This is a genomic window from Pseudogracilibacillus sp. ICA-222130 (assembly GCF_037892545.1).
Lineage (GTDB): Bacteria > Bacillota > Bacilli > Bacillales > Amphibacillaceae > Pseudogracilibacillus.
Map to the genome: position 1 here is coordinate 1 of NZ_JBBKBG010000009.1, position 57,671 is coordinate 57,671.

Here is a 57,671-nt window from a genome sequence, read left to right on the forward strand (position 1 = left end):
GAAATCATTTTGTTTCTACATATAAACAAAATGATTTTTTATTCAGTTTTAATTTTAATAAATTGTGACAAAATGTAATTCAACCTTTTATACTATGAACGATTACATAATCTTTATAACACATTTATGTTTGTGCGCATTTTTGGGGGGAATTGTAGTGAGAAAATGGCTATTATGTTTTTTATTTTTATCTTTATTTATACTTAGTAGTTGTTCCTTTCAAACGCCTAACCCTACAGATGAGTTAAATACATATTTAAACCACTGGAAAAATGAACGCTTTTCAGATATGTATGACATGTTATCTGCGGAATCGAAAGAACAATATGAAAAAGAAGAATTTATTCAAAGATACGAAAAAATATACGAAGATATTTCTGCTAATGATTTAAAATTTTCATACATTCAATTGTCGAATGATGAATTAAAAGAAATAAAACAAAATAAGGAAGGTAAGATTCCATTAGAGGTTGAAATGGATTCAGTAGCAGGGATTATTACATTCGTACAAGATATTGATGTAACGTATGAAGAACAAGATGAGGAGGAAAATTGGGTCATTGATTGGGATCCCGGATTAATTTTCCCTGAACTTGCTGATGGCGGGAAAGTTCAGATTGACGTGGAGAAACCTAAACGTGGTGAAATTTTAGATCGTAATAAAATGCCATTAGCAATAAATGATATTGCTTATGAAATTGGTATTGTACCAAAAGATTTTGAAAGTGAAGCAGATGAAAAAGAAGAAATTGCCCGATTACTCGGTATCTCTGTTGCAAAAATTGATGAAAAATTAGATGAACCTTGGGTAAAAGAGGACTTTTTCATTCCTTTAAAAGTTATACCTAGATCAGCAAAAGATACATTTAAACAGCTAACACAAATCCCAGCTATATCTTACACAGAAACATCTGGTAGAACTTATCCTGCTGGCCATGCTGCAGCACATTTAACCGGTTATGTCGGAAAAATTACGTCGGAAGAAATGAAAAAGCATAAAGATAGAAATTATAGAGAAACAGATTTTATTGGAAAACAAGGATTAGAGCTAACCTTTGAGGAAAAGCTTCGTGGTGAAGAAGGCATTAAAATTTCTGTTATTAATGAAGATAAACATAAAACTACTATTGCAGAAAAACCTGTTAAAAATGGGGAAACGATACAATTAACCATCGACGTTAATGCACAAGATAAATTATATGATTCCCTCGAAGGGAATCCCGGAACCGCTGCTGCTGTCGATCCAAAAACGGGAGAAATAATTGCAATGATAAGTAGCCCTGGATTTAATCCAAATGATTTTACTTACGGAATTACACAAGCTAATTGGGATGAATTAATGAACGATCCATTAGAACCATTTGTCAATCGCTTTGCAGCAACATATGCCCCTGGATCTGTTATGAAAACTATCACTGCTGCCGTTGGATTAGAAAATGGCGTAATTAAACCAAATGATGGTTTAACCATCAATGGATTAACTTGGGGAAAAGAAGACTGGGGAGGACAAACAGTTACAAGGGTTTCAAGTTCTGGTGGTCCAGTCGACTTGCGAGATGCGTTAATTCGTTCCGATAATATTTACTTTGCACAGCAAACTGTTAAAATGGGGTCCAAAAAATATGTCGAAGGTTTAAAGGAATATGGTTTTGAAGAAAAATTACCTTTACCAATTACGATTCGACCATCACAAATTTCCAATGACGAAGAAGGTATTCGAGATGAAATATTATTAGCTCATACGAGTTATGGACAAGGTGAAATTGAAGTAAGTGCACTTCATGTCGCCTTAACATATACGCCGATTATAAATGATGGAAATATGGTAAAACCAATTCTTTTAACTTCTGATAAAAAAGGACAAGTTTGGAAAGAAAATGTCTTAAGCAAAGAACATGCGAAAGAATTACATGATGACTTACGCGATGTTGTTCGAATGGGTACCGCAAAAAATATTAATGATGAGAAGTTCCCAATTGCGGGGAAAACCGGTACAGCTGAACTAAAATCAACAAAGGATGGTACTGGTTCGGAAAACGGTTGGTTTGTCGGTTATCATGCAGAAGATAAAGATCTTATTATTGCTATGATGGCTGAAAAGTCAGAGAGTATAGGTACGAGTAGTTACGCTTCTAAACAAGTACAAAAAGCATTAAAAGAAATTAAAAAAGGAAAATAACTTTTTATACACTACTATTCATGTATATAAACCATTGGATAGTAGTGTTTTTTCATAGTTTTTTAAACAAAAAAGAGAACTCCTATTGTCCAATAATAGAAATTCTCTCATTATAATAATTTAGTTAAATATTGAAACATTTTCTCATCCTTCTCATCTAACGCTTTATCTATTAAACGTATAATATTTTGTTTTTCTAATTGTTTTATAATGCTTGAAGTTTGATCATCAATTTTCTCTTCATATTTTTTCTGTTTTTCCATTTTTTTATCATAATACGGCTTTATAATATCATCTAATTGGTTCATAAAGTCCTCTAACGTTGTTAGCTTTTTCATGGTTAAATACACAATATCTTTCCCATTTTGGAAGGCAAATTTTGTCTCCGTATTTACAACTTGCTTCGTCTTTCGATTAACTAAAATTTCTTGTCCTTCTATCGGAATAAAATGATATACCTTTTTATTAATAATTAACGAAAAATACTGATACGCTAAAATAACTCTAATATATTCACTATTCATCTTTATATAATAAGGTTTTAATAATTTTACTGTCACCATTTTGCCACCTCCTATATAACTTTTATGGTAGTTGATTAATTTTACTATATTTTCTGAATAATTTCAATAGTTTTATAACGTTTCGTTTTAATTTTCTTTCTTTTTATTGGCATATAGTCGTAATATGTTATCAATTTGTTGTTGTACGAGCTTAATTTCTTTTAGTTGGTGAACTCCATCTTTCATTTCTTGCTTATAAGCCTTTTCGATTCGTTGAATTTCATCCGCATATTTTTCATCTGTTCCAGGTGTTAATGCAATATCATATAAATCAATAACGATATCTTCTTTTCGCGTAGGATGAAATTCATGTGGAGGGGTACTATCAAACATACAAAGTTGCAAATCTCTAATAATAATCATATCAATACTATCCGGATCGAAACTACAACGATACAGTTCCACATCTAAATGATAGGTGATACATTGTTCCACAATTTGTTTCATAAAATGTGATTTCCCGGTTCCTGCTCTTCCTTTTATAAAATAACGATGTTGTAAAGGTTCAATTAAAGCTTTCACATAATCTGTCGTACCATCAGGTGTTTTCGTCCCAAATAGACGTTCATATATAACCGCTTGATCCTTTTTCTTCTGTACATCCGAAAATAACTCTGTAATAGTACGATTAATTTCCGCATCTGCTTGTTGAAAACTCATTTCATTTAAAAATAAATTTTCCAATGTATCATGAATCATTAAACTCTTTTCAAACTTTTCATACGTTTTCTCACATATTTGCTTGATGGAATCTTCTAATTGTTCTATATCCTGTAATAGTGTTTGGTCCATCCCTTGAGTGAAATCTATTAGATTAACTTCCCTGTTAATATAATAGTCATCCATAAAAGCGATAGAATAGTCTCTTACAATAATACCCTCTATGAAATTTTTTCCAAAAGGACTCATCACCACTTCAACTTGGCCAAACCCGTCAAACATAGCAATAACATCTTGAAGTAATTGGGAGGTTAAAGAAAGGGAAGGGTGTTTGAAAACATATACATCCTCCACATCCTTCGCATTCGATTCCCAATAATTTACCATTCCCTTTGCTGTATGGCCCCTTGCATAATAATACAACTTATTCTTCAACATTAAACACCTTTCATTTCATCAAGATACTTATATCGTATGATTCTAATAAAGTATATGTGCTCTTTTATAAATTTAGTACTTCTCTTTCTTCATCTGTAAAAACACGTGATCTCGTTAAAAATCTTTTTCCTTCTGGACCTTCTAATGAAAACATGCCGCCTCTTCCATCGACAACATCAATAATTAATTGTGTATGTTTCCAATACTCATATTGATCTTTGGACATATAAAATGGTGTATCGTCAATTTCACCTAATAAGACATCAGATTCCCCGACTCGAAACTCTCCACGCGGGTAACACATCGGAGAACTACCGTCACAACATCCGCCGGACTGATGGAACATTAAATCACCATGTATCGCCTTCAATTTTTCAATCAATTCTATCGCCGCTTCTGTCGCAACAACTTTTTCTACCATTATCCTCACCTCTCCGATTTTTATACGGAAAAACCCGTAAACAAGTCACTTTGTGGGTGACCTGTATATAGCATACTCCCACTTTCCTGTTTACGGGTTTTTCCAATTGATATTTAATTAAAATAAACCTGTTGGTTCTTCACTATAGCTTACTAACAAGTTTTTCGTTTGCTGGTAATGAGCTAACATCATTAAGTGTGTTTCTCTTCCAATACCAGATTTTTTGTATCCACCAAATGCTGCATGTGCAGGATATGCGTGGTAACAATTCGTCCATACACGTCCAGCTTCAATATTTCGTCCAAAACGGTATGCCTTATTCGTATTACGTGTCCAAACTCCTGCCCCTAAACCATACAAAGTATCATTTGCAATCTCTAATGCTTCTTCATCAGATGAGAATGTTGTAACCGCTAAAACAGGGCCAAAAATTTCTTCTTGGAAAATACGCATATTGTTATTTCCTTTAAATACTGTTGGTTCTACATAATATCCACTATCTAACTCACCTTCTAGATTATTTCGGTTTCCACCAACTAATACTTCCGCACCTTCTTCTTTTCCAATATCTAAATAAGATAGAATTTTTTCTAATTGTTCTGCCGAAGCTTGTGCTCCCATCATCGTCTCCGTATCTAACGGATGACCAATTTTAATTTGTTTCACTCGTTCGATAGCACGTTCCATAAATTGATCATAAATATCTTCATGAACTAATGCTCTTGATGGACAAGTACATACTTCCCCTTGGTTTAAAGCAAACATTACTAATCCTTCTACGGCTTTATCTAAAAATCCATCCTCTTCATCCATCACGTCTTTGAAGAAAATATTCGGTGACTTCCCACCTAACTCTAACGTTACAGGAATAATATTTTCAGATGCATATTGCATAATTAATCTTCCTGTCGTCGTCTCCCCCGTAAATGCTATTTTAGAAATTCTACTATTGGAGGCTAATGGTTTTCCTGCTTCGACACCGAAACCATTTACAACGTTTAATACTCCTGCTGGTAATAAATCACCAATGATATCTAGTAATATAAAAATGGAGGCTGGTGTTTGCTCGGCTGGCTTCAATACAATACAATTTCCTGCCGCTAATGCCGGTGCAATTTTCCATGTTGCCATTAAAATTGGGAAGTTCCAAGGAATAATTTGTCCCACTACCCCTAACGGCTCATGAAAATGATATGCTACAGTATCATTGTCAATTTGACTTAATGTTCCTTCTTGAGACCTTATTGCTGAAGCAAAATAGCGAAAATGATCAATCGCTAATGGAATGTCTGCTGCCAATGTTTCTCTTACAGCTTTACCATTGTCCCATGTTTCTGCTACTGCTAATCTTTCCAAATTCTCTTCCATTCGATCTGCTATTTTAAGTAAAATATTCGCTCTTTCAGTTGGAGATGTTTCGCCCCATCCTTTTTTCGCTTTGTGCGCCGCATCTAACGCTAATTCAATATCTTCTTTTGTCGATCTAGCTACTTCACAAAACACTTTACCAGTAACAGGTGTTACATTTTCAAAATATTGACCATTCACTGGTGCTACATATTCTCCTCCTATGTAGTTATCATATTTTTCCTTAAAATTAACAATTGCTCCTTCTGTATTTGGATTTGCATATCTCATACTCCATCCTCCTAACCTATATTTGTAATCGCTTACAATGAGTGAAAACACATTGTAAACTTAATTTTATCTTAACAGTAATGAATTGTTTTTTCAATTATTTGAATCTTTTATCCACCAATTTTTTGTGAAATTTTACGAACCTATAAATCTTTTTGTGATCGACGAACAAGGTACCATGACGTAAACCTTCCCTTTTTTCACCGTTAAGAGATTTAAAAAATCACTCGGTATAAAAACGAATAGTGTACACGAGCGATTTTATGTTTGTCCATTATTTATTTCTGTAGTACATATCGATCTTTCCCTGCTTGATATCCAAATAGTAATACAGCAATTAATATAATAATGACACCAACTAATGGTATCGTCCAATTATGTGTAACATCGTACAAATACCCTGCTACAATCGGACCAAACGCTGCTACAATATATCCGACAGATTGCGCCATTCCTGATAATTCAGAAGCATCTTTTGCATTTTGGGCACGAATGGATAAAAACAGGAGAGATAACGCAAAATTCGCGCTAGAACCAATTCCAATAATCATTACGGAAATGAGCGTAATCGTCCAACTCGTCTGTAAAATTAATCCTATCATTCCAATAATAAAAAATATATTAACGAAAAGAACAATCAAACTTTGACGTTTAAAACGAATGGCAAACATTGGAATCGTGAAACTAACAGGAATGGCAACAAGTTGGAACAAAGCTAAAACAAATCCAGCATTTGTTGGATTTAATCCATCATCAATCATTATTTCAGGTAGCCATGATATTAATATGTAAAATAAAGAAGATTGCAAACCCATGAACAGAGCGATTTTCCATGCAAAACCATCCTTCCAGATTCCACCGCTTCGTTGACCATATTCCAAATATGGCATACTAGATTCCTTTTCTCCTTTTTTCCCCTTTAAAATAAATAGCCATACAATAAAAGCAATTACCGCTGGAAGGACCCAAATGAATAATGCCCATTGCCACCCTAATTTCATTCCTTCAGCAATTGGCACGCTTACTGCCGAACCAGCTGTTGCAAATAACGACATCGACGTTGTATACAAACTTGTCATTAATGCCACTTTAGCTGGAAAATTTTCTTTGATCACACCTGGTAACAAAACATTCAACACTGCAATTCCTAGACCGACTAATAATGTTCCTGTAAATAAAAAGAACGATAAGGAAATAGTCCGTAAACTAATACCACTAATTAAAATAAGTAAGCCTATCGTTAAAGTGATTTCGTTCGTCCATCTATTAGCTATTCTCGGAACGAGTGGAGACATGATTGCAAAAGCAATTAAAGGCAAACTCGTCAAAAAGGCAATTGCCCAATTCGGAAATCCTATATCATCTCGTACCATACCTATAACCGGTCCAACCGATGTAATGGCTGGTCTTAAATTAAATGCAACCAAAATGATTCCGATAAATAATAGTATTTGTCTATGTTGTATATTATTATTTTCTTGTTTCATAGGATACCCCTTTCTAACAATTAATCATAACATACAACGAATAATTATAGGTCCTGTTTGTTTTTCGTTTCGACATATTTTTCAATGTTCAACACGATATGATTCATGGTATAATACGAATGATGAGTTAGAGGAGGATTTATATTGGCAGAAAAATTAGTATATAAAAATAGAATCAATAGGATCCGAAGCTTTGCATTAAGTTTAATTTTCATTGGAATTGGCGTAATGTATATCGGAATTTTATTGAAAAAAACACCATGGTTAATGGTGACATTTTTTGTCCTTGGGATTCTATTTATCATTTTTAGTACGGTCGTTTATTTCTGGATTGGTTTACTTTCGACACGGGCGATACCAATTATTTGTCCAAGTTGTGAAAAACCAACTAAAATGCTCGGGCGTGTAGATGCATGTATGCACTGTCGTCAACCATTAACATTAGATAAAAATCTAGAAGGAAAAGAATTTGACGAAAAATATAATAGTGCTGCATATCGTAAACAGTTAAAGAAAGAAAAACAACAATCGGAATAAATGGTGAGAAAAATGAAAAATATATTGCTACAATTTGATTTTAAGCAAACGAGCGATCAAAATTCGGTCGTTTTCACAGATCCTTTATATATGATCACGACAAATAAATTAGATGAAGTAGATTTTTGTATGAAACAAATCGAACAAGCTATACAAAACGGATATTATGTAGCAGGATATTTTAGTTATGAAGTGGCATATTCATTTTATGATGTAGACATCAAACATCAAAATGAGTCTATGCCACTTCTTTCCTTCGGTGTTTTTTCATCCCCTACATCTATCCCAAAAAGTGATTTATTTGGTGAATACGATGTAACAAACTGGAACATGAAAGTAACGAAAGATGATTACGAAAAAAATTTCCAACGTGTCATGGAAGCAATTGAAAACGGTGTAACGGAACAAGTAAACTACACGATTCCTTTTGAAGCAAATTTCACTGGTAATAGTTATCAATATTATCAAGATTTAAAAAATGCACAACAATCTCTTTATAGTGCTTATTTGCGTTTCGATGATGTGGATATTTTATCTGTTTCTCCAGAATTATTTTTTCATTACAAAGAAGATGCGATCAAAGTTCGTCCAATGAAAGGTACGGTTAAACGAGGCAAAACATTCGAAGAAGATCAAAAAAATTATACGTATTTACGTTCATCTGAAAAAGATCGATATGAAAATAAGTTAATCACAACATTAATGGAGAAAGAACTCGAGCAAGTAGCTGAAAAGGATTCGATTCACGTGACAGAGGCGTTTACAGTTGAAAAATATCCAACTGTTTATCAAATGACATCAACCATTATGGGAAAAGTAAAAGAATCCATTACGATAACAGAATTGTTCAAGCGATTATTTCCTTGTGGTTCTATTTCTGGCACACCAAAAAAGGCGACTTTAAAGTTAATCGCGAATGTAGAGCCGTATCCACGTCATGTATATTGTGGTGCCATCGGTTATTTCAGTCCACATAATGAAGCTATTTTTAATGTACCGATACGTACTGTTGCGATTGATCGACAAAATGGGATTGCTACCTATGGTGCAGGTGGGGCTATAACGAGGAAATCTACTGTTGAAGGTGAATATGAAGAGGTTCATACGAAAACAAATGTATTAACCTATAGAGAACCGCCATTTCAATTAATTGAAACGATCGGTTTACAGGATGGGGAATGGCTTTTTTTAAAAGAGCATAAAGAAAGATTAAAAAATTCGGCAGCCTATTTCGACTTTGCCTTTTCATTAGATAAACTTGATGCCATTTTACAGCAATATAAAGATAAACACCCTACAGGTCTTTTCCGTCTTCGTTGTTTATTATATCCAAATGGACACATAAAACATGAAATTTTTCCTTTAAAAGCAACGAATAATGTAAAAGTAGTCTTAGCTTCGAATAGCATCGATAGTCATAATCCATTTTTATATCATAAAACAACTAACCGTCGTTTTTATGAAGCATTTCAACACGACGATTATTTTGATACGCTACTATGGAACGAACGTGGTGAAATTACGGAGTTTACCATCGGAAATATCGTGATTGAATTAAATGGTGAAAAATTTACCCCTCCTGTTACTTCCGGACTGCTAAATGGTACGTTTCGTAGGCGACTTGTACGAGATGGTGTTGTAAAGGAAAAAGTTCTTTTCAAAGAGGATATAATATCTGCGGACGCTATTTGGTTCATTAATAGTGTACGCCAATGGATCAAGGTAGAGCTAGTTAATATCTAATTTTCCGTTTTTTCAAAGTTACATATTATGATCCGCCTCTATAATCGTTAAGCAATGATGGAGGTGGATTTTTCTTTATTTTTAATAAGTGTGAATCTAAAATAATTCGGCTCATCACATATTATATACGATATGAGGTAAATTTCGAGTGTATAAAAAATGGCCATGTTCTACCTTTATAGGCAAACATGACCATTTTTTTAATATAAAATTCTTTACGTTCTTATTTTATTGTACTTTAGTTTCTGAACACTCTTTACACTTACCGTATAATTCCATACGATGATGACTTATATCAAAGCCACTCACTTTTTCCGCTAATACTTCAATTTCGTCTAAAGGAGGATAATGGAAATCTTCAATCTTTCCACAAGTTTCACAAATGATATGATAATGCTCATGCATATTACTATCAAATCTACTTGATTCATCCCCATATGTTAATTCTTTCACTAAGCCAATTTCACGTAAAATACGTAAATTATTGTAAACTGTTGCAACACTAATATTCGGAAATTTCGTTTCTAGTGCTTTGTAAATGTCATCTGCTGTTGGATGTTCCATCGACGTAAGTAAATATTCAAGAACCGCATGACGTTGTGGTGTGATCCGAACGCCAGACCTTTTTAATGTTTCAATCGCAATTTGCATCTTATCGTCTAGCATCGTCATGCACCTCACTTTCACTCAAATTTTCATAATCCATGCAGATTATAATGATTATTAATAGTGTACATCCTCTGATGGCTTCTTGTCAATTTATAAACACTTTCAATCGATAATAAGTATTAAGACAAATAGACCCATCCACATGTCATTCAAAACAAATGAGAATTTTATATTCTATTGAGAATTACATATCAACTTGTAATGGAATTTCTGGTCCACCTAGTTCATAGTTCACATATCTTGCTGCAACAAATAAATAATCAGATAAGCGATTTAAATACGAAATGGACAATGTGTCTTGTAGTTCATCTTGTACAGCTACAGCCATTCTTTCTGCGCGTCTTACGATGGTACGTGCTAAATGTAGTGCACTAGATGCATTATTCCCAGAAGGCAAGATAAACTGTGTTAATGGAGGTAGAATTTCACTCCATTCATCAATTTGTTCTTCTAATTCTGTTATATGCGCTTCCTTTAACTTCCATGCAACTTCACGATCACTCGGTGTTGATAATTCAGCACCAACATGGAATAATACGGTTTGTACTCTGTACAGCTTTTCTAAAAATGCTTCTTTTTTATCCCAATCTCGTTCATGGATATAACTTAATGCTAAACCTATCATAGAGTTTGCTTCATCACATGTACCATAAGCTTCAACTCTAGAATCGGTTTTTGCCACACGTTTTCCATATACAAGAGAAGTTGTTCCTTTATCACCTGAACGTGTATATATACGCATCCTTCTCCCCCTTTTATGATAGCTCTTTTACATCTTCTAATGTTTGAGCGATATGTTCTTTCACTTTTACTTTACGGTATACTTTTTGAACGATACCTTCCTTATCAATAATAAAAGTAGAACGTTCAATCCCGTAAAATTCTTTTCCAAACATTTTCTTTAATTTCCACACACCGTATTGTTCTGCCACTTCATGTGTTGTATCTGCCAATAATGGGAATGGAAGATCATGCTTATCGATAAATTTCTGATGTCGTTCTATCGGATCTGGACTTATTCCTAAAATAACCGTATTTATATCTTTAAATTGTGTATAATTATCTCTAAAATCACATGCTTGTGTGGTACAACCTGGTGTCATATCTTTCGGGTAAAAGTATAAAACGACGTTCTTCCCACGGTAATCTGATAACGTAATTTTTTCACCATCTTGATTATCTAATGTAAAATTAGGTGCTTCTTTTCCTACTTCCACTGTCATCCTAAATACCTCCATTTTATTTTACAAGTATTTCTTTCATCTTATCATATACTAGAAAGGGATTTCATTTTAAAAAGATTTTATCATTACGATGAACCATTAAAATATTGCCGAAAAATTTTTTCAGGCAATATAGGTGTTTCTATAAAAGCACTCTGTTTATGAAGACGTTCTGTTAATTTATGTGCATCTTTTCCATATGGCCCAACATTTAACACTGGTGCTTGTAATTGTTTCATCGCTTCAAAAGGGATCGAATATCCATTCCCCCAACGTGGACAATTAATGGCATATGTTTTCCAACCTTCATCATGTATATCATAATTCACATAACTTAAATCACAAATACCGTTAAAATAATGAATGTGTGATACTTGTTTCTTAAAATCCTCTTGCATCGTTTCCTTGATAATGGTAACTAGTTTTTTTATCCCATTGTCATTTGAACTATTGACTGCTGGATAATATGGTGGTGCAAAAAAGAGAATGACAATCGGAGCTAATTCTTTACAGCTTGCCATTAATCGGTCGACCATCATCGTAACTGCCATTCGATCATCAAATATTTGTTCTTCCAATTGAATCAAATGACGTATCTTTCCTTCCCCATATTTTTTTATCGCATAAGCATATAACTGCTCATATGTCATCACATTGATGTTTCCAATCGGGGTTATATGTTGACGTTCACATAATTGATGATAGGATCGCTCACATTTTTCTATTGCTTGTTGAACAATCCGTTCAAATTTTGTCATAACATCCTCAGCTGATTGCTTCATCACTTGCACATTAAAATATGCTGCAACATGGTGGGACGTTTGAGTAGAGTAATCTTTTTTCAAATCGACTACTTGTAAACAGGTTGGCAATGGTGTTGTTTCTCCATAAACCGTTTCTTGAAATTGTTCATTAAATTCCATTGCACTCGTTATAAACGATGTCATATAATGCGCATTTATACCATTTAAAGGTTCACCTGCATGTGTTTCAATTCCGTAACTTAATGCAGTTGGCATTAATTTCCCGATTGACCCTGTATATATATAATAAGATAAATCGTTTGGCTTTTGCTTAAAGGATGGTTCACTATTTAAAAATAGAATAAATGTTAATGATTGAGTCTCTTGTAATGTTGCTATATATTCCACAGCTGCCCTCATACCATCTGAATTCACCTCTTCATCTGGTACACTTAATAATAATATGTTGATTGGCCATTGCTCGATGGACGCTTTTTCTATTATCGAAAGATGCAAGGCCAATCCCATTTTCATATCCATTGTGCCTCTTCCAAATAAATATGCTTCACTTTGAAGGTCAGCTCGTACTTCCGAAGATACATCATGTATGTTTTCAAATAATGCTTGCTCTAACGCATATGGGTCACATGCGATCCTTTCTAATGCCCCATATTCTCTCGTATGAACGGTATCAAAATGACTCATTAATACGATCGTATTGGCTGTTTTTTCTGTACGATATAATGCACTAACTGCCTGTCTCCCTTTCTTTGCATCGATGAGTTGAATATGTGTCGGGTTATGGACAAAATAAGGTACGTCCATTATTAACTCCTGCAAAAATTCTGGAAATTTCTTTTCTCCTTCCGTCCCTGTTCGACTCTCAAATTTCACTAATTGAATGAGTAACTGTTCCAATTGCTCTCGACTACTCCATTTCATTTGTTTCACGATAGGTTCCCTCCACATATAATGACTTATGCTATAATTATACCAAACATCATTGTCGAAACATTCCTAATTCAATGAAATGGAGGGATTTTTATATGAATAAGAGTGAAAGAGTGATCCAACAAACAGAAAAATACGGTGCAAATAACTATCATCCATTACCTATTGTCATTCATAAAGCAGAAGGGGTGTGGGTAGAGGATTGTGAAGGAAATCATTATATGGATTTATTAAGTGCCTATTCTTCTGTCAATCAAGGACATCGTCATCCGAAAATTATCGCTGCTTTAAAAGAGCAAGCAGAACTTGTCACCCTTACATCTCGCGCATTTCATCATGATTTATTAGGTCCATGGTACGAAAAGATATGTACCTTAACGAATAAAGAGATGGCACTTCCGATGAATACTGGTGCTGAAGCTGTGGAAACAGCAATTAAAACAGCTAGAAGATGGGCATATGATGTAAAAGGAGTGCCAGAAAATAAAGCAAAAATTATTGCATGTGTAAATAATTTTCACGGTCGTACGATGGCAGCCATATCTTTATCATCGGAAGAAAGTAATCAAAGAGGATTTGGCCCATTATTAGAGGGATGTGTAACAGTTCCTTTCGGTCATATAGATGCACTACGTGAGGCAATAAATGAACATACTGCAGCCTTTTTAATCGAACCGATTCAAGGTGAAGCAGGGGTGAACATTCCTCCAACAGGATTTTTAAAAGAAGCATATGAATTATGTAAGGAACAAAATGTTTTATTTATTGCCGATGAAATTCAATCAGGTCTAGGAAGAAGTGGAAAATTATTCGCATCTGATTGGGATGAAGTGGAACCTGATATATACATTTTAGGAAAAGCATTAGGTGGTGGAGTTTTCCCTATATCTTGTATAACGGCAAACAAAGATATTCTCGGCGTGTTTGAACCTGGTTCACATGGCTCCACTTTTGGTGGAAATCCATTAGCCTGTGCCGTTTCTATAGCTGCATTAGATGTAATAATCGATGAAAAATTACCCGAGCGGTCCAATGAACTAGGTACGTATATGATGAAGGAATTAAAGAAGATCCACAACCCGATGATAAAAGAAGTCCGTGGCAGAGGTTTATTTATTGGCATGGAATTAACGGAACTTGCCAGACCATATTGTGAAAAATTGAAAGAAGAAGGGTTGCTTTGCAAAGAAACACATGATAATGTCATTCGCTTTGCTCCACCACTCATCATTAAAAAAGAGGATTTAGATTGGGCCATTGAAAGAATTAAAAAGGTACTATCCATATAAAAAATAAAAGAACAAACATTTTATTTACTAGGGAAACACGAAGTAATGGATCCTTTCTCCCCTCTTCGTGTCTCCCTATGTTGTTTGTTCCAATTTTCCTTGCATTATTATTCGTTCACAACAGTAGCCTCATTATGAAAATCTTGCACTTGATACAAGTCATAATAACTTCCACGCTTCCGTAATAATTCCTCGTGTGATCCAACTTCGGTAATTTTTCCATGTTCAATGACGACAATACGATCCGCATGTGTAATCGTCGCTAAACGGTGCGCAACAACAAATGTCGTTCTTTCTTCTGACAACTTACTTAATGCTTCTTGTATCATATGTTCACTTTCTAAATCAAGTGCGGATGTTGCTTCATCAAAAATTAAAATGGGCGGATTTTTTAAAAATACCCGAGCGATCGCAACTCTTTGCTGTTGCCCACCAGATAATTTTACTCCTCGTTCACCGACTAATGTGTCATATTGATTAGGTAGTGACATAATAAAATCATGTGCATTAGCCTTTTTTGCCGCTTCGATTACTTCTTCATCTGTCGCTTCAGGATTCCCCATTCGAATATTCATCGCAATGGATTCACTGAATAAAATATTGTCTTGTAACACCATACCAATATTATTTCTTAATGAACGTTGGGTCACATTCCTTACATCATGCCCGTCAACAGTTATCGAACCTTTTGTTACATCATAAAAACGTGGAATTAAGCTAATAAGTGTGGACTTTCCACCACCACTCATTCCAACAAGCGCAATCGTTTCCCCTTTTTTCACATGTAAGTTAATGTCGCTTAATACGTCTCCATCTTTTGCATCATAAGAAAAATGTACATCTTTCAACTGAATATTCCCTTCCACACGTCCCAGTTGTACAGCATCTTTTTTATCATCAATGTCATACGTTTCATTCATGAATTCAAATACACGATCAATCGAAGCGATAGATTGTGTCAGTACAGTAGAAGAATTAATTAAACGACGTAAAGGACTGTACACTCTTTCCATATATCCAGTAAAAGCAACCATCGTCCCAATCGTTAAATTACCATGAATCACTTGATATCCTGCAAAAGTGATCACGAGTAATGGTGCTAAGTCTGTAATCGTGTTCGTCACAGCAAATGTTTTTGCGTTCCAATCCGTATGTTCTATTGCTTTATCTAAAAAATGTTTGTTTCTTTTTGCAAATTGTTCCTGTTCATACTCTTCTAAGGCAAAACTTCTCGTCACCGATATACCTTGTACACGTTCATGCAAATGACCTTGTACTTCTGCTAAAGCTTGGGAACGTTGGCGTGTTAAATCACGTAATTTTGCATAAAAATATTTTACCGAAAAACCGTATAGTGGGAATAAAATAATAGAAACAATGGTTAATTTTACATCCATCGTTAACATGATTACAACTGCAATAACGATGGTCACTAAATCTAACCAAACGTTCATCAATCCTGTGACGACAAAGTTTTTCGTTTGTTCGACATCATGAATGACACGAGAAATAATTTCTCCTGTTTTACTATTTGAATAATATTTCAAGCTCAAGCGTTGAATATGATCAAATGCCTTGTCCCGTATATCAAATAAAATTTTGCTACTTACTAATTGCGCTAAATATTGACGTAAATATTCGATTGGTGGACGTAATATTAGGAATACGCCAAACGAAATTCCCATCAACCATAATAATTTGGTTGTTTTTGCTGCTTCTGTCATATCCCCTTGGATAATATCATCAATGACAAATTTTAAAATAAGAGGAATAAATAATGGAATCGCAAACTTAAATATTCCAATAACAATAGTCCATATAATTTGACCCATATATGGTTTTACAAACTTCATATACTGCTTAATACTACTCATGCTCTCCATCTTCCTTTTCGATAACTTGTAACCATTTTTCAATAAATGATGGATGAAATGGACCTTTTCGCATTTCTATCCACTCGATTAATATTTCCTTATGCTCCATTACTTTTTGAACGACTGCTTCCTCATAATGGTATTGTTGTTGATGAAGCAAAAAATCTTCTTCATCCATTATGTTATAAGCATATGATTCATCCACGATGATGTCGAGATCATAATCGATATACGTTATTTTTTTGTTGGCATACATAAATGGTGAGGCCATATTACAATAATAATAATAGCTTTCACCAAACAATAAAATAATATTGAACCAATAACGATCATCAAAGTAAAAAATGGCTGGTTCTTTCGTTCGCCATCGTTTTTTGTTTCGTTCTACTACCATCGTGCGATTATTCTTTCCAATTACGATATTTGTATCGGTATATAAAATTTCATTCGTTTCCCAACGACGATGAAGGGACTTATCATGTTTCAAACTCTCGATTGAGATAGTCGAACCTTTATTCATGTAACATACACCCTTTCTATTGGATGTATTACCAAGTATACCATGTTGTATGTTTTAAGAAAGTTTGCTGTTTGTAAATGGGGTATGTATAAAAGGAAAAAAGTACAATGAGAGGTCCATTTTGAACCTTCTCATTGTACTTTTATGTTTATGGGGCGTGTTCACTTGCAGTTTGCTTTTATTTACTGTTTGTTTTGTTGCGATTTTTGATTTTGCTTTTTCACTTCCTCCGCAGTTGTTTCTTCTGCGAATTCCGTACCGTACTGTCCAGGTTGTGCTTGGGCTGAACGTTCATTTTGTTTTCTTACTTTTTGCACGTTCGTCCCTGCTTTTGACTTTTTCGGCATCGCTATCACCTCCGCAGTACTTACGTTTCCCAATTCACCAAAAAATATCCGAATTTTCATCAAATATATTGCTTAATTTTTAAATGGGAAACAGAAATTGGATAACTATCTAATGCTTCTTTTTTTACAAATTGGAATGTCGAAGGTTCTAAAAATGTATGAACTGTCATATCATAAACGAATAAATCCCATTTTATATGACTAAAAATATGTGTTATATTTTCTAACTGTCGGTTTATTGTCACCTTCATTTTTAAATTTTTTTCGACCATATTTTCAATCGAATCGATGGTAAGTAGTTCTTTTTCTATCATAGGAAATTGCCACATATTTGCTAGTAACCCTTCATTTGGCCGTTGTTCAATCGCAATATTTCCTGCTTGATCACGAATAATAAACGTATAATAGGCAATTTGCTTCTGTTTTTTCTTTTTTAATTTAATTGGTAAATCAGTTTGTATGCCTAGTTCAAATGCTCGACAGTTTTCACGTACAGGACAATGCAAACAGCTCGGAGATGTCGGTGTACAAATAAGGGCACCTAATTCCATTAAACCTTGATTAAAATACGATGGATTTTCTTGTGAAATGATTTCTCGTACAATTGCTTCAAATTTTTTTCTCGTCCGTGGCTCACTAATATTATCCTTTATCGCAAGGACTCTAGATAGAACACGCATGACATTTCCATCTACTGCTGGTTCTGGGTCACCATATGCAATAGATGAAATTGCCCCTTTTGTATACGGACCAATCCCTTTCAATTTTCCGAGTCCTTCTGGTGTTTGTGGCATGATACCGTCATGTTCATTTACTACTTCTTTTGCTGCAGTATGAAGGTTTCTTGCACGTGAATAATACCCGAGTCCTTCCCACATTTTTAATACCGATTGTTCGTCTGCTTTCGCCAAATGAAAGATGGTTGGATATGTATCAATAAACCGGTTATAATAATCTATTACCGTATCGACCTTTGTTTGTTGCAACATAATTTCTGAAATCCAAATTTTATACGGATCTCTCGTTTCACGCCAAGGCAAATCCCGTTTGTTTTCATCAAACCATTTAATCAAGCGCTTTTGAAAAGAATTTTTGTCAAAATTATGTAATGTTTTTTCCGTCAAAATCTCACATCCTTATGGTACAATTATAATATGAATAAACATACTAATTTAAAGGAGGGTTTCCACGATTATGGATACTGGAACCCACGTTGTTATGGGAATTGCACTCGGTGGATTAGCAACAATCGATCCTATCGTTGCGAATGACCCTACACTTTTTAACGCTGTATTAGTCGGTACTGTTGTCGGTTCTCAAGCACCTGACTTTGATACCATCTTAAAACTTAGAAATAATGCTGTATATATACGAAATCACCGAGGGATTACCCATTCCATTCCAGCGGTGATTTTTTGGGGAATTTTAATCTCCTCGATCATTTATATTTTTGTACCAGAAGTTAGTTTTTTACATTTATGGTTATGGACGTTTTTTGCTGTGATCATTCATGTATTTGTCGATATATTCAATGCATATGGAACCCAAGCATTGCGACCATTCAGAAGAAAATGGATTGCCCTTGGGTTCATCAATACGTTTGATTCGTATATTTTCTTTCTACATGTTGCTGGAATCATTGCATGGGCATTAGGGGCAAATCCAGCACAAACATTTATTGTCGTTTACATTGTCATCGCATTATATTATGTAAAAAGATATTTGGATAAACGTAATATTGTACGAAAAATTCATGAATATTTCCCAGATACAGAATATATTGCTACTTCGCCAACGATGAAACAAAATGATTGGCGCGTGGCAATTACGACAAAAAATCGTTTTTATGTCGGAACCGTAAATAATGGCCATATTCAATTAATTGATGAATTTGAACGTGTCCCACTTCCGGATACAAAAATGATTAATATCGCCATAGCAGATAAAAATATTTCTGCTTTCCTTTCCTTCTCACCTGTATACCGTTGGGAAATCGTTGAAAATGACCGTTTCACAGAGGTCCGCTTCATCGATTTACGATATCGTGCAAAAGGATATTATCCATTTGTTGCAGTTGCACAAATAGATAAGGATGATCAAATTACAAACTCTTATACTGGTTGGATTTTCTCCGAACAAAAACTACAACGTAAATTATTATTTGGAGATAATGTAACATAAAACAAGCTGAGACAAGTTGTCTCAGCTCTTTTATTGTTTTACGACATCTCCTAATAATGAAATTGGCAATGCTTCTTCGAGCTCATGTATTTCCCCTAATAAATTGATACGATGTCCCCATGCCATAATGCCATTTATAAAATTAATTTTAAATTTATATCCAGGATCTCCTACTAATTGATGGGTATCCCCAGCATGAAATGAATCTGGATCTAACGTGTAAGATGTAACAATTTGAATTTTACGCTCTAAAATGGCTACCTTATTTACTTCTCCTAGCTGTTCTGCCTTTTGTCTTTCCTCCACTAGTTGTCCTAATTCTGTTCTTAATTGTTCCACTGTATAATCACTATAACGAATACTCATTTTTTCATCTCCTCTATTGTATCTTACATACAATCACATTTATTTTCTACAAATTTATGGATTCGTTCCATCGGGAAACCTTTTTGGTAAAGGGATGCCTTAAGACGTTCTTTCAATTCATAACCTTCATATTTTTTCTCTAGTTTTCGGTACAATTTTTCTCCTTGTTTTGCCAACTTTTCATTTTCTATTTCATCGTCCATTTCAACAGGAATTTCGGCTATCGCATCGACAATGACATCATTCGAAAAACCTTTTCGCAATAATGTTAGTGTAATTTGTTCTTTTCTTTTTTTGTATGGATGTTTACTCTTTTTGCGAAATTCTTTTTCCGCAAATTTATACACTTTCTTAAATTGTATTTCTCGTGTATATTGTTGTAGCACTTTTTCAATAATCGAAGGACTAACACCTTTTTCCATTAACTCTTTTTTAATGACGTTCGGGCCTTTTGATGTTAATAAAATACGGTCTTTCACAAAAGCATTGGCAAACATTTCATCGTCTAATAGTTTCTCATGTATTAACCGCTCCATCGTCCTATCAATCATGACAGGATCGACTTCCTTTTTTTGTAAATAATGATATAATTCTTTACAAGAACGCATGCGATAACTTATATAATTCACCCCTAATAAATAGGCTTGTTGCCTCGTTTCCGTTTGTTGAATACGACTTATATCTTCTTCTGTTAATAGTTGGCCTTTATGTAAATGTTCTTTTATTAACGTATCTTCATCTACACTAAATGCATAAGCTTCATTTATAAATATATTATAGCGATTCGTCGATTTTTTTTGAGTAGTTATCTTCGTTATTTTGCTCAATGATTGACTCACCTCTCTCTTTATTCTAACATGTATAGAGGATAATGTTCGATCATTTAATATTTTAGAAAGTAGGTTAAAAAATTGAATATATTAATGACTGGTGGGACAGGTTTTATCGGGTCTCATTTCATACAACGTTTAGTAACTGAAGGGCATCATGTGTATGTTTTAACACGTCACCCTAAAAAACATAAAGATACAGAACATATTTCATATATAAGTTTCCGTTATTCGATGAAAAAATTACCTTTTATTCATGCAGTGATTAATTTAGCTGGCGAATCTTTATTCGGTTTTTGGACGGAAGAAAAGAAAGAGAAAATTGTCGCTAGTAGAATAGCGGTAACAGAGAAATTAACAAATATGTTAATGCAAATGAAGGAAAAGCCGGAAGTGTTTATATCTGGTTCTGCAATTGGATTTTATGGTACTGCTGAAGATACTATTTTTACAGAATATACGAAAAGACCTAGCGGTGACTTCCTTGGAGAAGTAACGAGCAAATGGGAACGTGCTGCTAAAGTTGCAGAAGATTTAGGAGTTCGTACCGTATATGCTAGATTTGGAGTTGTGCTCGACAAGTATGAAGGTGCTTTACCACAAATGGCTCTACCTATAAAATTAGGTGTCGGTGGTACGATTGGTTCAGGAGAACAATGGTTGTCATGGATTCATATTAATGATTGTGTCAATTTACTTTATTTCATTTTGAAAAATGACACAATGACGGGAGCGGTTAATATTACTGCACCACATCCGGTTCGTAATAAAGAATTTACAGCTAGCTTAGCTTCTATATTAAAACGCCCTAATTTATTCACCATTCCAACCCCAATTATAGGTAAGGTTGTTGGAGAAATGGGCCAATTAATTACAGAAGGGCAATATGTATTACCAAAAAAAGCGTTGCAACAAGATTTTATTTTCCATTACGAACATATTATAGATGCGTTAGAAAATATTTATCAAAAATAAAAAAGAATCTCCCCATATAATTATAAGAGGTTGGGACAAATCAAACATAGATATCTAAAACACACTTGATCGCTTCGTGCGGTGCAAGAAATGGTTAGGTTAGCAACTGTCCATCATACAAACATACTTCTAATTTCTGCCCTCATTTTGTCTCAACCTCTTTATAATTGCTTATTTCCACGTAATAAAACGGTCCGTAAGAAACCCCCTTTCTACATGCATTTTTTTCGTAAACTTACTACACATAAAATCCTCCTGTAAACCTTGATATATCAACGTTCCATGTCCTAATATTTTTACGTTTTTTTGACAAAAAAATGCTTCCCTTTTCTCCCTTTTCCGTGTTAAAATGAATTAACAAAAAAATAATGACATAAGGGAAGGCAAATGGTGCGCCACCAGTTTACTGGTTCTAGTAGGTTCGATTCCTACCCCGAATTTATGTAGCTACTATCACTTAAATTCGTTGGGTGCCACCGAAACTTTTCCTTATGCATGCACCCTTCCTATGCCTAAATGATGGTAGATACATCTGTCACTTTTGTAACAATCTTATCATGAAGGAGGGTGCATACAGATGCTAAAGAAACGTGAGTTACACGAAGTACCTGTATTATTTGAGTTATCTTCTCACCCTGACGTATATCCGTACGTCCGACATAAAGCTAAAACGAGCGATGAATTTTATTTTTTAACAAAACAGTTATTAGAACAAGAAGATTTTGGGACATTAATATCGCGAACAATCATTGATGAATTCGAACAGCCAATCGGCACGATCAATCTATATGATATTGAAAATAATAGTGGCTTTTTAGCTACATGGATTGGTAAACCTTATTTTGGAAAAGGATATAATAAGCTTGCGAAAGAAGCTTTTTTCGAAGAATTATTTTTCCTATCAACTATTGAAACCATCTTTATTAAAATTCGTAAATCGAATGCACGCTCCTTACGAGCGATTGCAAAACTAAACTATGTACAATATGCGAACACTTTATATCCTGATGTTTATAACAATATCAATAAAGAAGAGGAAGTGTATGACCTATTTGTAATCACCAAAGAAAATTATTCATCGTACGTTCAATTTGCTCAAGTCGGGGAGAGAGAAGAAGCGGAAGTCGTTTCTTAAACAAAATCGTGAACTAAAAGAAACTTGTGAATTTACACAAATAATCTTTTGGTTCACGATTTTTTATTTACACAGTTATATTCTTGTTATATAATATATATAACACACAAACAAGAAGGTGATGACATGTACATTTCATTAGATTTTGAATCAGAGGTACCTATTTATGAACAATTAAAAAATGAAATCATCATCGGCATTGCAAAAAAAGAACTCACGCCTGGTGAACGCCTTCCTTCTGTCCGGGCTTTAGCGAGTGATATTGGAATTAATTTACATACTGTGAATAAAGCTTATCAACAATTAAAACAGGATGGCTTTTTATTAATTCATCGTCAACGTGGTGTTGTCGTCCATCCCGACGGACCCGAAAAGGCAGATGAAATATATAAAAAGCAGTTACATGAAACATTAAAACCTTTAATTGCTGAAGCATTATGTAAAGAAATCGATCAAAAGGAATTATTTGCAATGATGACAACTATTTTTGATGAATTAGGTAGGTGAATAATATGATAACAGCGTTTTTTTATATAAGTATGCTCTTAATCATCGTATTTATTTTCAGTATTCTTCCATATATAACGAGGAAAACGGAGCAATTTGGTGTAACCATTCCATACAAAATTTATAAGCGGACAGATTTAAAACAAATTAGAAAATCATATACTTTTTACACCATTTTACTAGGATTCATCATAGGATTGTTACAAATATGTTTACACATTTTCTTTGAAGAAACGGTGCAACATATCGGATTTACCATAAATACATTACTATTTATTATCCTCTCCTTTTTTGTATATCTACAATTTCATAAAAAAGTGAAAGCTATTAAAGCGAAGGAAAATTGGACAGTAGAGAAAAAACAGCGAACTGTTATCGATACTTCCTTTCATCATGAGAGAAATGTATTATCTAATTGGTTTTACCTCATTCCACTTGTTATAACAATCGGAACAATCTTATATACATTTTTCATGTACGATAAAATGCCAAATGAACTTCCAATGCATACAAATGTTAATGGAGAAGTTCGCTATGATCCCAAAACACCATTTAATGTTCTACTGATGCCTGGAATGCAACTGTTTATGATTGGTTTGTTTTTCTTAATTAATATCATCATTAAAAAAGCAAAACAACAAATTCACGCAGCAAATCCTAAGGTATCAAAAATACAAAACCAATTATACCGAAAAAAGTGGTCGCGCTTTTTATTTATTTCATGTGTTTTAATGGTACTAATGTTTTCATTTATTCAATTAACGTTTATTCATCCTATATTTCAAAAATATGAAACACCAATAATACTCGTCATTATCGCCATCATTTTAATTGGGTCAATTGTCTTATCGATTCGAACTGGGCAAGGAGGTAGTCGAATTAAGATTGATGATGACCAAATAGATGATCGTATGATAGACCGTGATGAAGATGAACATTGGAAGTTAGGACAATTTTATTTCAATAAAAATGACCCTTCCATTTTTATTGAAAAACGTTTTGGAGTTGGGTGGACGAATAATTGGGCACATCCGATTTCATGGATATTGTTGTTATTAATTATTGGTACAGCTATTGGTATACCTTTACTATTAACAAATCTTTAAGGAGGAAAATATAATGGATATTAATTGGAGTCTTATTGCACCACTACTTATTTTACAAGTAGTTTTAATGGTTGTTGCATTATTAGATATACGAAAAATGGAACAAACAAATGGACCTAAGTTTATTTGGGTTCTCATCATCATTTTTATTAGTACAATTGGTCCGATCGCCTACTTTATTTTTGGTAGAAAGGAATATGATTAATGTTTCAAATCAAAAATTTAACAAAGACGTATGGAAAAACAACGGTTGTAGATGACGTCTCTTTTACATTAGAACAAAATCGTTGTATCGCCCTTATCGGTCCGAATGGTGCCGGTAAAACGACGACATTGCGCATGTTAACTGGTGCCATAAAACGAACGAACGGAACATTCATAAAGACAGATCAAAAAGAGGCAGATATTCGAAAATATATCGGCTATTTGCCACAAGAACCGACATTTTATCCGTGGATGACTGGCATACAATTTTTAACATATTGTGCCAACATTCATGAACTTTCTAAAGAATTGGCAAAAGAGCGAATTGATGAAGTTCTAAAACAAGTCGATATATACGATGCACGAAATAAACGAATTGGTGCTTATTCTGGTGGTATGAAGCAAAGATTAGGTATTGCTCAAGCAATCATTCATAAACCTTTCCTACTATTACTGGATGAACCTGTTTCTGCACTAGATCCTATTGGGCGTCGTGACGTTTTAACATTGATGGAGCAATTGAAAAAAGAAATGACGATTTTATTTTCTACGCATATATTAAATGATGCAGATGAAGTGAGTGATGAACTAATTTTAATGCATCAAGGGAAAATTGTTGAATCTGGAAACATGGCCACATTACGAAAAAAATATGAAACTGCAATCATTGATATTCAATTTACCGAAAACAATGAGGTATATGAACAGCATCTTCGGGCATTGCCTTCTGTCATCGATATTAGTAAAAGTCGTTCGATGATGCATGTCTCAGTGACAGATATCGAGGATGCTCGTCGGGAAATTTTAGAAAAAAGTATGGCAGAACATTGGCCACTTCACCATTTTGCTATAAATGAAGCATCGTTGGAAGATATGTTTATGAAGGTGGTGCAATCATGCAGTGGATCGCATTATTTAAAAAAGAGTTAAGCGAAAATTGGCATAATAAAAAATTAGTTTGGGTACCACTCGTCTTTATTTTATTAACGATTATGGACCCGATTACGTATTATTATTTACCAGAAATATTAGAACATACTGGTGGTGTCCCAGAAGGAACTATCTTTGAAATACCTGAGATGCGTGCGGAAGATGTAGTAATGCTTAGTTTAGAACAGCTTGGCATGTTCGGTACGTTATTAGTCGGTTTTATGACGATGGGAACGATTGCTGGAGAGCGTAAATCAGGGACAATGGAAATGATGTTAGCTAAACCAATTCGTACGAATCATTTCATTACATCCAAATGGGCTGCAAATGCATTGCTTCTTATCGGTGCGTTAACGATTGGATTAGCTTTTAGTATGTATTATATATCCATTTTATTTACGACATTGAACATCTCTACTATGATTGGTGTGATTGGTTTTTATAGTATATGGTTACTGTTCGTGTTATCGATTTCTATTTTTTATAATAGTTTTATTCGATCGCCGGGCGCTGTGCTTGGATGCACAATTTTTACGATTATGGTTTTGAGTACTATAAAGACTGTTTACGGACATAAATTGACTATGTTGCCAAACCAAATGGCGAACCATCTCGGTACATTTATCGAGGACAAACAAGTCCATACAGAGCTAATAGGAACATCTGCGATAACATTATGTGCAGTAATTATGCTCGTTATCGCTTCGATCATTCTCTTTAAAAGATCGGAAATGGTGTGAACTAAATTTTATTTTTTTTATAAAATAGTAAAGTTAACACAAAAATATCATCATATATATGTGCAGTCACTTCTCCACCTTGCTTTTGGAGAAGTTGCTGTACAATATGTAACCCTAATCCAAGTTGTCTATTCTTACAAACTATGTAATATGATAACGTAATTTCAAAAAAGTGACATAAAACATTGAGCATGTTTCATGTCACTTTTTGTGTAAATTTAAATAGCTAATTCATTTTGTTTTCTTTGTAATACAATCTTCTTAATTATCAATGTTTGGATAATCACAAACAATCCACTTACTGCCCAATATAATGGTAATGCAGCAGGTAAAGTAAAAGAAATAATCCCTATCATTATTGGAGACATATAGCTGAATAACATCATTTGTTTACGCTGTGCATCTTCTAACCCAATTAGACCAACTCTCGCTTGGACAAAATAAATTGCCATTGCAATGAGCACAAATAAAATATCCGTTTCTCCTAAATTAAACCAAAGAAATGATTGTTCTGCGATTTCAGGTGTTCGTCTAATTGCATAATAGAAACCTATTAAAAACGGCATTTGTAACAAAAGTGGTAAACAACCAGTCATCATTTTAAATGGATGAAAATCATATTTTTCATAAAGCTCGCCTAGTTCTTTTTGTAATTGTAATGGATCGTTTTGATTATTTTTTCCTTTATATTTCGCCTGAATCTCATCCATCTCTGGTTTCATTAATTTCATTTTACTTTGGGATTCTTGGTTATTCACGGATTGCTTTATGAAAAATGGCATTAATATAATGCGAATCACTATCGTAATTAAAATAATTGCCACCCCATAGTGACCGTGAAACCAACTTGCGACCATTTTTATGAGCAATGAAAATGGATAAATAAAATAATGATCGAACATCCCGGTTGCTTGACTATCTATTGGATCAAGACTCATTGCACATCCCGATAATGTGAATAGTGAAAAAATAATGATGAAACTTAAACTAACTTTTTTAAAAAGTGTGAGTAAGTTGTTTGTAGACATAATTGTCCTCCTCTTATTTTAATATGCTGATTAAAATAAGAGTGAACGTCATCTTCTTTATCGTCTTTTTCAGTCATTCTTTTATATCTCATCACAAACCAATCCATAAACGATCCATTCGTTATGATCGGTTTTTCTATGTGTGCTAGATTTACTTTTACATGTTGGTGATCACTTTGAAATTCATACGCTTTTGTCAACATATGTTTGAAAACGAATTGACTAACATATGCAATCCCTAATGTAATCAACAATAATCCTACATAAAAATAAACCATGGAAACATCAACAAAAATATGATGGAATATATCTATAAACAATCTTACTCACCCCCTTCATTTTCACGTTGTATATTACATTATAATTAAATTTTACCAAACATTGTATACACGTACAATAATCGCTTTACTTTTTAATCGTCATTCGATGCATAAATATATAGCTTACAAGATAAACAATGATACTAAGTCCGAACATATAATAAAAATAATTAAATTCAAAGTGTAATACGATATATTCCAATAATTGAAATACTGCCCCTTCATTACTCATATCTAAGACAAATAGCACGCCAATGATCCCCATAAATGAGAAGCCGATTAATTTCCCATATCGATAAAAAATTAACGATATAAAAAATACAACCATACTTAATAACATCGTAATCGAAATATCTACGATCATTTCCGTTGCAAAGGTCGAATTCGGTAGTAAATCTGCAATATGATTGATCGTAAATTCACTAGAACCATTACTCAATACTAATGCTCTACCATTCATATCAAAGAACATTTTCAATATTGCTTGGATTAGCTGAATGACTATTGCGTTCAAAATGGAAGTTACGAATAAGAAAATACCTAATGATAAGAAAATCGGAAATCTTGTCACTCCTAATTTGATCATAAATGGTATGACCCCTGTCACAACCATTCCAGCAACAATTGGTGTGTAAAAATACATCGGTGCTGATAAGGTCAACTCAGTCATACTCGATTGCAATAAATACGTTGATCCCACTGATAGAATGACAATTCCTATTAAAATAGCCCAAAATGTTAGTAATGATATTTTATAATTCGTATATATCATATGCATGGTACCTTTCATTTCCTGTATCATTTGTTATGCTCCTTTCTCTGTATCAGTTAGATAAATCATTAAATCTTGGATCGGAATTCCTTCCACACGGAATCCCGCTTTTATTGCTTCTTCTTTATTTCCATAAATGGAGGCCGTCATCATGTTCGCAATTTGCTTCGTTTCCATTACATGTTTATTAGCAATGAAATGTTTCACTTCCTCTACATCACCTGTAATAACGAAGGCACTATTGCGTAATGTTTCTGCTTGTTCATGAAGCATTAACTCTCCTTCTTGCAAAATTAATACTTCCTCAAATAACAAACTTACTTCATCAATTAAATGTGTCGAAAAGATAATCATTCTTTCATTTTTTTCATATTGCTCTAATAAAATATTGTAAAACCTCTTCCGTCCAGCCGCATCAAGTCCAATATATGGTTCATCAAAAATCGTAATCGGGGCATTACTAGCTAAACCAACAATTATGCCAACTGCCGAACTCATTCCTTTTGAATATGTTTTTAATCGTTTTTTAATTGGAAGTTTATAAAGTTTCACTAGGTCATGTACCAATTGTTCGTCCCAATAGTCATAAAGAATAGAGCACGTTTTAAAAATATCTTTCACTTTCATTTCTTTTTGAAAATTATCGCCTTCTTTAATCATACAAATATTTTTCGTTATCGAACGATTATTAAAAGGAATCTCTCCATCTACTTTTACTGTTCCAGAGGTTGGTAGTTGTAATCCTGCTAATATATCCATAAAAGTTGTCTTCCCTGCACCATTTCGACCGAGCAGTCCATAAATTTTTGGTCCATTTAATGTAAATGATACATTTTTTAATGCATCGGTCTTTTTATAAGTTTTTGTTAAATGTTCCACTTTCAATTGCATATTACTTCTCCTCCTTTAACATTTTTACTAATTGTTCATTCGTTATATTTAATTTTTTCGCCTCTTCTTGTAAGGGTAAAATAAAATGGTCATAAAACTCTTGTAATCTTTTCTCTCGAATAATTTGGATTGCATCTTCTGTGACAAACATCCCAACACCTCTTTGCTTCTTTAATATATTTTCCTGCACAAGTTCATTCATCCCTTGTCTTGCTGTTGCTGGATTTATTTGATAAAACTTTGCTAATTCATTTGTTGATGGAGCTTTTTCACCAATCGCAATCGATCCTTTTAATATTGCATCCTCTAAAAATTCTTTAATTTGTATATAGATTGGTCGTTGGTCATCTAATTCCCTTTTCATCTGTGCACCACCTTTTTTATAGGTTAGTTAGTTATATAACTAACCATATAACCAATCAAGTAATTTGTCAATACGATTCCACAAAAAAAGACGGAAATTATCCGTCTTTTTTAATATTCGTTATATTTGCCTCTATCACTTCGATCCCGATTCGATCTACTCTTTGTTGTATTTCCTCCTGCAAAAGATTTTTCATAGTTTGTGGTAAGTTTTTTTCAAATTGATTTTTTGTTCCATCGCTAAGTTGGGTAGTCATTAAAATTTTTATAGCGGCTACACTCTGTTCCTTCATATAGGCATGATAATTTTCCACTTCATACAATGCCTTCGCCGTATCTACGACTTTATACTGGATGTAAAGATGAACCGTCCATGTTTCATTGTCTGTTCCATAAATGGTAATATCTTTTAAATGGATCGACTCATTTCTGAGTGAAATCGTTCTTTTTTTAGTAAGCGGAATGGTAAAAATGAACCCATGTTTACGAATCGTCCCTACATATCCATGATAAAATGTAATTAATTTCGCTTCATTCGGATATACAAATGTAAAACTCGTTAAAAAGAAAAGAGTTATAATAAATAATAGTAATGCAACTACATAATGATGATGCAAGAAGCTAAGTACCGCACATATTGTAAGGATCCCGATTATGATCATTCCTAAAATACCATTCAATGACCATGCTTCTTTTTCAATCATAAAAATTCTTCCTCTCCAAAAGCCATTTCTTCTAGTTTTGCCAATTTTGAACATTTTAATATAAATTATTTGAGTTTTTTTGAAATATTCCTTTTTTGTGGAGGAGGTGGTTATGGTTTTCGACTGAATTCTTGCGATTTGTGGCTTGGGTTATTGCAGGTTTGATGTTGGGTTCTTGCAACTTCGCACTATATTCTTGCAACTTTGCACTGCATTCTTGCAACCTCAACCTATATTCTTGCAACTTCGCACTTTATTCTTGCAACTTTGGGTGGGATTCTTGCAACTTCGCTCTGTATTTTTGCAACTTTGCACTGGATTCTTGCAACTTCACACTGGATTCTTGCAACTTCGGCCCATATTCTTGCAACTTTGCACTGTATTCTTGCAACTTCGGCCCATATTCTTGCAACTTCACACTGTATTCTTGCAACTACCTAGTTTACATAAAAAAAGCGGTGCTATCAATGATAGCACCGCTTCAGCTCATTATGCTTTTTTCATGACGATTTCTTCATCTTCTAATACAACTTGAACTTCTTTTATTGTTTCATCTTCTAAGATTAAGTCCGTTAATCTATCTTCAATTTCATTTTGGATAACACGACGTAATGGTCTGGCACCAAAACGAGGGTCATATCCTAATTTGACTAAATGAGTTTTCGCCTCATCTGTTATATGGATAGAAATATCACTATTTTCAATTGTGTTTTCTAATTCTGTAAGCATTAAATCGAAAATGTGTAATAAATGTTCTTCTTCTAGCTCATTGAATGTAACAATTGCATCGAAACGGTTCAAGAATTCAGGCTTAAAGTAATCTGATAAGTTTTCAAAAGAAGAAATTACGTTGTTTTCTTTTTCAAAACCGACATTTACTTCTTTAACCTGTGAACCAGCATTGCTCGTCATAATTATAACTGTGTCTTTAAAACTCACTGTTCTACCATGTGAGTCTGTTAAATGACCATCTTCCATAATTTGTAGGAACATATTTTGTACGTCTGGGTGTGCTTTTTCAATTTCGTCTAATAAGATGATTGAATATGGTTGGCGTCGTACCTTTTCTGTTAATTGTCCTGCCTCTTCATGACCTACATATCCTGGAGGAGAACCAATTAATTTTGATACTGTATGTTTTTCCATATACTCACTCATATCGAGACGAACTAACGCATCTCTTGTACCAAACATTTCCTCTGCTAATACTTTTGATAATTCAGTTTTCCCAACACCAGTTGGTCCGACGAATAAAAATGATCCTATTGGACGATATTTTGATTTTAACCCTGCACGACTACGGCGGATTGCTTTAGCAATATGATCCACTGCCTCATCTTGTCCAATCACTTTTGCGCGTAAATGTTCGGCGAAGTTTTTCATTTTTTCCCGTTCATCTGTCTGCAATTTTGTCACAGGGACACCTGTTTTTTCCTCAATTATTTGTTCTATATCTTCTACTTTTACCGCAGCACGAACTTCTGTATCAGCTTCATTTGCTTTGTCTAGCTGTTTTTGTAATTGGATTTCTTGGTAACGTAGGTTCGCTGCACGTTCATAATCTTCTTGTTCTGCAGCTGCTTCTTTTTCTTTCGTTATCTTTTCTAATTGTTGTTCAATAGAGTCAGAATCTTTATCCGCGTTCGCAAGGTTCAGTCTCGCACCAACTTCATCCATTAAATCAATTGCTTTATCTGGTAAAAAGCGGTCTTGAATGTAACGGTTTGATAATTGTACGAACGCATCCACCACTTCGTCACTATATGTGACACCATGGAACTGTTCGTAACGTGATTTAATTCCTTGTAAAATTTGTACCGCTTCTTCTAATGAAGGCTCTTTTACAATAATTGGTTGGAAACGACGCTCTAATGCAGCATCCTTTTCAATTTGACGATACTCTTTTAATGTTGTTGCACCAATAATTTGTAACTCTCCACGAGCTAAGGCAGGTTTTAAAATATTCCCTGCATCCATTTGAGATCCTTCTGTCATTCCAGCACCGACTAATAAATGAAGCTCATCGATAAATAAAATAACTTCTGGACGGTCTTTTAACTCTTGGATTAATTGCTGCATTCTTTCTTCAAATTGTCCACGGATTCCTGTATTTGCAACTAATGAAGCAACATCTAATACATATACTTCTTTGTTCATTAATTTGGAAGGGACATTTCCTTCTACAATTTTTAATGCTAACCCTTCCGCGATTGCTGTTTTACCAACACCAGGTTCCCCAATTAAAACAGGATTGTTTTTGTTTCGGCGGTTTAAAGTTTCTATAACACGTTTTACTTCTATATCACGGCCGATAACTGGATCAATTCGATTGTTTCTCGCATCGTCTGTTACATTATTACCTAATTGATCTAATAAACCATCACGACCGCCGCCTTGTTTCTGTTTTGTTTTCGTTCGGCTTTGACCTTGGTTAAATCCTCCCATATTTTGCTGGAAAAATCCTTGATCAAAAAATCCATCTCCTTGCATAAAGTTACTCATATCTGACATTTGATTTTGTACTTTGTTAAAACATTCATTACATAAATGTAATTGCATCTTCTCATTATTGAATTGCATTGCCATATTTACATTTGCACGATTAATTCCACACTGTTGACATTTCATATTATAGTTCCTCCTTTAATATATAATATGATGTTATTCGCCAAGTTTGTCTTTCGTCATTTTGACTTTGACTATCTTTGACTATGATTTTATTATACACTGACCTTCTTTGACTTTCAAGTCTTTTTTCTTATTTTTTTAAAAATAAATAAAACAACGTCGAATATATTTGATCGACGCTGTTTCATCTCTATTTTAATTATCCATTTTGTTCATTATATCTTGCTTTTTCTAATTCTCTCAGTTCTACTCGACGGATTTTTCCTGACACTGTTTTTGGTAATTCCGTTATAAATTCAATTTTTCTAGGATATTTATATGGTGCAGTTTCTTTTTTGCAAAAAGTTTTTAATTCATCAATTAATGAAACTTCATCTGCAACCTCATGCCGTAATACAATAAAAGCTTTTACCAATTGGCCCCGTATTTCATCTGGTGTTCCAACAACAGCACATTCCTGAACAGCCGGGTGCCTTACGAGCACATCTTCTACTTCAAATGGTCCGATTGTATAGCCAGAACTTACAATAATATCATCATCCCGGCCTTCAAACCAAAAATATCCATCTTCATCTTTTTTGGCGCGATCGCCCGTAACATAGAAATCTCCGCGTTTGGCAATAGACGTTCTTTCTTCATCTTTATAATATTGTTTAAACAATGCTGGACTATTTAATTTAACAGCAATATCACCGACTTCTCCAACGTCTACAATTGTTCCTGCGTCATTAATTATTTCTACCTCATTACCAGGTGTTGGTTTCCCCATCGAACCAGGTTTCACTTCCATTTCCTTCATAATACCTAGCAAAAGTGTATTTTCAGTTTGTCCATATCCATCACGTACAGACAAATTAAAAGTCTGTTGAAATGTATCAATTACTTCGCGATTTAATGGCTCCCCTGCAGAAACTGCACTATGTAAATGGTTTAAATTATAAGTAGATAATTGATCTAATTTTGCCATCATACGATATTCAGTGGGCGTACAACATAATACATTAATTTTTTCCTTTTCTAACAGTGTCATATATTTTTCCGCATTAAATTTTCCATTATATACAAATCCTGTTGCTCCAGAACCTAATACAGACATCAATGGGCTCCAAACCCATTTTTGCCATCCTGGAGCAGCTGTTGCCCAAACGATATCATCCTTTTCAATCGCTAACCAATTTTCGGCGACTGTTCGTAAATGTGCATATCCCCATGCATGTGTATGGACAACACCTTTTGGATTACCGGTTGTTCCAGAAGTATAAGGTAAAAATGCAATATCCTCCTTAGATGTATGTTCCATGTCATACTTTGGACTTGCTTCCTCTTTTAAAGCATCTAAAAAATGCCAACCTTCGATACTGTTTCCAATGGAGAATTTTAATAATTCATCATATTGCTTAATCCCCTTATAGGCCTCTGCAAATGGAAAATAACTGACAACCCCTTTTACCTCTCCATGTGTCACTCGATATTGTAAATCGGCTGTCGTTAACATTTCTGAACTTGGGATAATAATAATTCCTGTTTTTAATGCAGCTAAATATGTCTCATAAGCTTCGATAATCCTAGGTACCATAACGAGTAATTTATCGCCTTTTTGTAACCCTTTCTCCACTAATACGTTTGCTATTCGATTTACATTCTCAATTAATTTGCCATACGTAATTTCTTTCCTCGTACCATTTTCCTCTTTATAAATAAGTGCTAATTTATTTGCCGGATGTCTTTCGATATCCATCATGATGTTATAATTATCTGGAGCAATTAAATCATCTCTGTTCATGTTACCACTCCTTTATCTTTATATTATTTAGTATAACAAAATAAAGGAGTTATTTGAATATTCATTTATCTAAAACAATGTCGTATCAATGAATTGATGGATCATTAGATCGTCTAAATCTTTAAATGTATAGCCATCTTTTTGTAATGTTTTAATTACATGTTCTAACGCTTCTGCATTATCCTTTGATACCGTATGCAATAAAACAATCGCTCCTGGATGAACTTGTTGCATCATTTTATCATAACTATGTTTCCACCCTTGTGTTTTATCGCGTTCCCAATCTTTGTATGCTAACGACCAGAATACATGTATATATCCTTTTTCTTCTGCCCATTTTAAAGATTTTTCATTAAATGTTCCTTTTGGCGGTCGCAAGTAAACTGATTGCTTTTCACCAGTAATTTTTTCTACCGCTTTATCCAACTTCTCAATATCTTCATACATCTCATCTTTCGATATTTTCGTAAAATCTTTGTGGTGGTATGAATGGTTCCCAATATGGTGACCATCTTTTACCATACGTTTGATTAATTCAGGCTCTTCTTTTACATAATGACCTGTGACGAAAAATGTCGCTGGAACATCATATTTTTTTAATACATCTAATACTTTTTCGGTATAACCTGCTTCATAACCTTGGTCAAACGTAAAATAAATTTCTTTTTCATCTGTATTTCCTATATGCAATGTGCGATATTTATCAATGATTTTTTCGTATATGCCAAACTCTGGAGGTTTTCCTTCTTTACTTTGTTTAAATCCCCAGCCATAAGCAGCAACATCATTCGTTGGTTGAAAGAAACTAACTGCCATCATGATCATGAAAATAGATAAAAAGCGTTTCATCACATTTTCTCCTTTTTTCATTAATTTGGCATAGTAGGATGAAAATATACTTGGAAAAATTTACTTCCCCTATACTTTTCATAATTATAACGAAAAAGCCCCCTTAAAGTAGCACAGACTTTATGTTTTATCTGTTTACCTTAAGGAGACTCATTTCTCTACTACATTCTATTTATTTCATTCTCATTGATTTAACATTCATAATGAATGTATCATGACCATTTTTTTGATGGAAGGAGGCTGCAAAGCTTATTTTGCGTCTAAATCTTCAATGGAGTTTATGCCCATATAACTTGGAACGGCAAGACCGATTTTCGCACCAGATAAATTAGGACCTAAATCGACTAAATTGTCTTCATGTTTATCGTAATACTCTTTTGTCGTCACTGGCAACCAAACACCTACCGTTGCATCTGCATCCCCATTTGCGATCGATTCAAATAAAACTGCTGAATCTAATGGTGTTACATTCACTTTAAAACCGACTTGTTCCATTGCTGCTTTTGCAACTCCAGCAGAAGCACGTTCTGAGTCCCATGGATTAGATGCTAATTCAATTTCTATTCCCGTACCATCAACACCTTCAATCCATTTCGAAACTTTTTCTTCATGATCCTCTACCCATTTTTCCGCTACTACTTCCACTTCTTCGCCTGTTTCTTCTGCTTCATATAAAATTGTTTCCATATCTTCTATATCCCATGCAAACTGTTGAAAAAATGCGAAAGCTTCTGGCTTTTCTTCCTCTAGTCCTACACGAGTTAATGTATGAATATCTTCTTCCTCCCCATAAATACCGAGAGGATCATCTAAATAAATCAAGTCATCATATTTTACAAACATCCAATGAGGATTCCATCCTGTGATAATAATTGGCTCTTCGTTTTTATAGGCACTTTCTAATGCAGCCATCATTGCTGCTGTCGAAGAAAATTCTACATCCCATCCTGCTAAGCTGTCGTATTCCTCTATCGCTAATTCTGTTTTATTAGAAATACCTGCACCCGCTTCAATTCCAGTAATCGTATAATCCAATGCTTCACTTAATGACGCATCATTTGCTTCTTCATTCGAACATCCAAATAAAAATAAGCACAATAATATGCTCCATATGACGAAACTAAGCTTTCTCCAGTTATGCATCGTTTACACCTTCTTGTTTAAATGGATTATTGAAAAAATCGCACTATTACTTACTTTGCCTCTAAATCTTCAATTGAATCGATATCCATATATTCAGGAACAGAAAGACCGATTTTCGCTCCTGTTAAATTCGCGCCTAGGTCAACCAGTTTATCTTCATGTTTTTCAAAGAATTCTCTATGTGTTAAAGGTAACCATGCTGCAACTGTGGCATCCGCATCTCCATTTGCTAATGATTCATAAACGACCGCAACATCTACAGGAGTAACTTTCACTTCAAACCCTACTTGTTCCATTGCTTCTTTTACAACTCCTGATGAAGCTCTTTCTGAATCCCATGGTGTGGAGACAAGTTCAATGGATTCTCCTTCCCCATCTACTCCATCGATCCAGCTAGAAACTTTATCTTCATTCTCTTCTACCCAACGTACTGCCACATCTTCTACTTCATCCCCTGTTTCTTCCGCTTCATACATAATTTCTTCCATATCTTCTACGTCCCATTTAAATTGTGATAAAAATTTATAAGCTTGTGGGTACTCTTCTTCAAAACCGATACGTGTTAATGTATTAATTCCTTCTTCTCCACCATAAATATCAAGAGGGTCCTCTAGATATTTTAAATCAGGATATTTCGCGAACATCCAATGTGGATTCCAACCAGTCACAATAATTGGTTCCTCATTTTTATATGCACTATCCAATTCGGACATCATTGCAGCTGTGGAAGATAATTCCACTTCCCAACCCGCCAATTGCTCATATTCTTCAATCGCTTTTTCTGTTGTAACAGAAATTCCTGCTCCAGGTTCAATGCCAATAATGGTATAATCGACCGCCTCGCTATAATTTGTATTCCCATCATTATTTGTTGCATCATTATTCGAACTACTACATCCGGCAATTAATAATGCACTCGTTACTCCTAAAGTAATGAAACCTTTCTTAAATATTTTTTTCAATGTAAGCACTCCCATTTTTTATATAAAAAAAAGAGGCTATATATATATAAAATACAGCCTCTTATTCCGTTTATTTCGTATCTAAATCTTCAATAGAATCAATGTCCATATATGCTGGTACTACTAAACCAATTTTAGCTCCTTCTAAGTTCGGACCTAAATCCACTAACTTATCTTCATATTCAGCGAACAAATCACCATGTGTTCCTGGTAACCAAGCCGCAACCATTCCATCCGCTTCACCTGATGCAACAGCTTCCCACATTACAGCATTATCAAGCGGAGTAACTGTAACATCATATCCTAAATCTTCTAATATGGATCCAACGACATTTGTTGAAGCTACTTCTGTATCCCATTCAACGTACACTAATTCAATACTACCTCCGTCTACTTCATCGATACCGTCTGTCCAAGCTTCTACTTTATCTTCGTTGTCACCGATCCACTCTTCTGCTGCTTCTTTCGGGTCTGCACCTTCTGAAATTTTTAACATAACTTCCTCTAAATCATCTGGAGTCCAGTTGAAGTTATCTAATAGTGCATATGCTTCAGGCATATCATCTTCTAAATCTTCACGAACCATCGTATTAATTGTTTCTGCATCACCAAAAGTACCTTTAGGATCTTCTAAATATTTTAAATCATATTTAGCAAACTTCCAGTGTGGTGACCAACCAGTAACAACGATCGGTTCTTCATTTTTAATTGCTTCTCCTAATGCGGTAGCCATCGCACCACTTGAAGATGCTTGTACTTCCCAACCTTCTAATTCATAATCTTCAATTGCTTGTTCAGATGCTTTGAAAACACCTGCACCAGGCTCAATACCAGTAATTTGATAATTCATTTCTTCTCCATAATTAGCGCCAGCATTATTACTATTTGCTGCACCATCATTGTTGTTTCCAGCGTTATTATCGTTACCACCGCCACAAGCAGCTAATAACAATGTTGCTGATAAACCAGAAACTAAACCAATTTTCTTAAGTTTTGTCAACATAAGATGAATACTCCCCTTTAACGTAATATATATTTGGAAACTTTTCATACTTGAAAAGATAACCACAATTTACTTTTGTTTGTTCATATTTTGTGTAAAGCGATCAATAATGATTGCTAAAATAACGATACCGATACCCGCAACAAAACCTGTACCAACTTGAGCACGTTGTAAGGCAGATAACACTTCTCGTCCTAATCCTGGCGCACCAATCATGGAGGCAATAACAACCATAGATAATGCTAGCATTACCGTCTGGTTAATCCCAGCCATAATCGTCGCTTTCGCCATCGGAAGTTCGACTTTAAATAACTTCTGTGCCCCTGTACTTCCAAATGCATCTGAAGCTTCTACTAATTCTTCTGAAACTTGTCTAATTCCTAAATTCGTAAAACGTACTGTCGGTGGTGTCGCAAAAATTAATGATGCAAACACACCTGGAACCATTCCAATTCCGAAGAATGCTACTGCTGGAATCAAGTATACGAAAGCTGGCATTGTCTGCATAAAGTCAAGAATGGGCGTAATGATGGTTTCGGCAATTTTACTCTTTGCCATTAGTATACCAACTGGCACACCAATAATAATCGATAACAAACTAGCGATTAACACTAATGAAAAAGTATCCATTAAATGTACCCAATAGCCTTGGTTTTCAATAATTAATAATCCTATAATGGAAAATATAGCTAATCCAAAGCGTTTTCCAGATATAAAAAATGCTAAAATTGCTACGATAATAATCATTGCAATCGGTGGCACCGTATTTAACATTTCGGCTGTCCACTCCATAAAACTACCAAAATGTTCTTTTATCGGCGTGAATAAGAAAGAAAACTTCTCAGTAATCCATTCTGTAGCTAGTTCTGTTTTTTCTGCAATAGGAATCTTATTAAATAATTGTCCAAGAAGTAAATTATTCATTTCCATTCACACTCCCTTCATTAGCTAGTCCAGCTATAACAGCACCTCGCACGAGTACACCAGCTAATTTTCCATCTTTAATAACTGCTAATGGAATTGGAGTATCATAAATCATATTAAAGATTTCATTCATCGGTGTTTCGATATCTACTTCAGTAATATCTGTACGTAATATTTCGTTTAAATCCGTTATTTCTTCTTTTCTAGCCTTTAATGCGTCATCTGCCGTTACATACCCTTGTAAACGACGGTCTTTATCGACAACTAAAATACTAGAAATTCCTTCGGCACGCATTCTTTCTAAAGCAACACGTGGTCCATGACGGTCAATATTCACCGTTTCAGGTCGTTTCATAATATGTCCTGCCGTTAAAACTTTCGAACGGTCCACATCTTCCACAAACTTTTCTACATAATCGTTCGCTGGATTTGTTAAAATTTCTTCCGGCGTTCCAATTTGAACTATTTCACCATCTCGCATTAATGCAATTCGATCGCCTAATCGTAATGCTTCATCAAGGTCATGCGTAATAAATAAAATAGTTTTCTGCATTTTCGCTTGTAAATCGACCATTTCATCTTGCATATCTTTACGAATTAATGGGTCCAGAGCAGAGAATGCCTCATCCATTAATAAAACTTCAGGATCATTCGTTAATCCTCTAGCTAAACCAACACGTTGTTGCATCCCACCTGAAAGTTGGCCAGGATATTGATTCGCATAATCCTCTAATCCTACTAATTCTAAAGATTTTAAAGCAATTTCTTTTCGTTTTGCCTTATCCATTTTCTGAATTTCTAAACCAAATTCTACATTTTCTAATACAGTACGATGCGGGAATAAGGCAAAACGTTGGAAAACCATACTCATTTTTTTACGTCTTACTTCACGTAAAGACTTTTTATCTAAGTTAGAAATATCTTTCCCATCAACTTTAATGATACCCTTTGTCGGTTCAATTAATCGATTAATTAATCTAATTAATGTTGATTTACCACTACCTGATAAACCCATAATAACGAAAAATTCCCCTTGTTCTACAGAGAATGTTGCATTGTTTACCGCAACCGTACAACCGGTTTTGTTTAAAACCTCTTCTTTAGAAGCACCTTCATCTACTAATTTCAATGCTTCTTTTGTATTTTTACCAAATACTTTTGTTAGTCCTTCTACTTCTATTACTGGCACACATTTTCACCTCAACCTATATTTGATGATCCATTTTCAAGCTTTAAAAATGAACATCACTTATTAACGTTAACATTCTTCTATACCTTATTTCAAATTGCATTGACATTCATTTATTTGTTAAACAAGCGATTTATTATGATTCATCTTAATTTTCTATATGATTACTGACATTTGCTCGAATATGCTCAATAAATATCAGTTTTATGAAGAGTTTGTGAAAGAATTGCCAAATATACCGTAGAAGATGTTTTATTTTCCTTGGAATTGAGGTTTTCGCTTTTCTAAAAATGCCCGAACTCCCTCTCGATGATCTTTTGATTGTGATGCTTTCAATTGTCCCTCTTTTTCCAATAGTAATATTTCTTCTAATTGTTGTTTATTTTGTGTATGTAAAATTTCTTTCGTTTGTAAAAATGCTTGGATTGGCCCTTGTGAAAGTTTACTTGCCAATATTTTTGCTGCTACAAAAGCATCCTCTTCTGATAAAACATCTACATATCCGGCTTGTTTCGCTTCTTCCGCATTCATCTGTTCTAAACTCCATATGAATTGTTTTGCTTTTTCGGTACCTACTCTCTGTTGTAAGAAAAAATGAGCTCCTCCGTCTGGAATAAGTCCAATTCCTCCAAACAACATACCAAATTTAGCTTCTTTATTTGCAACAACATAATCAGCGTTTAACGCAAGGCTCATACCAAGTCCTGCTGCAGAACCGTTCACTGCGGAAATAACTATTTTTGGCATGAAATATAGTGTCGTTACAATATTTGTAATCGCATTCATTAAATCGTCAAATAAATCAACGTCTTTTAATGTTGCCATCATACTTACATCGCCACCCGCACAAAACGCCTTTCCTTCTCCTGTAATAATGACAATTTTGTCTTCATTGTTTTTTACTTCCTTGATAATCGCTTCTAACTGTTCTAATGCTTCAATATCTAAAGCATTGTATGTTTCCGGCCTATTTAATTGAATAATGGAAACGCCACTTTCACGAATTAACTGTACCTTTTTCATTAAAATCACTCCTATATCATTTATGAATAGTCATTCATTATGTGTATTATAACCTATTTTCCCTAAAAATCATATAGTGTGATTTTTTATAATTCAAGCATGTTTAGTATGGACTATATCCAACCTCCAATCTTATTTGATTCTATAAGAACATATACCCATTTACAAAAAATTCAAACTATTTTTCATTAAAAAGAACTCAGGACATTAGTTCGTAAACATCTACAACATATAAATAAAGGCATACTAAATAATTCGTTCACGTTCAGAAAGATAAACCATACCTTTTTCATCATTATTTGCATGTTGTATTAACGCTTACTATGTCCTAAGTTCCTAAAATACTATTTACTGTCGAAACATTTCTGCCAGTGCTGTTCGTTCTTGTTGCAATGCCTTTACCGTTTCTTCAGATACTTTACTCTGTTCTTCAAATTCATTTATAAATGCATTTGTTGTTTGATACACTGCCATTAGTTGTTCAAATAGTTCCTCTCCCTCTATGACCCATTCACCTTCTTCTAAACCTAATTCAATCGTCCAATTCGCCATTTCCGCCTTATCATACTTCGTTCCTTCTCCAAATATAAATAACTGTTCATTAGTTTTAGTTATTTCTTGTACATCTGTTTCCTCCATTGAATCCAACGCCTTATCGATAAGTGGAATGATTGTATCAACATATTCTTTCACCGCTGAAAATCCGTCGACATCGTATGCGTCATGATCTGATTGACAACCAATTAACATCATACATAGAACCGTTAGTATTAAAATTCCTTTTTTCATCTACTTGCTCCTTTTATTCGAATGTTAAAGTTGCTAAACGCTCTATAGCATCTTGTAATGTCTCCGCGTCCTGTACTAAAGCAATTCGTACATAACCTTCTCCTTCTGTTCCAAAGGAAGTACCTGGAACCGTAACAATACCTACTTGTTCGATTAATTTAAAGGAAAAATCAATGGAGCTCATATCATAAGGATATTTAGCCCAGATAAACATGCCACCTGTAGAAGGAGCAACTTCCCAGCCAATCTTTCGTAACCCTTCCATCATGATTTGATGGCGTTCCTTGAAAACAATTCTTAATTGGTCCGTAATTTCTTCTGCATTCTCTAAAGCAGTCACTGCCGCTTTTTGAATCGGTGCAAAAATCCCATAATCTAAATTAGATTTTAATTGTTTTAATACGGTGATTGCATCTTTATTCCCTACAAAATATGCAATCCTTGCACCAGCTAAGCTAAAGCTTTTGGATAAAGAATTAATTTCAAGTCCAACATCTTTTGCTCCATCTATTGAAAGGAAGCTTGATGGTTGGTTCCCTTCAAAATAATATTCCGAATATGCCGCGTCATGTAGAACTAAAATATTATATGTAGTACATATTTCAATCACTTCTTTAAAAAAACGGTCATTTGGCATTGCTGGAACAGGATTACCCGGTAAATTCAAAATAAGTAATTTAGCCTTTTGCAATATCTCTTCAGGAACATCTTTTAAATTAGGTAAATAATTATTTTCCTTCTTCAGTGGCATATAGTATGGTTCTGCACCTGCTAATTTTATGCCAGCATCGTATGCAACATATGCTGGATTTGTCGTTAAAACAATATCCCCTTCATTGCAAAATGCAATCGGTAAATGCACGAGACCTTCTTGTGATCCCATCGTTTGTAAAACTTCTGTCTCTGCATCTATATCGACATTTACTCTACGTTTATAATAATCGCTAACAGCCTCATTAAAAGATTTAATTCCGGTTAATGTGTATCCATACATATTTTCTTGTAAACTTGTATCAGATAATGTTTTTCGTATTTTTTCATTTGGTGGAAGATCTGGGCTTCCTAAACTTAAATCAATTATTTTCACACCAGTTTCTGCCTTTTCATTTGCCGCTTTTTTTAAATCTCCAAAAATTGCTGGTGAAAAATTATCCATTTTTTTCGAATGCTGAATCATCTTGATTTCCATCCCCTTTTATAACAATCTCCTCTTCTATTCTACCATGAAAATTTTATTTACAAATAAATCATCTTCACACAGCATATTTCCTGGGAAATATTTTTGAAAGTAGACGAAAACAGCCATTATATGATACGTTAAAGAAAACTTATTTTAGGAGATTGAAACATGACTTGGGATTATTTAATTTCATTAGAACATTTGAAAACAATCGGGATTACCATCGGGATTTTCCTATTATTTATTTTGTTCCGAAAAATTTTCACAAAATATATATTTAAATTTTTACTTAAAATTGGTCATAAAGGGAAAACAGCACTATTTCCAAATATTTTAGCTGCTTTTGAACGACCATTACAGTGGTTTTTCATCGCATTAGGATTATATGTTTCCATTCAATATTATCCACATTATCATGCGATTGATGAACCGATGTATAAATTATTACGTGTTTTTGTAATTTTTTTAATTACGTGGGGATTATTGAATTTAGCTTCTAGTTCTTCACAGATGTTTCGTTTTATTAATGAAAAAACGAATATTAAACTGGATGATATTTTAATTCCATTTTTATCACGTTCGTTACAAGTAATCATTATCGCAATTAGTATTAGTGTTATTTTGCAAGAGTTCAACTATCAAGTCGGAGGCTTTTTAACTGGATTAGGGCTAGGTGGACTTGCTTTTTCATTAGCTGCACAAGATGCTATCGCAAATTTATTTGGTGGAATTATTATTATTACGGAAAAACCTTTTACAATAAATGATTGGATTACAACACCTAGTGTAGATGGAACGGTGGAGGATATATCGTTTCGCAGTACAAGAGTAAGAACTTTTTCACAAGCGCTTGTAACAGTTCCAAATGCTACACTTGCAAATGAGCCCATTACGAATTGGAGTAAAATGGGGAAACGTCAAATCACATTTTCGTTTATGCTTATGTACGATACTCCAACAACCATCGTAGAAAATGCTGTTACAAAAATCGATGAAGCTATTCGCACCCATCCAGAGGTACATCAAGAGACAATTTATGTGAAAGTGAATAATTTAACAGATCAAGGAATTGAAATTATGTTAAATTTCTTCACCGCTTCCACTGATTATGATCCATATATTAATACGCGTGAACAATTAAACCTTCGTATTTTAAACATATTAAAAGAAGAAGGAGCAGAAATCGCTACACCAATGCGTAATTTTCAAACAGAACAAGAATAGAAAAAGGCGATAAAGAATTTATATCTTTATCGCTTTTTCTTATTTTATGGTACGATATGTAAGGATTAATAATAATAATATGGAGGTTTTATGTTTCATGTGGTTTATATTTGCTATCATTACAGCAATTGCTTGGGGTGCAGCCAATTTATTTTATAAAAAAGGATCGAATGTTGAAGAAAAGTACACACATTTAAAAATTGTCATTATGGTTGGATTTGTTATGGGAATTCATGCAACCGCATATATGCTTATAAAAGATATTGCTTTTGACCCTTTTGACATGGTTCGTTATTTTCCAGTATCATTTATGTATATTTTATCGATGACAATCGGATATATTGGATTACGGTACATCGAATTATCGATTGCAGCACCAGTTCAAAACTCAGCTGGAGCAGTAAGTGCAATTTTATTATATATTTTCTTTCCACGCGAAATGAGTATGATAGATATTGCCGGAATTATTATTGTTACAATCGGCGTTATTACATTAGCTGTTTATGAAAAACAAGCAGAAACATATGCATTAAAAAGACAAAATGAAATAATTGATCCTAAATACCAATTAAGTTTTTTAGCGATTACATTTCCGATTTTATATGCGTTAATTGATGGAATTGGTACATTTTTGGATGGTATCTATTTGGATGAACTAGCATTAATCCCTGAGGATAATGCATTAGTTGCGTATGAATATACGTTTTTTATCGTCGCCGTACTCTCATTTATATATGTACGTTTTATAAAAAAAGAGAAATATTCCTTATTTAAAGAAAAAGATCGAGGAACAGCCGCGATTTTAGAAACAACTGGGCAATTTTTCTATGTATTTGCCATTGCAGGAAATGCGATAATCGCTGCACCACTTATTGCAGCACACGGAATATTTTCTGTAATTTTATCAAGAATTTTCCTTAAAGAAGTTTTATCCACCCGCCAATACGTTATGATTGGGGTCGTGATGTTCGGAATTATTTTATTAGGCTTATCAGAAGGACTTGCTGAATAGCATTTGTATACACAAATCTTAACGTACATATCAATCTGTACGTTAAGATTTTTCTTTTATCCTCCATTCAAAACTATTACATATATTTCAGTTGTTTATCTACTTGTGTGAACTGGTCGTTTGCTCTGCAGCATAAAACCTTTGTGACCGGTCTCAGTCTAAAAAGCTCACTGAATGGGCTCTTTTATGCACCACATGCTCGCATCGATTCTTGCAACTTTGGATTGTATTCTTGCAACTTTGGGCCATATTCTTGCAACTTCGGGTTGGATTCTTGCAACTTTGGGCCATATTCTTGCAACTCCGGGTTGGATTCTTGCAACTTTGGGCCATATTCTTGCAACTTCCAAGTTTCCATATTTATACTTTAAAATTGCATAACGATTTCATCCCATAAATGGAGATACACTTAGTTTTAGCAGAGTACGTACATCACCACTGTGTCTATTCTTATCCTGCATTAGGATGGACTCTCTCTTTAGATATCGTGGTAGGGAAACCAACTTTATCTTATTACGATAGGAAACATTTTCAAATACATAAAAAATGAGCTTATCCAACGGTGGATAAGCTCATTTTATTATGCTTTTACTTTTGCAAATTTCTCTGCATTTTTTACGACGTAATCGTACGCACTTAATGATGCTGTTGCTGATGCACCCATTGAAATAATAATTTGGTTATAAGCAGAATCTGTACAGTCTCCTGATGCGTAAACACCTGGAACATTTGTCGCTCCGTACTTATCTACGATGATTTCACCCATTTTATTTTTTTCCACTAAGTCACCGAGCCAAGCAGTGTTTGGTACTAATCCAATTTGAACAAAAACACCTTCTAATTCAATATGTTTTTCTTCCTCTGTTGCTCGATCAATATAAGTAATTCCATCTACAACATCTGTACCTGTAATTTCAGTCGTTTGTGCTTGTGTAATAACTGTTACATTTGGTAAACGATGAAGACGGTCTTGTAAAACAGAATCCGCTCTTAACTCCTCACCAAACTCTATAACTGTTACATGTTCTACGATACCTGATAAGTCGATAGCAGCTTCAATTCCAGAGTTTCCTCCACCGATTACTGCAACACGCTTACCTTCAAATAATGGACCATCACAATGTGGACAGTATGCAACACCTTTATTACGGAATTCCTCTTCACCAGGAACTCCTACTTTACGCCAACTTGCTCCTGTTGATAAAACAACTGCTTTACTTTTTAATGTTGCGCCATTTTCTAGTTCTAATTCTACATAATCATTTACTTGTAAACTTTTTGCACGTTGTAAATCCATCACATCAATGTCATAATCTTTTACATGCGATTCTAGGTTTGCTGCTAATTGTGGACCTTCAATACGGTTCACACTTATAAAGTTTTCGATAGTAGCTGTATCTAAAATTTGTCCACCGAATCGTTCTGCAACAATTCCAGTACGGATTCCTTTTCGTGCAGCATAAATTCCTGCTGTTGCCCCACCAGGGCCTCCTCCAACAACTAATACATCAAATGGGTCTTTATTAGCAAATTCACTTGCATCAGGTCCTGAACCTAATTTAGCTAAAATTTCTGGAATTGTAATACGTCCACCGTTGAATTCTTCACCATTTAAGAATACCGTTGGGACAGCCATGATTTTCTTTTCTTCTACTTCTTGTTTGAATGTAGCACCATCAACCATTGTATGTGTAATGTTCGGATTTAATACAGTCATGATGTTTAATGCTTGTACTACTTCCGGACATACTTGACATGTTAAGCTTACATACGTATCAAAATGGTATGTGCCATCTAAATTTTTCACCTGTTCAGCTACAGCTTCATCAATTTTTGGTGCTCTACCACTAACTTGTAATAAAGCTAATACTAATGAAGTGAACTCGTGGCCTAAAGGTAGACCGGCAAAAGTTACGCCAGTCTCCTCTTTTCCACGGTTAATGCTGAAACTAGGTGTACGATTTAAGACTGTATGTTCAATTGTTATTTTAGACGATAATGAAGCTAATTCATCTACTAAAGATGTCATATCTTCTGAAGCTTTGTCATTTCCGACACTTAGCTTAATTGTTACATCATCTTCTAAAAGCTCCATATATTGTTTTAATTGTGCTTTCATATCAGCATCTAATATCATTTAAAGCACTCCTTAAATTTTACCTACTAAGTCTAAGCTAGGTTTTAATGTTTCCGCGCCTTCTTCCCATTTAGCTGGGCAAACTTCGCCTGGGTTATTACGTACGTATTGAGCAGCTTTAATTTTAGAAACTAAAGTACTTGCGTCACGTCCAATTCCGTCTGCGTTAATTTCTGCAGCTTGTACAACACCATCTGGATCGATAATGAACGTTCCACGTTGTGCAAGACCTGCTTCTTCATCTAACACGTCAAAATTACGTGAAATTTTTTGAGAAGGGTCCCCAATCATAATGTACTCAATTTTGCTAATTGCATCTGAGTGGTCATGCCATGCTTTATGTGTAAAGTGTGTATCTGTTGATACAGAGTAAACTTCTACTCCTAATTCTTTTAATTCTGCATATTGATTTTGTAAGTCTTCTAATTCAGTTGGACAAACGAATGTGAAGTCAGCTGGGTAAAAACATACGATACTCCACTTTTCTTGTAAATCTTGATCGGATACTGAGATAAACTCTCCGTTTGCTGGATTATATGCCTCTGCGTTAAATTCTTCGATTTTCTTACCAATTAATGACATGAAAAATTCCTCCTAAGTATATATTGAATATTATTGACTAATTCATTCCTTATCAATAATAATTCTAATCTTATATTTATTTTCTACCTTTTCGATACATTTGTCAAGAGTTTGTGTAACTTGTCACATATCGTTCAATTTCTTTCATCATCTATAGTATGTTCCATATATGAAACAGTTATACATGTTTTCTATGTATTTTCAGCGATCATTTTATTGCCTACGAATCTCATTTATGAGTCGTATTTCTCAATTATGATTAAAACAACAATCCGATATGATACAAACATTAACACTCTTAAAAAAACAAACTTTTATGCCTCTACAATTACTTATTATAATCAATTCTATATTAAAATCAATATAAGCAACTTCGATTTTTTTAATATTTACCCTATATCCTATACACATTTTAATTCTCAATTACTTCTACAACAATGATAATAACGATTTCGTAGACGTAAAAACAAAATGATAATCATCCAATTTTACAGATGCACCAAAAAAAGTCGCCCCTTTCAGGAGATTAACCTACTGAAAAAAGGCGACCTTCGTGTAATTAAATAGTAATAGCTGTTGGTTCAGCAAAATTGGATACATTGTACCTTACATTGTCACACGGTTTATTTTACTTCATATTTCTTTTCTTTTATATCTAATATATAAGCATTTAAAACGCCACCAGTATTAATGATAATTCCTGATAAATAAAACCAAATCATCAATATAATGACCGTTCCTAAACTTCCATATGTTGCTGAATAGTTTCCTAACGTATTGACATAAAATGAGAAGCCTAAGGAGGCAATTTGCCATAAAATAGTCGTAAATAATGCACCCCAGACAACATGAGTCACTTTTATCTTTCTGTTTGGTGCGAATTTATACAAAATAACAAATGCGACAAAGAACGTTAAAGAACTCGTCGAAAGGCGAACGAAATCCCATATATCTGCTAAACTATGTAATCCGATTAAACCGAATAATTTTTCTCCAATTAATTTACCAAAAACCGATAACAATAATGCAACTGCAACAACCGTAATCAGGACAAACATTAAAAGAAAAGCTACTAAACGGTTTTTTATGAAGGAACGTTCTTCTTCAATTTGATATGCTTTATTAAAAGATTTAGCAATAGCATTAAATGCGTTTGATGCAGACCAAATTGTACCTAATATACTGACAGACAATAATCCACCACTTCTTGTATTTACTAAGTTCGTTAAGTTCGATTCAATCATAGCGACTACTTCTTCAGGCAAGTATGTACCAATACTATCTAAAAATTCATCTACTTGAATGGGCAAAAAACCTAATAATGTCACTAAGAATAATAAGAACGGAAATAAAGATAAAAGGAAAAAGTATGCCAATTGTGCAGATAGACCCATCACGTCTGCCTCACCTATTCGACGTATCATTTCCTTTGAAAATCGAATGACTTTTTGCATATTTTTTCCCTCTCTCCCATTTACGACACACTATCACTTTATTTTAAAAATCTATTTACAGTTGATTCAACTTGTTCTAATGCATTGACCGCACCGTCTACATTATTTTCAACAAAAGATGATACAGATTGTACGGTTTCTTTCATTTGGTCAATTACATCCGATGGGTTTGTAACACAGTTGGTTACATTATCTTTCAATTGTTCAAGACTGTCCTTTGCATATGTACGTGTTTCCTTATTACATAAACTAACGATCCCACCAATTGCTGCTCCTGCAATAATTCCTGTTAATAGTTTTCTTTTCCCCATTTCTCTGTCTCCTAACCTTGTATTTTATGTTCTATTTTAATTTTTTCTAATAAAGCATCACATGCTTCACTAACTAGTTCATATGTATAATCGAAATTCCCTGTGTAATATGGATCTGGTACATTGACTTCTTTTGCATTCTCTACAACATCCATTAATTTACCAAAATGAAGCATCTTTTTATCGAACGAATACATATCTTCTATATCCAATATATTTTGTTCATCCATCGCTAATACATAGTCAAATGTATGGAAGTCTTTTTCATTTATTTGCCTTGCTTTCATACCATCATATGAAATGTGTAACGTATCTAATTTTCCCCTTGTACCATGATATGGTTGTTTCCCTGTATGCCAACTAGCCGTCCCAGCAGAATCTACTTCAATCTTCTTTTCCAATCCTGCTTCCTTTACTTTATGACGAAAAACCGCCTCCGCCATTGGGGACCTACAAATATTGCCTAAACAAACGAATAATACACGTACCATACTATCTCTCCAATATACTGTTTTTTATATTGTACAATGTTTATGAAATAGGTTCAATACATGCTTTTTCATTATGTTTCACATTGTTTACAACATCGCTTACGGTATAATAATGAAAATGAACATCGTCTACTTCATCTAAAAATTGTTTTGCTTCCAACGCATTACGAAAACTATCTTTTAACCAAATATCCTCCGCTTCTTCCGATAAAATAATTGGCATCCGATGATGAATGGGACGTATAGATTCATTCGCCTCTTTTGTTAGAAGCGTGCACGTAAACAACGGGCCATTTTCATCTTCCCATTTATCCCAAAGCGCCGCAAAACCAAATAAATTTTCCCCATCTACTTGAATACGTTTCGGAATTCTTTCCATGTCTGTTCGTTGCCACTCATAGAAACTATCTGCAACAACAATACAACGTTTCCTTGCCATAAGTTGTTTAAAACTAGGCTTTTGATGAGCCGTTTCCATTCGAGCATTAATCATTTTCGAGCCGATTTTTTTATCTTTTGACCAAGATGGAACTAAGCCCCATTTCAAATATCCTGCCCGCCTTTTTGTACCATCATGGATGACAGCTAGCACATTTTGACCTGGTGCTACATTATAACTCATTTCAAAATTTGCAATATCTGTTCCAATTTGGAATCGATTTATAATGGTTTGCTTATCTTGCAAAATTGTATAACGTCCACACATATGTGCCAATGCTCCTTTCACGGTCGAATAAGAATTACCCTTGTATGACCTATCATATCATGAATTCCTGTTTTTTCTTTTGTAAATGCTACAACCAAATATAATAATTTAAATCCGAACGCGATATTATATATAAAGCGCCCAACAACTTCACGGAATAATAAATCTATCCATTCTATGGAAGCACCGTCTTTTCGGACCACTTTTAAACCGAAAACCATCTTCCCTAATGTCGCTTGAAAAAACTTCGTCATACAAACAAAATATGCATAATAAATAATAGTAGAAACAATGATAGAAACGGACCATAAGGAAAATAATGATATCTCTTGGATATTTAAAGGTAACAGTGAGCCTACCAAAATCCCTTGTAAACTAATAATAACAATCATATCGACTAAATATGCCCAAAATCGCAACCAAAATCCTGCATACTGCATATTGTCTTCTTTTAATTCGCTTGTTCCTCCCAAATCTTCTTTCATGAACGACTCATATGTTGTCATATCCATGTTCCTTTCTATTAGTATAAATACATCGCTTGTGGCTTATCTGACTGACGAATTAATTGCATAACCGCCGCTAACTCACTATCTTTTTGTTGCAATTTATTTTTAGCTTCCATTACAAAATAGGAAAACATATTTGCTTCTTGGCTGTATTGAATTACTTGTGCATTTTCTAACTCATACGTTTCCCTTAAATCTTGCAATGCATCGTTAAATGTACCTATTTCATCTACAAGCCCAACTTTTTTTGCTTGATTCCCTGTATATACTCGCCCATCTCCGATTTCACGCACTTTTTCCTCAGTCATTTGACGTCCATCGACAATAACTTGGACGAATTCATCGTACATTTCATCAATCATAGATTGTAAAATATCTTTCTCTTCCTTCGTCATCTCCCTTGAAGGGGACATAATATCTTTATGTTTTCCACTTTTGATCGTGTTGAATGTTATACCATATTTCTCCGCTAAACCAGCATAGTTCATTGATTCCATAATGACACCAATCGAACCTGTAATCGTACTAGATGTTGCGTAAATTTTATCAGCTGGTGCTGCTGCATAATATCCTCCAGAAGCAGCAGTTTCCCCCATCGTCACGTAAAATGGTTTATCATATTCTTCTTGCAATGCAAGTAAACTTTCATGAATTTCTGCTGTCGGTCCTACTGCTCCACCTGGAGAATTGATTTGCAATAAAACGGCTTTTATACTATCATCTTCTGCTGCTAATTCAATTGTTTTTAACATACGATGATGGCTATATCCTTGACCAAAATATGGGGATACAACATCTTCCATAATTGCACCATTTAGTTGTAAAACAGCAATTCTTTCCTCCCAATCTCCATCTTCTATAATTTCTTCTTGATATGTAGGAGTATCCATCGAAAACAAATCATTTTGTGACATCCTTACAAGAGATGTGTTCAATTGAACCCCAATAGAGACGATGAATAATGACACTACAACAATTAAAGCAATCCAACGTTTTTTATTCATGTGCGAACTTCCTTCCATAAATTTTATTCTATTAAAAATCGTACATGAAAGCTAATACAAGTACAATTATTTTCATGTAAAATGTAAATGAAATTGTAGCAAGGTCTAATGCCGTTTGTTATTTTCACATACAAAAACAGAGTACTCTCTCATAATTTTAAAGTAACGAAACAATAATTTACAATATGCTGAACATAAAATAAAAATCGGTCATATTTATCTTTTCGTGATAAACATGACCGATTTTTATTATTTAGAAACTAGTTATGTCCCAGTCTCTACCTATTTATTATTTTCCGATAAATTGTTGTGTCCAATAGTTTCCATTTTCAATATACCCAATACCAATATGTGTATAATCTTCGTTTAAAATGTTTGCACGGTGCCCTTCACTATTCATCCAAGCATCGACAACTTCTGCAGGTGTGCGTTGACCCATTGCAATATTTTCTCCAGCTGTTCGATATGTAATACCAAACTGTTCCATCATATCAAACGGCGAACCATAAGTTGGACTTTGGTGATCAAAGTATCCATTTTTCGCCATATCATTCGATTTTTCACGAGCAACTTCACTTAATTTCGCATCAAGTTGTAATGGAGCTAAGCCATTTTTTTCACGTTCTACATTCGTTAATGTTAATACTTCTTGTTCGAAAGCATTAATTTCTTGATCACTTGTTTCTTCTGTAGCCTGTTCTTCCTCCTCAGGAACTTGCTCTACCTCTTCTTCAACTTGATTTGGAAACCACTGATTCCAACAATGATCAAATGAAAATTTATCTTGCTCAGCTGATGGTTGTTGTACATCATTTGGTTCATCAACAGGCATTGTTGCGGATGCAAAAACGTGATCACCTGCTCCTATCCATACACACGCAATTGCAAACATTGTAATAAAAAACTTCTTACTCATTTCTTCCACTCCTTTTCGTTTGTGCATTTATCATAGCATCTATTTTTTGTTATATTAGAACCGTATTTTTCCAATACATAAAGCAACCCTGTAAACCTTTATATATTGCTTTTTTTGACGCAACTTTTTGGATAATATTTTACAAAATGGATGTTTTTACCTTGAATATGGTATTGACAACTTTTTAAATGAGCTCTATTGTTACATCTTTATTGCTCATTTATAACAAAACCTATTTACAAAATTATCTGAATATTGTAATATATAATTAATAATCAATCTCCCTAACTCTTTCATGTGTTTAAAGGGTATGTGGCCAGTTTTAGATTAACTTGATGACAAAGTTAGCTAGAACTGGCTTTTTCTTTAGTAAGATATCGAAAAGGAGGATGTATGATGCATTTTGATTTTTCGGATGAACAAAATTTATTACGTAAAACGTCACGTCAATTTGTGGACGAAAAAATTATGCCTCATATAGCAAAATGGGACCGTGAAGGTGCATTTGATCCGTCAGTTATGCGTGCTTTAGCAAAAAGCGGTTTTATGGGGGTTTGTATTCCTCAGGCATATGGTGGAAGTGGAATGGATTATAATGCATTAGCAATCGTTTGCGAAGAGTTAGAACGTGGAGATAATGCATTTCGAACAGCCGTATCGGTACATACCGGATTAAATAGCATGACATTACTACAATGGGGAAATGAAGCACAAAAACAACAATATTTAGTTCCACAAGCAAAAGGAGAAAAGATTGGTGCATTTGGTTTAACAGAGCCAAATGCTGGTTCTGATGTCGTTGCAATGGAGGCGACAGCGTCTGATGCTGGGGATCATTATATTTTGAACGGACAAAAAACATGGATCTCCTTATCAGATATTGCCGATCATTTTATCGTCTTTGCCTATACGAATAAAGCGAAAAAACATCACGGCATTTCTGCTTTCATCGTAGAAAGAGATTTTCCAGGTTTTTCTTCAAAGCCAATCAAAGGCAAATTAGGCATTCGTGCTGGAAATACAGGAGAAATATTTTTTGATGATATGAAAGTACCGAAGGAAAACTTACTCGGTCAAGAAGGAGAAGGATTCAAAATAGCAATGTCCGCACTTGATAACGGACGTTTCACTGTTGCAGCTGGTGCTGTTGGAACAATCATGGCTTGTTTAGAAGCTTCAGTCGCCTATTGTAACGAAAGAAAAACATTTGGCAAACCGATCGGTGAACATCAACTTGTCCAACAAATGATTGCAAATATGGAAGCTGGGTTACAAATGAGTCGTTTACTCGTTTACCGAGCAGGTGCATTAAAAAATGCCGGTAAGAGAAATACACGAGAAACTTCCCTCGCAAAATGGCAGGCTTGTGATTTTGCAAATAAAGCGGCAGACGATGCCGTACAAATTCATGGCGCATACGGATTTTCAGACGAATATCCTGTCGAACGATATTTACGTAACTCAAAAGCGCCGGTTATATATGAGGGAACGCGCGAAATTCATACCATTATGCAAGCGGAATATGTGCTCGGATATCGTCAGGACAAACCATTAAACAGAATGCTCCCTGCTTGGGAAAACAATGAATAAATATGGATTGCAACACTATATTCCAAGAAAAGTAATCTAAAAAAAGTATCAAAAAGACAGGCTTGAAAAATGAACAAGTAACAATGGAACGCTACGATAGAAACATATATTTTTCAAATGTTCCTTTACATTTTGCATTGAATGATATATTTCAAGCCTATCTACGCCTTTTACCTTATTTAATTTTCCATCATGGTCTTTCCTTAAAATGCCATTTTATGTTCTTTTATATGGATACCTCGTTCTTTTAATGCGGCGATATATTGTTTACCAGGGACAATTTTTTCTGGTGGAACTACACCACGTTTTGTAATTGTTCCGTTAGCAATTAATTGTGCCACTATCGAAACAGTCGCACCTGTCACCTGTGACATTGCTGTTCGTGCACGTTCTTTGTCATAATACGTAATCAATTCGTACGATAATAATGTATCTATATTCGCTTGTTTTCCACTTATATAGGCCTTCAATAATACAACATCTTCTTTATCTGTCGGATCGACAAACGGTTCTAATACTTTCAACAGTACTTCTCGTGGTTTTACATATTGATCATCTTCTAACTCCACAAACAAATACCGATCTGTCATTTGTAAGTCAACAAATAATTGAAATTTTTCACGATGACCGGGATAGCGAATCGTTTTATATTCTAATGTATGGACGTTCGAAAAACTATCTAATAAGGTGGACGTACCACCAGAAGTATGGAATGCTTCAAGTGGACCAAACTTTTCAAAATAAATTTCTTCTGGTTCAGATAAAGACAAAACATCTTCTCTTTTCCCATTGCGAATAATGGTGGAGGGATCTGTATAATGATCTAACAAACCTTCCATGGAAAAAACATGATGATAACCTAAAGGTGCTTCAGGTCGTATCGGAATTCCCCCAACATATAGTTTAATCATTTCTACTTTATCTAATTTGGAGGCACCATATCCAGTCAAAATATTAATCATACCCGGTGCTACACCTAAATCCGGAATAATCGTAATCCCTTTCTCTACTGCCTCATCATTTAGACGTAATACATTATCTGTCACATCACCAATATGTCCTCCTAAATCGATTACATGTGTACCTACATCGATTCCTACTTTTGCAACTGTTTCATTAAAACTATAAAACAATGCATTAATAACGACATCAAATTGCTTCATAAAGTTTTCTAATTCCTCTGTATGTGTTGCATCGACCTTAAACGGGAACAACTTTTCTGATTGTGCTAATTCTACAAGATCATATACATGATCCATCTCTATATCTGCAAGACCAACCATTTCTACGGCTTCACTGTTTAATGCATCCATTGCAGCTTCTTTTCCCATAAATCCAGCACCTAAAATACCTATTTTCATACAATCCCCCCTCTATTTTCAGCGATTAATCTACGTCAATTTGAGCACGTTGTAATTTTCCACTATAATCGACATAAATTGCTTTCCATTCCGTAAATACGTCTAGGGCTTGCACGCCTGAATCTCGGTGACCATTCCCTGTTCCTTTCGTCCCACCGAATGGTAAATGAATTTCTGCTCCTGTTGTTCCAGCATTTATATAAACAATCCCTGTATCTAAATCTCGTTGTGCTTGGAATACACGATTCACATCATTTGTAAAAATAGCACTAGATAATCCGTATGCCACACGGTTGTTTACTGTAATCGCTTCTTCAAAAGACGCTACCGGGATGAAAGATACGACTGGACCAAAAATTTCTTCCTGTGCAATACGCATCTCACTCGTTACATTCGTAAACAATGTCGGCGCGAAATAATATCCCCTATGATATGGCGCTTCTGTTAAACGGTGTCCACCAGCTAATAACGTTGCACCTTCTTTTTTTCCTATTTCTATATAGGATGCAATTTTTTCTAACCCATCTTGATTAATGATTGGCCCAACCTTCACATCTTTTTCTAAAC

General features: G+C 34.3%; 59 protein-coding genes and 1 pseudogene (1 of these 60 running past the window's edge). 15 read left to right on the forward strand and 45 right to left on the reverse strand.

Features of this window, described 5'->3' with window-relative positions; genetic code table 11:
- The first annotated feature begins 157 nt into the window (after positions 1 to 157).
- Positions 158 to 2,179 carry a penicillin-binding transpeptidase domain-containing protein gene (locus WKT09_RS05760; protein WP_340415117.1) on the forward strand — a complete coding sequence of 674 codons (2,022 nt, stop codon included), beginning with the start codon at positions 158 to 160 and terminating at the stop codon, positions 2,177 to 2,179.
- A 110-nt stretch (positions 2,180 to 2,289) separates the two neighbouring features.
- Here the strand turns inward: WKT09_RS05760 and WKT09_RS05765 are convergent, their stop codons facing one another.
- From WKT09_RS05765 to WKT09_RS05785, 5 genes are all read right to left on the reverse strand, one after another.
- Complete coding sequence (locus WKT09_RS05765) at positions 2,290 to 2,742, reverse strand: IDEAL domain-containing protein (protein ID WP_340415118.1); 453 nt, start codon at positions 2,740 to 2,742, stop codon at positions 2,290 to 2,292.
- Positions 2,743 to 2,829: 87 nt separating this feature from the next.
- Positions 2,830 to 3,837: a hypothetical protein gene (locus WKT09_RS05770; protein WP_340415119.1), complete on the reverse strand. Its 1,008-nt coding sequence runs from the start codon at positions 3,835 to 3,837 to the stop codon at positions 2,830 to 2,832.
- A 67-nt stretch (positions 3,838 to 3,904) separates the two neighbouring features.
- Positions 3,905 to 4,261, reverse strand: a complete 357-nt coding sequence (locus tag WKT09_RS05775) for a DUF779 domain-containing protein (protein WP_340415120.1) — start codon at positions 4,259 to 4,261, stop codon at positions 3,905 to 3,907.
- A gap of 117 nt (positions 4,262 to 4,378) precedes the next feature.
- Positions 4,379 to 5,899, reverse strand: a complete 1,521-nt coding sequence (gene adh / locus WKT09_RS05780) for an aldehyde dehydrogenase (protein ID WP_340415121.1) — start codon at positions 5,897 to 5,899, stop codon at positions 4,379 to 4,381.
- A 278-nt stretch (positions 5,900 to 6,177) separates the two neighbouring features.
- On the reverse strand, positions 6,178 to 7,386 hold the full coding sequence (locus WKT09_RS05785) for a CynX/NimT family MFS transporter (protein WP_340415122.1): 1,209 nt from the start codon (positions 7,384 to 7,386) through the stop codon (positions 6,178 to 6,180).
- Positions 7,387 to 7,530: 144 nt separating this feature from the next.
- On the opposite strand from WKT09_RS05785, the gene WKT09_RS05790 reads away from it, so the two are divergent.
- Together WKT09_RS05790 and WKT09_RS05795 are read left to right on the forward strand one after the other, a co-directional pair.
- Complete coding sequence (locus WKT09_RS05790) at positions 7,531 to 7,923, forward strand: YgzB family protein (RefSeq protein ID WP_340415123.1); 393 nt, start codon at positions 7,531 to 7,533, stop codon at positions 7,921 to 7,923.
- Between the two features lie 12 nt (positions 7,924 to 7,935).
- On the forward strand, positions 7,936 to 9,666 hold the full coding sequence (locus tag WKT09_RS05795) for a chorismate-binding protein (protein ID WP_340415124.1): 1,731 nt from the start codon (positions 7,936 to 7,938) through the stop codon (positions 9,664 to 9,666).
- Positions 9,667 to 9,894: 228 nt separating this feature from the next.
- Here WKT09_RS05795 and perR read toward each other — a convergent pair whose 3' ends face one another.
- The 4 genes from perR to WKT09_RS05815 form a co-directional block, all read right to left on the reverse strand.
- The gene (gene perR, locus WKT09_RS05800) at positions 9,895 to 10,332 is read right to left on the reverse strand and encodes a peroxide-responsive transcriptional repressor PerR (RefSeq protein ID WP_340415125.1); all 438 of its coding nucleotides are present in this window, start codon (positions 10,330 to 10,332) and stop codon (positions 9,895 to 9,897) included.
- A gap of 187 nt (positions 10,333 to 10,519) precedes the next feature.
- A complete protein-coding gene (locus WKT09_RS05805; RefSeq protein ID WP_340415126.1) occupies positions 10,520 to 11,077 on the reverse strand; it encodes a cob(I)yrinic acid a,c-diamide adenosyltransferase in 558 nt (185 codons plus the stop codon).
- A 13-nt stretch (positions 11,078 to 11,090) separates the two neighbouring features.
- Positions 11,091 to 11,558 (reverse strand): thioredoxin-dependent thiol peroxidase, encoded by a 468-nt coding sequence (gene bcp / locus WKT09_RS05810; protein ID WP_340415127.1) that lies wholly within the window; start codon positions 11,556 to 11,558, stop codon positions 11,091 to 11,093.
- 86 nt (positions 11,559 to 11,644) lie between these two features.
- Positions 11,645 to 13,243 carry a M20/M25/M40 family metallo-hydrolase gene (locus tag WKT09_RS05815; protein WP_340415187.1) on the reverse strand — a complete coding sequence of 533 codons (1,599 nt, stop codon included), beginning with the start codon at positions 13,241 to 13,243 and terminating at the stop codon, positions 11,645 to 11,647.
- 104 nt (positions 13,244 to 13,347) lie between these two features.
- Here WKT09_RS05815 and WKT09_RS05820 point away from each other — a divergent pair, with 104 nt between their 5' ends.
- Positions 13,348 to 14,541, forward strand: coding sequence for an ornithine--oxo-acid transaminase (locus WKT09_RS05820; protein ID WP_340415128.1), 1,194 nt, complete (start codon positions 13,348 to 13,350; stop codon positions 14,539 to 14,541).
- 107 nt (positions 14,542 to 14,648) lie between these two features.
- Here WKT09_RS05820 and WKT09_RS05825 read toward each other — a convergent pair whose 3' ends face one another.
- From WKT09_RS05825 to mutY, 4 genes are all read right to left on the reverse strand, one after another.
- A complete protein-coding gene (locus WKT09_RS05825) occupies positions 14,649 to 16,415 on the reverse strand; it encodes an ABC transporter ATP-binding protein (protein ID WP_340415129.1) in 1,767 nt (588 codons plus the stop codon).
- Positions 16,408 to 16,935, reverse strand: coding sequence for a DUF402 domain-containing protein (locus WKT09_RS05830; protein ID WP_340415130.1), 528 nt, complete (start codon positions 16,933 to 16,935; stop codon positions 16,408 to 16,410). Before WKT09_RS05830 ends, WKT09_RS05825 begins: the two co-directional genes overlap by 8 nt.
- Positions 16,936 to 17,117: 182 nt before the next feature.
- Positions 17,118 to 17,282: a gamma-type small acid-soluble spore protein gene (locus WKT09_RS05835; protein ID WP_340415131.1), complete on the reverse strand. Its 165-nt coding sequence runs from the start codon at positions 17,280 to 17,282 to the stop codon at positions 17,118 to 17,120.
- A gap of 59 nt (positions 17,283 to 17,341) precedes the next feature.
- On the reverse strand, positions 17,342 to 18,406 hold the full coding sequence (mutY, locus tag WKT09_RS05840; protein ID WP_340415132.1) for an A/G-specific adenine glycosylase: 1,065 nt from the start codon (positions 18,404 to 18,406) through the stop codon (positions 17,342 to 17,344).
- Positions 18,407 to 18,476: 70 nt separating this feature from the next.
- Between mutY and WKT09_RS05845 the strand changes: the two genes are divergently transcribed.
- Positions 18,477 to 19,463 (forward strand): metal-dependent hydrolase, encoded by a 987-nt coding sequence (locus WKT09_RS05845; protein WP_340415133.1) that lies wholly within the window; start codon positions 18,477 to 18,479, stop codon positions 19,461 to 19,463.
- A 30-nt stretch (positions 19,464 to 19,493) separates the two neighbouring features.
- Here WKT09_RS05845 and WKT09_RS05850 read toward each other — a convergent pair whose 3' ends face one another.
- Together WKT09_RS05850 and recX are read right to left on the reverse strand one after the other, a co-directional pair.
- Positions 19,494 to 19,829 (reverse strand): YfhH family protein, encoded by a 336-nt coding sequence (locus tag WKT09_RS05850; RefSeq protein WP_340415134.1) that lies wholly within the window; start codon positions 19,827 to 19,829, stop codon positions 19,494 to 19,496.
- A 23-nt stretch (positions 19,830 to 19,852) separates the two neighbouring features.
- Complete coding sequence (recX, locus tag WKT09_RS05855; protein ID WP_340415135.1) at positions 19,853 to 20,656, reverse strand: recombination regulator RecX; 804 nt, start codon at positions 20,654 to 20,656, stop codon at positions 19,853 to 19,855.
- Positions 20,657 to 20,740: 84 nt separating this feature from the next.
- On the opposite strand from recX, the gene WKT09_RS05860 reads away from it, so the two are divergent.
- The 7 genes from WKT09_RS05860 to WKT09_RS05890 all read left to right on the forward strand — a co-directional run bounded on the left by WKT09_RS05860 (position 20,741) and on the right by WKT09_RS05890 (position 26,256).
- Positions 20,741 to 21,634, forward strand: a complete 894-nt coding sequence (locus tag WKT09_RS05860; protein WP_340415136.1) for a TIGR01777 family oxidoreductase — start codon at positions 20,741 to 20,743, stop codon at positions 21,632 to 21,634.
- Between the two features lie 577 nt (positions 21,635 to 22,211).
- Positions 22,212 to 22,769 (forward strand): GNAT family N-acetyltransferase, encoded by a 558-nt coding sequence (locus tag WKT09_RS05865; protein ID WP_340415137.1) that lies wholly within the window; start codon positions 22,212 to 22,214, stop codon positions 22,767 to 22,769.
- 126 nt (positions 22,770 to 22,895) lie between these two features.
- Positions 22,896 to 23,276 (forward strand): GntR family transcriptional regulator, encoded by a 381-nt coding sequence (locus tag WKT09_RS05870; RefSeq protein WP_340415138.1) that lies wholly within the window; start codon positions 22,896 to 22,898, stop codon positions 23,274 to 23,276.
- Between the two features lie 5 nt (positions 23,277 to 23,281).
- Complete coding sequence (locus WKT09_RS05875; RefSeq protein ID WP_340415139.1) at positions 23,282 to 24,382, forward strand: DUF1648 domain-containing protein; 1,101 nt, start codon at positions 23,282 to 23,284, stop codon at positions 24,380 to 24,382.
- Between the two features lie 13 nt (positions 24,383 to 24,395).
- Positions 24,396 to 24,587 (forward strand): PLD nuclease N-terminal domain-containing protein, encoded by a 192-nt coding sequence (locus WKT09_RS05880; protein ID WP_340415140.1) that lies wholly within the window; start codon positions 24,396 to 24,398, stop codon positions 24,585 to 24,587.
- Positions 24,587 to 25,516: an ABC transporter ATP-binding protein gene (locus WKT09_RS05885; protein WP_340415141.1), complete on the forward strand. Its 930-nt coding sequence runs from the start codon at positions 24,587 to 24,589 to the stop codon at positions 25,514 to 25,516. The genes WKT09_RS05880 and WKT09_RS05885 overlap by 1 nt, the downstream gene beginning before the upstream one ends.
- Positions 25,483 to 26,256, forward strand: a complete 774-nt coding sequence (locus WKT09_RS05890; protein WP_340415142.1) for an ABC transporter permease — start codon at positions 25,483 to 25,485, stop codon at positions 26,254 to 26,256. Before WKT09_RS05885 ends, WKT09_RS05890 begins: the two co-directional genes overlap by 34 nt.
- Positions 26,257 to 26,474: 218 nt before the next feature.
- On the opposite strand, the gene yidC is transcribed toward WKT09_RS05890, so the two are convergent.
- From yidC to WKT09_RS05980, 18 genes are all read right to left on the reverse strand, one after another.
- Complete coding sequence (gene yidC, locus WKT09_RS05895; RefSeq protein ID WP_340415143.1) at positions 26,475 to 27,284, reverse strand: membrane protein insertase YidC; 810 nt, start codon at positions 27,282 to 27,284, stop codon at positions 26,475 to 26,477.
- Positions 27,239 to 27,604 carry a hypothetical protein gene (locus WKT09_RS05900; protein WP_340415144.1) on the reverse strand — a complete coding sequence of 122 codons (366 nt, stop codon included), beginning with the start codon at positions 27,602 to 27,604 and terminating at the stop codon, positions 27,239 to 27,241. The genes yidC and WKT09_RS05900 overlap by 46 nt, the downstream gene beginning before the upstream one ends.
- An 85-nt stretch (positions 27,605 to 27,689) precedes the next feature.
- Complete coding sequence (locus WKT09_RS05905; protein ID WP_340415145.1) at positions 27,690 to 28,406, reverse strand: hypothetical protein; 717 nt, start codon at positions 28,404 to 28,406, stop codon at positions 27,690 to 27,692.
- A gap of 3 nt (positions 28,407 to 28,409) precedes the next feature.
- Positions 28,410 to 29,267 (reverse strand): ABC transporter ATP-binding protein, encoded by an 858-nt coding sequence (locus WKT09_RS05910; RefSeq protein ID WP_340415146.1) that lies wholly within the window; start codon positions 29,265 to 29,267, stop codon positions 28,410 to 28,412.
- A 1-nt stretch (position 29,268) separates the two neighbouring features.
- Positions 29,269 to 29,631: a GntR family transcriptional regulator gene (locus WKT09_RS05915; protein WP_340415147.1), complete on the reverse strand. Its 363-nt coding sequence runs from the start codon at positions 29,629 to 29,631 to the stop codon at positions 29,269 to 29,271.
- Positions 29,632 to 29,728: 97 nt separating this feature from the next.
- Positions 29,729 to 30,334: an SPFH domain-containing protein gene (locus WKT09_RS05920; RefSeq protein ID WP_340415148.1), complete on the reverse strand. Its 606-nt coding sequence runs from the start codon at positions 30,332 to 30,334 to the stop codon at positions 29,729 to 29,731.
- A gap of 253 nt (positions 30,335 to 30,587) precedes the next feature.
- Positions 30,588 to 30,767: a hypothetical protein gene (locus tag WKT09_RS05925; RefSeq protein ID WP_340415149.1), complete on the reverse strand. Its 180-nt coding sequence runs from the start codon at positions 30,765 to 30,767 to the stop codon at positions 30,588 to 30,590.
- Between the two features lie 56 nt (positions 30,768 to 30,823).
- Complete coding sequence (locus WKT09_RS05930; protein WP_340415150.1) at positions 30,824 to 32,962, reverse strand: ATP-dependent Clp protease ATP-binding subunit; 2,139 nt, start codon at positions 32,960 to 32,962, stop codon at positions 30,824 to 30,826.
- Between the two features lie 199 nt (positions 32,963 to 33,161).
- Positions 33,162 to 34,745, reverse strand: a complete 1,584-nt coding sequence (gene mbcS, locus WKT09_RS05935) for an acyl-CoA synthetase MbcS (protein WP_340415151.1) — start codon at positions 34,743 to 34,745, stop codon at positions 33,162 to 33,164.
- A 69-nt stretch (positions 34,746 to 34,814) separates the two neighbouring features.
- Positions 34,815 to 35,594, reverse strand: coding sequence for a delta-lactam-biosynthetic de-N-acetylase (gene pdaA, locus WKT09_RS05940; protein WP_340415152.1), 780 nt, complete (start codon positions 35,592 to 35,594; stop codon positions 34,815 to 34,817).
- A 249-nt stretch (positions 35,595 to 35,843) separates the two neighbouring features.
- On the reverse strand, positions 35,844 to 36,737 hold the full coding sequence (locus tag WKT09_RS05945) for a glycine betaine ABC transporter substrate-binding protein (protein ID WP_340415153.1): 894 nt from the start codon (positions 36,735 to 36,737) through the stop codon (positions 35,844 to 35,846).
- 50 nt (positions 36,738 to 36,787) lie between these two features.
- Entirely contained in the window at positions 36,788 to 37,699 is a 912-nt protein-coding gene (locus WKT09_RS05950) for a glycine betaine ABC transporter substrate-binding protein (protein ID WP_340415154.1), read from the reverse strand.
- Positions 37,700 to 37,769: 70 nt separating this feature from the next.
- Positions 37,770 to 38,702, reverse strand: a complete 933-nt coding sequence (locus WKT09_RS05955) for a glycine betaine ABC transporter substrate-binding protein (RefSeq protein ID WP_340415155.1) — start codon at positions 38,700 to 38,702, stop codon at positions 37,770 to 37,772.
- A gap of 69 nt (positions 38,703 to 38,771) precedes the next feature.
- On the reverse strand, positions 38,772 to 39,626 hold the full coding sequence (locus WKT09_RS05960) for an ABC transporter permease (protein WP_340415156.1): 855 nt from the start codon (positions 39,624 to 39,626) through the stop codon (positions 38,772 to 38,774).
- Positions 39,619 to 40,815, reverse strand: coding sequence for a quaternary amine ABC transporter ATP-binding protein (locus WKT09_RS05965; RefSeq protein WP_340415157.1), 1,197 nt, complete (start codon positions 40,813 to 40,815; stop codon positions 39,619 to 39,621). Before WKT09_RS05965 ends, WKT09_RS05960 begins: the two co-directional genes overlap by 8 nt.
- A 252-nt stretch (positions 40,816 to 41,067) precedes the next feature.
- Positions 41,068 to 41,838, reverse strand: a complete 771-nt coding sequence (locus WKT09_RS05970; RefSeq protein ID WP_340415158.1) for an enoyl-CoA hydratase — start codon at positions 41,836 to 41,838, stop codon at positions 41,068 to 41,070.
- A 348-nt stretch (positions 41,839 to 42,186) separates the two neighbouring features.
- Positions 42,187 to 42,627: a hypothetical protein gene (locus tag WKT09_RS05975; protein WP_340415159.1), complete on the reverse strand. Its 441-nt coding sequence runs from the start codon at positions 42,625 to 42,627 to the stop codon at positions 42,187 to 42,189.
- Positions 42,628 to 42,640: 13 nt separating this feature from the next.
- Positions 42,641 to 43,804 carry an aminotransferase class I/II-fold pyridoxal phosphate-dependent enzyme gene (locus WKT09_RS05980; protein ID WP_340415160.1) on the reverse strand — a complete coding sequence of 388 codons (1,164 nt, stop codon included), beginning with the start codon at positions 43,802 to 43,804 and terminating at the stop codon, positions 42,641 to 42,643.
- A 171-nt stretch (positions 43,805 to 43,975) separates the two neighbouring features.
- Here WKT09_RS05980 and WKT09_RS05985 point away from each other — a divergent pair, with 171 nt between their 5' ends.
- Positions 43,976 to 45,031, forward strand: a complete 1,056-nt coding sequence (locus tag WKT09_RS05985) for a mechanosensitive ion channel family protein (RefSeq protein WP_340415161.1) — start codon at positions 43,976 to 43,978, stop codon at positions 45,029 to 45,031.
- Between the two features lie 97 nt (positions 45,032 to 45,128).
- Positions 45,129 to 46,043, forward strand: a complete 915-nt coding sequence (locus WKT09_RS05990; protein ID WP_340415162.1) for an EamA family transporter — start codon at positions 45,129 to 45,131, stop codon at positions 46,041 to 46,043.
- A 184-nt stretch (positions 46,044 to 46,227) separates the two neighbouring features.
- Here WKT09_RS05990 and WKT09_RS05995 read toward each other — a convergent pair whose 3' ends face one another.
- The 10 genes and pseudogenes from WKT09_RS05995 to WKT09_RS06040 form a co-directional block, all read right to left on the reverse strand.
- Positions 46,228 to 46,401 (reverse strand): hypothetical protein, encoded by a 174-nt coding sequence (locus WKT09_RS05995; protein ID WP_340415163.1) that lies wholly within the window; start codon positions 46,399 to 46,401, stop codon positions 46,228 to 46,230.
- Between the two features lie 222 nt (positions 46,402 to 46,623).
- Complete coding sequence (gene ahpF / locus WKT09_RS06000) at positions 46,624 to 48,180, reverse strand: alkyl hydroperoxide reductase subunit F (RefSeq protein WP_340415164.1); 1,557 nt, start codon at positions 48,178 to 48,180, stop codon at positions 46,624 to 46,626.
- A 12-nt stretch (positions 48,181 to 48,192) separates the two neighbouring features.
- Positions 48,193 to 48,762: an alkyl hydroperoxide reductase subunit C gene (gene ahpC / locus WKT09_RS06005; protein ID WP_340415165.1), complete on the reverse strand. Its 570-nt coding sequence runs from the start codon at positions 48,760 to 48,762 to the stop codon at positions 48,193 to 48,195.
- Between the two features lie 623 nt (positions 48,763 to 49,385).
- Positions 49,386 to 50,216 (reverse strand): YihY/virulence factor BrkB family protein, encoded by an 831-nt coding sequence (locus WKT09_RS06010; protein WP_340415166.1) that lies wholly within the window; start codon positions 50,214 to 50,216, stop codon positions 49,386 to 49,388.
- A 38-nt stretch (positions 50,217 to 50,254) separates the two neighbouring features.
- Positions 50,255 to 50,527 carry a YtxH domain-containing protein gene (locus WKT09_RS06015; protein WP_340415167.1) on the reverse strand — a complete coding sequence of 91 codons (273 nt, stop codon included), beginning with the start codon at positions 50,525 to 50,527 and terminating at the stop codon, positions 50,255 to 50,257.
- A gap of 11 nt (positions 50,528 to 50,538) precedes the next feature.
- Complete coding sequence (locus tag WKT09_RS06020) at positions 50,539 to 51,018, reverse strand: low molecular weight protein-tyrosine-phosphatase (RefSeq protein WP_340415168.1); 480 nt, start codon at positions 51,016 to 51,018, stop codon at positions 50,539 to 50,541.
- A gap of 40 nt (positions 51,019 to 51,058) precedes the next feature.
- Complete coding sequence (locus WKT09_RS06025) at positions 51,059 to 51,724, reverse strand: SOS response-associated peptidase (RefSeq protein WP_340415169.1); 666 nt, start codon at positions 51,722 to 51,724, stop codon at positions 51,059 to 51,061.
- Positions 51,725 to 51,741: 17 nt separating this feature from the next.
- Positions 51,742 to 52,230, reverse strand: coding sequence for an RDD family protein (locus WKT09_RS06030; RefSeq protein WP_340415170.1), 489 nt, complete (start codon positions 52,228 to 52,230; stop codon positions 51,742 to 51,744).
- 17 nt (positions 52,231 to 52,247) lie between these two features.
- Positions 52,248 to 53,237, reverse strand: coding sequence for a signal peptide peptidase SppA (sppA, locus tag WKT09_RS06035; RefSeq protein ID WP_340415171.1), 990 nt, complete (start codon positions 53,235 to 53,237; stop codon positions 52,248 to 52,250).
- Between the two features lie 289 nt (positions 53,238 to 53,526).
- Positions 53,527 to 53,898, reverse strand: a pseudogene (locus WKT09_RS06040) (CAP domain-containing protein); the annotation flags it as partial.
- 651 nt (positions 53,899 to 54,549) lie between these two features.
- Between WKT09_RS06040 and WKT09_RS06045 the strand changes: the two are divergent.
- Complete coding sequence (locus WKT09_RS06045; RefSeq protein WP_340415172.1) at positions 54,550 to 55,743, forward strand: acyl-CoA dehydrogenase family protein; 1,194 nt, start codon at positions 54,550 to 54,552, stop codon at positions 55,741 to 55,743.
- Positions 55,744 to 55,946: 203 nt separating this feature from the next.
- On the opposite strand, the gene WKT09_RS06050 is transcribed toward WKT09_RS06045, so the two are convergent.
- Both WKT09_RS06050 and WKT09_RS06055 read right to left on the reverse strand, forming a co-directional pair.
- Positions 55,947 to 57,104, reverse strand: coding sequence for a saccharopine dehydrogenase C-terminal domain-containing protein (locus WKT09_RS06050; RefSeq protein WP_340415173.1), 1,158 nt, complete (start codon positions 57,102 to 57,104; stop codon positions 55,947 to 55,949).
- 25 nt (positions 57,105 to 57,129) lie between these two features.
- Positions 57,130 to 57,671, reverse strand: partial view of an aldehyde dehydrogenase family protein gene (locus WKT09_RS06055; protein WP_445323991.1) — the 3' end only. It continues 955 nt past the right edge of the window; 542 of the gene's 1,497 nt are visible here — the last part of the coding sequence; its start codon lies beyond the right edge, outside the window; the stop codon is at positions 57,130 to 57,132.

Excerpts from the sequence above, each read along its gene's own strand:
- WKT09_RS05945 (WP_340415153.1), bottom strand. The coding sequence starts at position 36,737 with ATGCATAACTGGAGAAAGCTTAGTTTCGTCATATGGAGCATATTATTG.
- WKT09_RS05865 (WP_340415137.1), top strand. The coding sequence starts at position 22,212 with ATGCTAAAGAAACGTGAGTTACACGAAGTACCTGTATTATTTGAGTTA.
- WKT09_RS05875 (WP_340415139.1), top strand. The coding sequence starts at position 23,282 with ATGATAACAGCGTTTTTTTATATAAGTATGCTCTTAATCATCGTATTT.
- WKT09_RS05915 (WP_340415147.1), bottom strand. The coding sequence starts at position 29,631 with ATGAAAAGGGAATTAGATGACCAACGACCAATCTATATACAAATTAAA.
- WKT09_RS05785 (WP_340415122.1), bottom strand. The coding sequence starts at position 7,386 with ATGAAACAAGAAAATAATAATATACAACATAGACAAATACTATTATTT.
- WKT09_RS05910 (WP_340415146.1), bottom strand. The coding sequence starts at position 29,267 with ATGCAATTGAAAGTGGAACATTTAACAAAAACTTATAAAAAGACCGAT.
- WKT09_RS05885 (WP_340415141.1), top strand. The coding sequence starts at position 24,587 with ATGTTTCAAATCAAAAATTTAACAAAGACGTATGGAAAAACAACGGTT.
- WKT09_RS05820 (WP_340415128.1), top strand. The coding sequence starts at position 13,348 with ATGAATAAGAGTGAAAGAGTGATCCAACAAACAGAAAAATACGGTGCA.
- WKT09_RS05795 (WP_340415124.1), top strand. The coding sequence starts at position 7,936 with ATGAAAAATATATTGCTACAATTTGATTTTAAGCAAACGAGCGATCAA.
- WKT09_RS05930 (WP_340415150.1), bottom strand. The coding sequence starts at position 32,962 with ATGAAATGTCAACAGTGTGGAATTAATCGTGCAAATGTAAATATGGCA.
- WKT09_RS05845 (WP_340415133.1), top strand. The coding sequence starts at position 18,477 with ATGGATACTGGAACCCACGTTGTTATGGGAATTGCACTCGGTGGATTA.
- WKT09_RS06020 (WP_340415168.1), bottom strand. The coding sequence starts at position 51,018 with ATGGTACGTGTATTATTCGTTTGTTTAGGCAATATTTGTAGGTCCCCA.
- sppA (WP_340415171.1), bottom strand. The coding sequence starts at position 53,237 with ATGAATAAAAAACGTTGGATTGCTTTAATTGTTGTAGTGTCATTATTC.
- WKT09_RS05835 (WP_340415131.1), bottom strand. The coding sequence starts at position 17,282 with ATGCCGAAAAAGTCAAAAGCAGGGACGAACGTGCAAAAAGTAAGAAAA.
- WKT09_RS06015 (WP_340415167.1), bottom strand. The coding sequence starts at position 50,527 with ATGGGGAAAAGAAAACTATTAACAGGAATTATTGCAGGAGCAGCAATT.
- WKT09_RS05825 (WP_340415129.1), bottom strand. The coding sequence starts at position 16,415 with ATGAGTAGTATTAAGCAGTATATGAAGTTTGTAAAACCATATATGGGT.
- WKT09_RS06025 (WP_340415169.1), bottom strand. The coding sequence starts at position 51,724 with ATGTGTGGACGTTATACAATTTTGCAAGATAAGCAAACCATTATAAAT.
- WKT09_RS05995 (WP_340415163.1), bottom strand. The coding sequence starts at position 46,401 with ATGGAAACTTGGAAGTTGCAAGAATATGGCCCAAAGTTGCAAGAATCC.
- WKT09_RS05960 (WP_340415156.1), bottom strand. The coding sequence starts at position 39,626 with ATGAATAATTTACTTCTTGGACAATTATTTAATAAGATTCCTATTGCA.
- ahpF (WP_340415164.1), bottom strand. The coding sequence starts at position 48,180 with ATGATATTAGATGCTGATATGAAAGCACAATTAAAACAATATATGGAG.
- WKT09_RS06030 (WP_340415170.1), bottom strand. The coding sequence starts at position 52,230 with ATGACAACATATGAGTCGTTCATGAAAGAAGATTTGGGAGGAACAAGC.
- WKT09_RS05870 (WP_340415138.1), top strand. The coding sequence starts at position 22,896 with ATGTACATTTCATTAGATTTTGAATCAGAGGTACCTATTTATGAACAA.
- WKT09_RS05880 (WP_340415140.1), top strand. The coding sequence starts at position 24,396 with ATGGATATTAATTGGAGTCTTATTGCACCACTACTTATTTTACAAGTA.
- WKT09_RS05955 (WP_340415155.1), bottom strand. The coding sequence starts at position 38,702 with ATGTTGACAAAACTTAAGAAAATTGGTTTAGTTTCTGGTTTATCAGCA.
- WKT09_RS06010 (WP_340415166.1), bottom strand. The coding sequence starts at position 50,216 with ATGCAAAAAGTCATTCGATTTTCAAAGGAAATGATACGTCGAATAGGT.
- WKT09_RS06050 (WP_340415173.1), bottom strand. The coding sequence starts at position 57,104 with ATGAAAATAGGTATTTTAGGTGCTGGATTTATGGGAAAAGAAGCTGCA.
- WKT09_RS05985 (WP_340415161.1), top strand. The coding sequence starts at position 43,976 with ATGACTTGGGATTATTTAATTTCATTAGAACATTTGAAAACAATCGGG.
- WKT09_RS05815 (WP_340415187.1), bottom strand. The coding sequence starts at position 13,243 with ATGAAATGGAGTAGTCGAGAGCAATTGGAACAGTTACTCATTCAATTA.
- WKT09_RS05970 (WP_340415158.1), bottom strand. The coding sequence starts at position 41,838 with ATGAAAAAGGTACAGTTAATTCGTGAAAGTGGCGTTTCCATTATTCAA.
- WKT09_RS05980 (WP_340415160.1), bottom strand. The coding sequence starts at position 43,804 with ATGATTCAGCATTCGAAAAAAATGGATAATTTTTCACCAGCAATTTTT.
- perR (WP_340415125.1), bottom strand. The coding sequence starts at position 10,332 with ATGCTAGACGATAAGATGCAAATTGCGATTGAAACATTAAAAAGGTCT.
- WKT09_RS05765 (WP_340415118.1), bottom strand. The coding sequence starts at position 2,742 with ATGGTGACAGTAAAATTATTAAAACCTTATTATATAAAGATGAATAGT.
- bcp (WP_340415127.1), bottom strand. The coding sequence starts at position 11,558 with ATGACAGTGGAAGTAGGAAAAGAAGCACCTAATTTTACATTAGATAAT.
- pdaA (WP_340415152.1), bottom strand. The coding sequence starts at position 35,594 with ATGAAACGCTTTTTATCTATTTTCATGATCATGATGGCAGTTAGTTTC.
- WKT09_RS05890 (WP_340415142.1), top strand. The coding sequence starts at position 25,483 with ATGCAGTGGATCGCATTATTTAAAAAAGAGTTAAGCGAAAATTGGCAT.
- WKT09_RS06045 (WP_340415172.1), top strand. The coding sequence starts at position 54,550 with ATGCATTTTGATTTTTCGGATGAACAAAATTTATTACGTAAAACGTCA.
- WKT09_RS05775 (WP_340415120.1), bottom strand. The coding sequence starts at position 4,261 with ATGGTAGAAAAAGTTGTTGCGACAGAAGCGGCGATAGAATTGATTGAA.
- WKT09_RS05975 (WP_340415159.1), bottom strand. The coding sequence starts at position 42,627 with ATGAAAAAAGGAATTTTAATACTAACGGTTCTATGTATGATGTTAATT.
- WKT09_RS05990 (WP_340415162.1), top strand. The coding sequence starts at position 45,129 with ATGTGGTTTATATTTGCTATCATTACAGCAATTGCTTGGGGTGCAGCC.
- adh (WP_340415121.1), bottom strand. The coding sequence starts at position 5,899 with ATGAGATATGCAAATCCAAATACAGAAGGAGCAATTGTTAATTTTAAG.
- mbcS (WP_340415151.1), bottom strand. The coding sequence starts at position 34,745 with ATGAACAGAGATGATTTAATTGCTCCAGATAATTATAACATCATGATG.
- ahpC (WP_340415165.1), bottom strand. The coding sequence starts at position 48,762 with ATGTCATTAATTGGTAAGAAAATCGAAGAATTTAACGCAGAGGCATAT.
- yidC (WP_340415143.1), bottom strand. The coding sequence starts at position 27,284 with ATGTCTACAAACAACTTACTCACACTTTTTAAAAAAGTTAGTTTAAGT.
- WKT09_RS05920 (WP_340415148.1), bottom strand. The coding sequence starts at position 30,334 with ATGATTGAAAAAGAAGCATGGTCATTGAATGGTATTTTAGGAATGATC.
- WKT09_RS05830 (WP_340415130.1), bottom strand. The coding sequence starts at position 16,935 with ATGAATAAAGGTTCGACTATCTCAATCGAGAGTTTGAAACATGATAAG.
- WKT09_RS05905 (WP_340415145.1), bottom strand. The coding sequence starts at position 28,406 with ATGATACAGGAAATGAAAGGTACCATGCATATGATATATACGAATTAT.
- WKT09_RS05805 (WP_340415126.1), bottom strand. The coding sequence starts at position 11,077 with ATGCGTATATATACACGTTCAGGTGATAAAGGAACAACTTCTCTTGTA.
- WKT09_RS05850 (WP_340415134.1), bottom strand. The coding sequence starts at position 19,829 with ATGAGTATTCGTTATAGTGATTATACAGTGGAACAATTAAGAACAGAA.